The 56867-nt window shown below is 72.5% G+C and carries 51 protein-coding genes (1 of these 51 running past the window's edge); 20 read left to right on the forward strand and 31 right to left on the reverse strand.

Annotated features, from left to right (window positions below; translation table 11 throughout):
• The 7 genes from ABZT03_RS24845 to ABZT03_RS24875 all read right to left on the reverse strand — a co-directional run.
• A partial coding sequence (locus ABZT03_RS24845) for an adenosylhomocysteinase (RefSeq protein WP_356042829.1) occupies window positions 1-119 on the reverse strand: 119 nt, incomplete at its 3' end.
• 326 nt (window positions 120-445) lie between these two features.
• Entirely contained in the window at window positions 446-1426 is a 981-nt protein-coding gene (locus tag ABZT03_RS24850; RefSeq protein WP_356042734.1) for a cation diffusion facilitator family transporter, read from the reverse strand.
• Window positions 1427-1544: 118 nt separating this feature from the next.
• Window positions 1545-2696 carry a mannose-6-phosphate isomerase, class I gene (gene manA / locus ABZT03_RS24855; RefSeq protein WP_356042736.1) on the reverse strand — a complete coding sequence of 384 codons (1152 nt, stop codon included), beginning with the start codon at window positions 2694-2696 and terminating at the stop codon, window positions 1545-1547.
• Between the two features lie 64 nt (window positions 2697-2760).
• Entirely contained in the window at window positions 2761-3888 is a 1128-nt protein-coding gene (locus tag ABZT03_RS24860) for an SIS domain-containing protein (protein WP_356042738.1), read from the reverse strand.
• 53 nt (window positions 3889-3941) lie between these two features.
• Entirely contained in the window at window positions 3942-4112 is a 171-nt protein-coding gene (locus tag ABZT03_RS24865) for a Trm112 family protein (RefSeq protein ID WP_007382472.1), read from the reverse strand.
• Between the two features lie 176 nt (window positions 4113-4288).
• Complete coding sequence (locus ABZT03_RS24870; RefSeq protein ID WP_356042740.1) at window positions 4289-5653, reverse strand: phosphomannomutase/phosphoglucomutase; 1365 nt, start codon at window positions 5651-5653, stop codon at window positions 4289-4291.
• Window positions 5654-5824: 171 nt separating this feature from the next.
• On the reverse strand, window positions 5825-6247 hold the full coding sequence (locus ABZT03_RS24875) for a DUF3499 domain-containing protein (protein ID WP_356042831.1): 423 nt from the start codon (window positions 6245-6247) through the stop codon (window positions 5825-5827).
• 293 nt (window positions 6248-6540) lie between these two features.
• Between ABZT03_RS24875 and ABZT03_RS24880 the strand changes: the two genes are divergently transcribed.
• Window positions 6541-6990 carry a metallopeptidase family protein gene (locus tag ABZT03_RS24880; protein ID WP_356042833.1) on the forward strand — a complete coding sequence of 150 codons (450 nt, stop codon included), beginning with the start codon at window positions 6541-6543 and terminating at the stop codon, window positions 6988-6990.
• Between the two features lie 461 nt (window positions 6991-7451).
• Here the strand turns inward: ABZT03_RS24880 and ABZT03_RS24885 are convergent, their stop codons facing one another.
• The 3 genes from ABZT03_RS24885 to ABZT03_RS24895 all read right to left on the reverse strand — a co-directional run bounded on the left by ABZT03_RS24885 (window position 7452) and on the right by ABZT03_RS24895 (window position 13146).
• The gene (locus ABZT03_RS24885; RefSeq protein WP_356042742.1) at window positions 7452-8948 is read right to left on the reverse strand and encodes a DUF5719 family protein; all 1497 of its coding nucleotides are present in this window, start codon (window positions 8946-8948) and stop codon (window positions 7452-7454) included.
• On the reverse strand, window positions 8945-12697 hold the full coding sequence (locus ABZT03_RS24890; RefSeq protein ID WP_356042744.1) for a glycosyltransferase: 3753 nt from the start codon (window positions 12695-12697) through the stop codon (window positions 8945-8947). The genes ABZT03_RS24885 and ABZT03_RS24890 overlap by 4 nt, the downstream gene beginning before the upstream one ends.
• Window positions 12698-12882: 185 nt before the next feature.
• Window positions 12883-13146 carry a WhiB family transcriptional regulator gene (locus ABZT03_RS24895; RefSeq protein WP_356042746.1) on the reverse strand — a complete coding sequence of 88 codons (264 nt, stop codon included), beginning with the start codon at window positions 13144-13146 and terminating at the stop codon, window positions 12883-12885.
• Between the two features lie 681 nt (window positions 13147-13827).
• On the opposite strand from ABZT03_RS24895, the gene ABZT03_RS24900 reads away from it, so the two are divergent.
• From ABZT03_RS24900 to ABZT03_RS24915, 4 genes are all read left to right on the forward strand, one after another.
• Window positions 13828-14346, forward strand: a complete 519-nt coding sequence (locus ABZT03_RS24900) for a cysteine dioxygenase family protein (protein ID WP_356042748.1) — start codon at window positions 13828-13830, stop codon at window positions 14344-14346.
• A gap of 57 nt (window positions 14347-14403) precedes the next feature.
• A complete protein-coding gene (cofD, locus tag ABZT03_RS24905; RefSeq protein ID WP_356042750.1) occupies window positions 14404-15360 on the forward strand; it encodes a 2-phospho-L-lactate transferase in 957 nt (318 codons plus the stop codon).
• Window positions 15357-16688 carry a coenzyme F420-0:L-glutamate ligase gene (locus tag ABZT03_RS24910; protein ID WP_356042752.1) on the forward strand — a complete coding sequence of 444 codons (1332 nt, stop codon included), beginning with the start codon at window positions 15357-15359 and terminating at the stop codon, window positions 16686-16688. Before cofD ends, ABZT03_RS24910 begins: the two co-directional genes overlap by 4 nt.
• A 75-nt stretch (window positions 16689-16763) precedes the next feature.
• Window positions 16764-17765 (forward strand): DNA-3-methyladenine glycosylase 2 family protein, encoded by a 1002-nt coding sequence (locus ABZT03_RS24915; RefSeq protein WP_356042753.1) that lies wholly within the window; start codon window positions 16764-16766, stop codon window positions 17763-17765.
• A gap of 139 nt (window positions 17766-17904) precedes the next feature.
• On the opposite strand, the gene ABZT03_RS24920 is transcribed toward ABZT03_RS24915, so the two are convergent.
• Complete coding sequence (locus ABZT03_RS24920) at window positions 17905-18987, reverse strand: NDP-sugar synthase (RefSeq protein ID WP_356042755.1); 1083 nt, start codon at window positions 18985-18987, stop codon at window positions 17905-17907.
• A gap of 185 nt (window positions 18988-19172) precedes the next feature.
• Window positions 19173-20609, reverse strand: a complete 1437-nt coding sequence (locus ABZT03_RS24925; protein ID WP_356042756.1) for a peptidoglycan recognition protein — start codon at window positions 20607-20609, stop codon at window positions 19173-19175.
• Between the two features lie 129 nt (window positions 20610-20738).
• On the opposite strand from ABZT03_RS24925, the gene ABZT03_RS24930 reads away from it, so the two are divergent.
• The 4 genes from ABZT03_RS24930 (at window position 20739) to ABZT03_RS24945 (ending at window position 26708) form a co-directional block, all read left to right on the forward strand.
• Window positions 20739-21494 (forward strand): TIGR03089 family protein, encoded by a 756-nt coding sequence (locus tag ABZT03_RS24930; RefSeq protein ID WP_356042758.1) that lies wholly within the window; start codon window positions 20739-20741, stop codon window positions 21492-21494.
• 119 nt (window positions 21495-21613) lie between these two features.
• Window positions 21614-22960, forward strand: coding sequence for an LCP family protein (locus tag ABZT03_RS24935; protein ID WP_356042760.1), 1347 nt, complete (start codon window positions 21614-21616; stop codon window positions 22958-22960).
• Window positions 22961-23191: 231 nt separating this feature from the next.
• Window positions 23192-24934 (forward strand): LCP family protein, encoded by a 1743-nt coding sequence (locus tag ABZT03_RS24940; RefSeq protein WP_356042762.1) that lies wholly within the window; start codon window positions 23192-23194, stop codon window positions 24932-24934.
• A gap of 115 nt (window positions 24935-25049) precedes the next feature.
• A complete protein-coding gene (locus tag ABZT03_RS24945; protein WP_356042763.1) occupies window positions 25050-26708 on the forward strand; it encodes an LCP family protein in 1659 nt (552 codons plus the stop codon).
• 182 nt (window positions 26709-26890) lie between these two features.
• Here the strand turns inward: ABZT03_RS24945 and ABZT03_RS24950 are convergent, their stop codons facing one another.
• Complete coding sequence (locus ABZT03_RS24950) at window positions 26891-27919, reverse strand: glycosyltransferase family 2 protein (protein WP_356042765.1); 1029 nt, start codon at window positions 27917-27919, stop codon at window positions 26891-26893.
• Between the two features lie 127 nt (window positions 27920-28046).
• Here ABZT03_RS24950 and ABZT03_RS24955 point away from each other — a divergent pair, with 127 nt between their 5' ends.
• Window positions 28047-29510: an LCP family protein gene (locus tag ABZT03_RS24955; protein WP_356042767.1), complete on the forward strand. Its 1464-nt coding sequence runs from the start codon at window positions 28047-28049 to the stop codon at window positions 29508-29510.
• Between the two features lie 62 nt (window positions 29511-29572).
• Here ABZT03_RS24955 and ABZT03_RS24960 read toward each other — a convergent pair whose 3' ends face one another.
• Entirely contained in the window at window positions 29573-30130 is a 558-nt protein-coding gene (locus ABZT03_RS24960) for an acyl-CoA thioesterase (protein WP_356042769.1), read from the reverse strand.
• A gap of 119 nt (window positions 30131-30249) precedes the next feature.
• On the opposite strand from ABZT03_RS24960, the gene ABZT03_RS24965 reads away from it, so the two are divergent.
• Window positions 30250-31518 carry an LCP family protein gene (locus tag ABZT03_RS24965; RefSeq protein ID WP_356042770.1) on the forward strand — a complete coding sequence of 423 codons (1269 nt, stop codon included), beginning with the start codon at window positions 30250-30252 and terminating at the stop codon, window positions 31516-31518.
• A 168-nt stretch (window positions 31519-31686) separates the two neighbouring features.
• On the opposite strand, the gene ABZT03_RS24970 is transcribed toward ABZT03_RS24965, so the two are convergent.
• Together ABZT03_RS24970 and ABZT03_RS24975 are read right to left on the reverse strand one after the other, a co-directional pair.
• The gene (locus ABZT03_RS24970) at window positions 31687-32049 is read right to left on the reverse strand and encodes a four-helix bundle copper-binding protein (protein WP_356042772.1); all 363 of its coding nucleotides are present in this window, start codon (window positions 32047-32049) and stop codon (window positions 31687-31689) included.
• A 164-nt stretch (window positions 32050-32213) separates the two neighbouring features.
• Window positions 32214-33371 carry an acyl-CoA dehydrogenase family protein gene (locus ABZT03_RS24975; protein WP_356042774.1) on the reverse strand — a complete coding sequence of 386 codons (1158 nt, stop codon included), beginning with the start codon at window positions 33369-33371 and terminating at the stop codon, window positions 32214-32216.
• A gap of 192 nt (window positions 33372-33563) precedes the next feature.
• Here ABZT03_RS24975 and ABZT03_RS24980 point away from each other — a divergent pair, with 192 nt between their 5' ends.
• Entirely contained in the window at window positions 33564-34907 is a 1344-nt protein-coding gene (locus ABZT03_RS24980; RefSeq protein ID WP_356042776.1) for a UDP-glucose/GDP-mannose dehydrogenase family protein, read from the forward strand.
• Between the two features lie 286 nt (window positions 34908-35193).
• Here the strand turns inward: ABZT03_RS24980 and ABZT03_RS24985 are convergent, their stop codons facing one another.
• Entirely contained in the window at window positions 35194-35694 is a 501-nt protein-coding gene (locus ABZT03_RS24985) for a CGNR zinc finger domain-containing protein (RefSeq protein ID WP_356042778.1), read from the reverse strand.
• A gap of 130 nt (window positions 35695-35824) precedes the next feature.
• Here ABZT03_RS24985 and ABZT03_RS24990 point away from each other — a divergent pair, with 130 nt between their 5' ends.
• Together ABZT03_RS24990 and ABZT03_RS24995 are read left to right on the forward strand one after the other, a co-directional pair.
• Window positions 35825-36184, forward strand: a complete 360-nt coding sequence (locus tag ABZT03_RS24990) for a VOC family protein (protein WP_356042780.1) — start codon at window positions 35825-35827, stop codon at window positions 36182-36184.
• A 17-nt stretch (window positions 36185-36201) separates the two neighbouring features.
• Window positions 36202-36594 (forward strand): VOC family protein, encoded by a 393-nt coding sequence (locus ABZT03_RS24995; RefSeq protein ID WP_356042781.1) that lies wholly within the window; start codon window positions 36202-36204, stop codon window positions 36592-36594.
• Window positions 36595-36639: 45 nt separating this feature from the next.
• Here the strand turns inward: ABZT03_RS24995 and ABZT03_RS25000 are convergent, their stop codons facing one another.
• The 4 genes from ABZT03_RS25000 to ABZT03_RS25015 form a co-directional block, all read right to left on the reverse strand.
• On the reverse strand, window positions 36640-37761 hold the full coding sequence (locus ABZT03_RS25000; RefSeq protein ID WP_356042783.1) for a dipeptidase: 1122 nt from the start codon (window positions 37759-37761) through the stop codon (window positions 36640-36642).
• 172 nt (window positions 37762-37933) lie between these two features.
• On the reverse strand, window positions 37934-39112 hold the full coding sequence (locus tag ABZT03_RS25005; RefSeq protein WP_356042784.1) for a dipeptidase: 1179 nt from the start codon (window positions 39110-39112) through the stop codon (window positions 37934-37936).
• A gap of 5 nt (window positions 39113-39117) precedes the next feature.
• Entirely contained in the window at window positions 39118-39645 is a 528-nt protein-coding gene (gene purE, locus ABZT03_RS25010) for a 5-(carboxyamino)imidazole ribonucleotide mutase (protein WP_356042785.1), read from the reverse strand.
• The gene (locus ABZT03_RS25015) at window positions 39642-40781 is read right to left on the reverse strand and encodes a 5-(carboxyamino)imidazole ribonucleotide synthase (protein ID WP_356042786.1); all 1140 of its coding nucleotides are present in this window, start codon (window positions 40779-40781) and stop codon (window positions 39642-39644) included. The genes purE and ABZT03_RS25015 overlap by 4 nt, the downstream gene beginning before the upstream one ends.
• 264 nt (window positions 40782-41045) lie before the next feature.
• Here ABZT03_RS25015 and ABZT03_RS25020 point away from each other — a divergent pair, with 264 nt between their 5' ends.
• Complete coding sequence (locus ABZT03_RS25020; protein ID WP_356042787.1) at window positions 41046-41624, forward strand: GtrA family protein; 579 nt, start codon at window positions 41046-41048, stop codon at window positions 41622-41624.
• A 61-nt stretch (window positions 41625-41685) separates the two neighbouring features.
• On the opposite strand, the gene ABZT03_RS25025 is transcribed toward ABZT03_RS25020, so the two are convergent.
• Together ABZT03_RS25025 and ABZT03_RS25030 are read right to left on the reverse strand one after the other, a co-directional pair.
• Entirely contained in the window at window positions 41686-42966 is a 1281-nt protein-coding gene (locus ABZT03_RS25025; protein ID WP_356042788.1) for an ATP-binding protein, read from the reverse strand.
• A 109-nt stretch (window positions 42967-43075) separates the two neighbouring features.
• Complete coding sequence (locus tag ABZT03_RS25030; RefSeq protein ID WP_356042789.1) at window positions 43076-43753, reverse strand: response regulator transcription factor; 678 nt, start codon at window positions 43751-43753, stop codon at window positions 43076-43078.
• A gap of 556 nt (window positions 43754-44309) precedes the next feature.
• Here ABZT03_RS25030 and ABZT03_RS25035 point away from each other — a divergent pair.
• Window positions 44310-45815 carry an oligopeptide:H+ symporter gene (locus ABZT03_RS25035; RefSeq protein ID WP_356042790.1) on the forward strand — a complete coding sequence of 502 codons (1506 nt, stop codon included), beginning with the start codon at window positions 44310-44312 and terminating at the stop codon, window positions 45813-45815.
• 92 nt (window positions 45816-45907) lie between these two features.
• Here ABZT03_RS25035 and ABZT03_RS25040 read toward each other — a convergent pair whose 3' ends face one another.
• From ABZT03_RS25040 to ABZT03_RS25065, 6 genes are all read right to left on the reverse strand, one after another.
• Window positions 45908-47131, reverse strand: a complete 1224-nt coding sequence (locus ABZT03_RS25040; RefSeq protein WP_356042835.1) for a hypothetical protein — start codon at window positions 47129-47131, stop codon at window positions 45908-45910.
• 92 nt (window positions 47132-47223) lie between these two features.
• Complete coding sequence (locus ABZT03_RS25045) at window positions 47224-48375, reverse strand: hypothetical protein (RefSeq protein WP_356042791.1); 1152 nt, start codon at window positions 48373-48375, stop codon at window positions 47224-47226.
• A complete protein-coding gene (locus ABZT03_RS25050) occupies window positions 48372-49286 on the reverse strand; it encodes a hypothetical protein (protein WP_356042793.1) in 915 nt (304 codons plus the stop codon). The genes ABZT03_RS25045 and ABZT03_RS25050 overlap by 4 nt, the downstream gene beginning before the upstream one ends.
• Before the next feature lie 29 nt (window positions 49287-49315).
• Entirely contained in the window at window positions 49316-50032 is a 717-nt protein-coding gene (locus ABZT03_RS25055; protein ID WP_356042795.1) for an LPXTG cell wall anchor domain-containing protein, read from the reverse strand.
• A gap of 274 nt (window positions 50033-50306) precedes the next feature.
• Window positions 50307-50813, reverse strand: coding sequence for an ATP-binding protein (locus tag ABZT03_RS25060; RefSeq protein WP_356042797.1), 507 nt, complete (start codon window positions 50811-50813; stop codon window positions 50307-50309).
• Window positions 50814-51013: 200 nt separating this feature from the next.
• Window positions 51014-51418 carry an STAS domain-containing protein gene (locus tag ABZT03_RS25065; RefSeq protein ID WP_356042799.1) on the reverse strand — a complete coding sequence of 135 codons (405 nt, stop codon included), beginning with the start codon at window positions 51416-51418 and terminating at the stop codon, window positions 51014-51016.
• Between the two features lie 239 nt (window positions 51419-51657).
• On the opposite strand from ABZT03_RS25065, the gene ABZT03_RS25070 reads away from it, so the two are divergent.
• The gene (locus ABZT03_RS25070) at window positions 51658-52563 is read left to right on the forward strand and encodes an RNA polymerase sigma factor SigF (protein ID WP_356042801.1); all 906 of its coding nucleotides are present in this window, start codon (window positions 51658-51660) and stop codon (window positions 52561-52563) included.
• Window positions 52564-52833: 270 nt separating this feature from the next.
• Window positions 52834-54399, forward strand: a complete 1566-nt coding sequence (locus ABZT03_RS25075; protein ID WP_356042803.1) for an RICIN domain-containing protein — start codon at window positions 52834-52836, stop codon at window positions 54397-54399.
• Window positions 54400-54558: 159 nt separating this feature from the next.
• On the opposite strand, the gene ABZT03_RS25080 is transcribed toward ABZT03_RS25075, so the two are convergent.
• Window positions 54559-54966 carry an ATP-binding protein gene (locus ABZT03_RS25080; protein WP_356042804.1) on the reverse strand — a complete coding sequence of 136 codons (408 nt, stop codon included), beginning with the start codon at window positions 54964-54966 and terminating at the stop codon, window positions 54559-54561.
• Between the two features lie 286 nt (window positions 54967-55252).
• On the opposite strand from ABZT03_RS25080, the gene ABZT03_RS25085 reads away from it, so the two are divergent.
• Together ABZT03_RS25085 and ABZT03_RS25090 are read left to right on the forward strand one after the other, a co-directional pair.
• Window positions 55253-56026: a helix-turn-helix transcriptional regulator gene (locus ABZT03_RS25085; protein WP_356042806.1), complete on the forward strand. Its 774-nt coding sequence runs from the start codon at window positions 55253-55255 to the stop codon at window positions 56024-56026.
• 8 nt (window positions 56027-56034) lie between these two features.
• Complete coding sequence (locus tag ABZT03_RS25090; protein WP_356042808.1) at window positions 56035-56259, forward strand: DUF397 domain-containing protein; 225 nt, start codon at window positions 56035-56037, stop codon at window positions 56257-56259.
• Here ABZT03_RS25090 and hutI read toward each other — a convergent pair.
• Window positions 56222-56867: the 3' portion of an imidazolonepropionase gene (hutI, locus tag ABZT03_RS25095; protein WP_356042810.1), read on the reverse strand. 527 nt of this gene lie beyond the right edge of the window; the window shows 646 of its 1173 coding nt (coding positions 528-1173); its start codon lies off the right edge, out of view; it ends in the stop codon at window positions 56222-56224. The two genes, ABZT03_RS25090 and hutI, sit on opposite strands and share 38 nt — an antisense overlap.

Below are 56867 nucleotides of genomic sequence, written 5' to 3' on the forward strand. Positions count from 1 at the left end.
CGGCGGATCGACATCAGACCGGGCATCTCGTGCTCGGCGAGCGTGATCTCCTTACGGCCGAACTCGGCCAGGGAGAGATCGGCGACCTTGAAGTCCTGCCGGTTGTCGACAGTCGTCATTACGGGCTGCTCCTCGTGATCGGGGCGAGGTGGGTAGGGCTGGTCTGCGCGGCGGCGGACACAGGGGTGCCCTCGGGAGGACACAGGGATGCCCGCGTGCGCGCAGCGCAGTCCGTCGGAGGCCCTCTCTCCCTCGGCCGATCCGCGTGCGGACCGCCCGACCGCCATCAGCAGCGACGTCTGGCTTCGGTTCCAAGCTACACCGCTCGGCGCGATGGCCCCCAGTCCGCCTTGGAACAGTTCACGCCGTTCCGGGGCGGCCGGGGGTGCGGGGAGCGGGTCCGCCGCGGTTCGCCGCGGTTCGCCGACAGGGTGGCGAAGGGTTGTCAGTGGCCCGCCGGGTGCGGGGCCGGGCCGCCGGGGGTGGCCTCACGGTCGGGGCCCTTGGCGGCCTCGGCCTCGCTGTAGATGTCGGGTTCGAGGTAGATCACGCGGGCGATCGGGACGGCCTCGCGGATACGGGCCTCGGCGGCGTTGATGGCGGCGGCGACCTCGGCCGCGGTGTCGTCGTGCTCGACGGAGATCTTGGCGGCGACGAGGAGTTCCTCGGGGCCGAGGTGGAGGGTGCGCATGTGGATGATGCCGGTGACGGTACGGCCGTCGACGACGGCCGCCTCGATCTTCTGCACGTCCTCGACGCCCGCGGCCTCGCCGAGCAGCAGGGACTTGGTCTCGGCGGCCAGCACGAGGGCGATCAGGATGAGCAGGACACCGATGCAGACCGTGCCGATGCCGTCCCAGACGCCGTCGCCGGTGAGCAGGGCCAGGCCGACCCCGCCGAGGGCGAGGACCAGACCGATCAGGGCACCGAAGTCCTCCAGGAGGACCACGGGCAGCTCGGGGGCCTTCGCCCGCCGGATGAACTGCGCCCAGGACAGCGAGCCGCGCAGTTCGTTGGACTCCTTGATGGCGGTGCGGAAGGAGAAGCCCTCGGCGATGATCGCGAAGAGGAGGACGCCCACCGGCCAGTACCAGTGCTCGATGTCGTGCGGGTGGCGGATCTTCTCGTAGCCCTCGTAGACGGCGAACATGCCGCCGACCGAGAACAGGACGATGGAGACGAGGAAGGCGTAGATGTAGCGTTCGCGGCCGTAGCCGAAGGGGTGTTGGGGGGTTGCCTCGCGCTGTGCCTTCTTGCCGCCGACCAGGAGCAGGGCCTGGTTGCCGGAGTCGGCGAGCGAGTGCACGCCTTCGGCGAGCATCGACGAGGAACCGCTGAACGCGAACGCCACGAACTTCGATGCAGCGATCGCGAGGTTGGCGCCGAGTGCCGCCACGATCGCCCTGGTACCGCCTGACGCGCTCATGTGTCCGCGATGTCCCTTCCGTACGTACGCCGTGCAGACCTTTGCCTGTCCTTTGCCGGTGGGCCATTGTTGCAGCCCGTTCCGGCAACGGTCCCTCAGGTCACGCCTACCCCGTCGGTCACGCGACCACCGTGGCGCGGAAGAGCGTTCCGTCGCCGGACACCTCAACCTTCTCCCCCGCGGGGACGAACACCGAGTGGCCTGGCGTGAGTTCGTGGTCGCCGGCTCGGACCGAGCCCGCCGTGCAGAGCAGGATCTGGGGGGTCGCGCGGGTCAGGTCGTGTGCGGTGGCGCCCTCCGCCAGGACGTGGCGGGAGAGCCGGAACTCGTCGATCGGGGTCGCATACACCTCTTCGCCGTCGGGGGCGGCCTCCGGGCGCAGTACGCCGGGGTCGCGCGCCTCGAAGCGGACGACGCGCAGGAGTTCGGGGACGTCGACGTGCTTGGGGGTCAGGCCGCAGCGCAGGACGTTGTCGGAGTTGGCCATGATCTCGACGCCGAGGCCGCTGAGGTAGGCGTGCGGGATGCCGGCGCCGAGGAACAGGGCCTCGCCGGGCTGGAGCCGGACGTGGTTGAGCAGCATCGCGGCGAGGACACCCGGGTCGCCCGGGTAGTGGTGGGCGATGTCGGCGTAGGGGGCGTAGTCGCCGCCCAGGCGGTCGCAGGCGGCCGCGGCCTGGGTGACCGTGTGGGCCGTCTCCGCGCGGTCGGCGGTCAGCAGGGCGGTGAGGACCTCGCGCAGGGCGGCCTCCTCCGGCCGGGCGTGCAGGAGGTCGACGTACGGCTTGAGGGAGTCGACGCCGAGGCCGGCCAGCAGGTCGGCGGTCCGGGCGGGCTCGCGGAAGCCGCACAGTCCGTCGAACTCGGTGAGGGCGCAGATGAGTTCGGGCTTGTGGTTGGCGTCCTTGTAGTTGCGCTGCGGGGCGTCGACGGGGATGCCCCGGCGTTCCTCGTCCGCGTAACCCTCCCTGGCCTGGGCGAGGTCGGGGTGCACCTGGAGGGAGAGCGGGGCGCCGGCGGCGAGGATCTTGAGGAGGAAGGGCAGCCGGGGACCGAACCTGGCGACGGACTCCGGGCCGAGTTCCCGGCCGGGGTCGGCGTCGATCACCTCGGCGAGCGTGCCGCGGCCGGTGCGGGAGGGAGCGCCGGGGTGCGCTCCCATCCACATCTCCGCCTGCGGTTCGCCGGTCGGCTCGATGCCGAGCAGCTTAGGGATCGCGGTGGTCGAACCCCAGGCGTAGGGGCGGACGGTGTTGTCGAGGCGGTCCATGCTGTGTCTCTGTCTCCGTACGTACGCTGCTCAGCGGGCGCTGGTCAGAAGGCGTGGGCCCAGATCAGGCGCCTGAGGCGAGCGCCAGGTAAACGGCGGCGAAATCGGTGACGGCGATCAGTTCCGCGAGGCTCTCCAGTTCGCCGCCGGCCTCCGGCTCCAGCTCGCTGATCGGCGTGTCGTGGCTGAGGGCCAGTTCACGGGCGGTCGGAGCGGCGGTGAGGCCGCCGATCGGGCTGTCGCGGAGCAGCACCACGCGCGCGTGCAGAGCGGGTTGTTCCTCGACGCGGTCGCGGAAGAAGTCGTCCGGGTCGGCGCTGGCGGCCAGCGGGCCCGCGAGCAGGGCGCCGTGCGCGGCGAGCGCCTCGGGCAGTTCGGCGACGAGGGCGGGGCGGCCCGCGAGTTCGGCGAGGCCGGCCGCGAACCGGCGGCCCGCGGGGCCGGCGGAGACGCCCTCGGTCCAGATCACCGGCAGCGCGTCGGCGAGTTCGGAGGCCAGGGTCTTCGCGGCGTTGCTGTAGGTCGCGATGGCGGGACCGCAGCGTTCGGCGACCTGGTCGAGGCGGTCGGCGACCTTCTCCAGCGCCTCGGGCGGCGCGCTGAGCAGGCCGGTGCGGTCGAGGAGGGCGAGCAGCGGGGTGAGCAGGGCCCACAGCACGCCGGGCGCCGAGGCGGCGAGGGGTTCTTCCTGGTCGTACGGCGCTGTCGCCATGGAGATGAACATGCCGTGGGCGCCGGCCACCGCCTCGGCCAGCGGGGTGCCGACGGGGGCGACGGCGGCGACGGCGCAGCCGCGCCGGTAGGCGGCTTCGGCGAGCAGGGACAGGCCCGGCTCGGTGCCGTCGGGGGTGGTGATCAGCAGCAGGTCCACGGAGCCGGTCCAGCCGGGCAGTTCCCAGCGCAGCGCGCCCGCGGCGGGGGCGACACCGCTCGGCGCGAGGCGGATGACGGGGCTGCCGGCTCCGGCGAGGGTGCCGAGCAGGTCGGCGGCGTGGGTGGCGGCAGCGCCGGGGCCGGCGATGAGGACCGCGCGGGGCCGGCCGTCGGGCTTGAGGTCGGCGACGCCGGCCTCGGCCGCGTGCCGGGCTGCGGTGCGGACACGGGCGCCGGCCTCGGCGGCGCCGCGGAGCAGACCGCGACGGTCGGCCTCCGCGAGCGCCTCGGGGGTGTCCAGCAGCGATTCGTCGAGCATGGGCGGCAGTCTCCGATCGCCTGTCGTCGATTACGCGGGTCGCCGGGGGCGGGTCACGCGGGGCGGCGGGCCTCGTCGACGAGCAGGACCGGGATGCCGTCGCGGACGGGGTAGGCCAGGCCGCAGTCCTGACCGGTGCAGATCAGCTCGGTGTCCTGCTCCTTGAGGGGGGCGTGGCAGGCGGGGCAGGCGAGGATCTCCAGGAGGCCGGCTTCGAGCGGCATGGGGTTTCCCTTCGGGCGGGCGCGCGGGTTCGGGTGCGTCTGCGTGTGCGTGGGTGGATGTGCCTGGTCAGGGTACCGCCGTGGGGCGCCCGGCCGCGGGCATCGGGGCGGACCGGGACGGCCGGCGGGCGGGGCGGTGCCGGGCGCGGAATCACGGCACCCGGCGGGGGCGCCTTTCAGCTCCTGATGATCGCGAGGACCTCGTCCCGGATCTTCGCCATGGTCGGTTCGTCGCGGGCTTCGGCGTTGAGGCGGAGGAGGGGTTCGGTGTTGGAGGGGCGGACGTTGAACCACCAGTCGGCGGCGGCGACCGTCAGCCCGTCCAGTCCGTCCAGTTCCACGCCCTCGCGGCTCTCGTACGCCGCCTTGACCGCGGCGAGCCGGCCGGCCTGGTCGTCGACGGTGGAGTTGATCTCGCCCGAGCCGGCGTAGCGGTCGTACTGGGCGACGAGGCCGGACAGGGGGCCGTCCTGGCCGCCCAGGGCCGCGAGGACGTGCAGGGCGGCCAGCATGCCGGTGTCCGCGTTCCAGAAGTCCTTGAAGTAGTAGTGGGCGGAGTGCTCACCGCCGAAGATCGCGCCGGTGCGGGCCATCTCGGCCTTGATGAAGGAGTGGCCGACGCGGGTCCGGGCGGGGGTGCCGCCGTTCTCCCGGACGACCTCCGGCACCGACCACGAGGTGATCAGGTTGTGGATGACCGTGCCCTTGCCGCCGTACCGGGCGAGTTCGCGGGCGGCGACCAGCGCGGTGACGGCGGACGGGGAGACCGGGACGCCCCGCTCGTCGACCACGAAGCAGCGGTCCGCGTCGCCGTCGAAGGCGATGCCGAGGTCGGCGCCCTCCTCGCGGACCCGCTGCTGGAGGTCCACGATGTTCGCCGGGTCGAGGGGGTTGGCCTCGTGGTTCGGGAAGGTGCCGTCGAGTTCGAAGTACATCGGGACGAGCGTCAGCGGCAGGCCGGCGAAGACGGTGGGGACGGTTTGACCGCCCATGCCGTTGCCCGCGTCGACGACGACCTTGAGGGGGCGGATCGCGGTCAGGTCGACGAGGGAGCGGAGGTAGGCCGCGTACTCCTCCAACGTGTCGCGCCGCGTGGTCGTGCCCGTCCTCTCCGCCGCGGCCGGGGCGCCCGAGTCGGCCCAGGACTCGACGAGCCGGCGGATCTCCGCGAGGCCGGTGTCCTGGCCGACGGGGGCCGCGCCCGCCCGGCACATCTTGATGCCGTTGTAGCGGGCGGGGTTGTGCGAGGCCGTGAACATGGCGCCGGGCAGGTCGAGGACGCCGGAGGCGTAGTAGAGCTGGTCGGTGGAGCAGAGGCCGATCTCGGTCACGTCGACGCCCTGGGCCGCCGCCCCGCGTGCGAAGGCTCCCGACAGCCCCGGGGACGAGGGCCTCATGTCGTGGCCGGTGACGATCGCGTCCGCGCCGGTCACCCGGGCGAAGGCGGCTCCGAAGAGCTCGGCCAGGGACTCGTCCCAGTGGTCCGGGACCACCCCGCGCACGTCGTACGCCTTCACGATCTGCGACAGATCAGCAGCCACGGCCAACCTTCCCTAAGTCCTGTCGGTCGCCCCAAACTACCTGTCCCGACCGGCAGTCCGTCGTGCGTGTGCCGAGTGGACCCACAGCCGTGACCTCAGGTCGGAGGGCGTCGGCGCGGAGGGTGCGGGACGGTCTGCGCTCGCGGGAGCGCAACAGGGGTACGGACGGGCTCAGTTGTCCGGGGAGCGCAGCACCCGCAGGTGGCCGCGGCGCGCGACCTCCATCGGGTCCACCGTGCGGGCGCCACCGGCCTCGGCCGTCCGCTGCCGCGGGCGGGCCGCCTCACGCACGGCGTTGGCCAGCGCCTCCAGGTCGTCGCCGCTGGGGCGGGCCGGGGCCGAGCTGTCGAGCAGCCGGACGACCTCCCAGCCGCGCGGGGCGGTGAGGCGCTCGGAGTGCTCGGCGCACAGGTCGTAGCAGTGGGGTTCGGCGTAGGTGGCGAGCGGGCCGAGGACCGCGGTCGAGTCGGCGTAGACGTACGTCAGCGTCGCGACGGCGGGGCGGCCGCAAGCGGTGCGCGAACAGCGACGTACGGGGCTCACGACGTTGGACGGTACCGCACTCTTGAGCGGGCCGCGACGACTCCCCTCCAGGTCACCCCACCGTGTCGGGCTGTGAAACACCCCACACAGCTGTCCGAGCACACCTCGCTGACCTGCGCGGACACCGCTTCCCGAGGGGTCCGGCGGATTCGGACCCGGTCATCACTGCGCACAAAGCACGTCAATTACGGTGAGATCGACGATCGCGCGGAGATACGGAATCGAGCCCAACCTTGGCCGGAACGGTCAACTCGCGCCACGCAGGGCGAGGTGGCCGGAGGTCGCCCCCGCTGCCGCGTGGGGGCCGGGCGCCCGGCTCCGGCGAGGATTACGCTTCACCAGTGATGGACAACCCCGTACCTCCCCGGGCCGCCGGCCACGGGCCCCGCCGTCGTGACCGCCATGGGCGGGGCATGCGCGGCCCGATCGCACCACCCCAGGTACCGCTCGCCGCGAGCCGCGCCGAGGGCTTCGCCGATCTGGTGCAGGACTCCGTGGAGCGTCTGGAGCGGCGGTGGCCGCAGCTGGCCGACATCGACTTCCTCGTCCTGGAGGTCCCGCGGCTGGACGGACCGGGGCAGACCTGGAGCGACGAGGGGGTCCCGCTCGGCGGCACGGTGTCCGCGCGCGAGGGGCATCCGGCGCGGGTGGTGGTGTATCGGCGGCCCGTCGAGATCCGCACGAAGGGGCGGGACGAGCGGGCGGCTCTGGTCCACGAGGTCGTCGTGGAACAGGTGGCCGAACTGCTGGGACTGACCCCGGAGACGGTGGATCCCCGCTACGGCGAGGACTGAGCGGAGGGGACGGCGGGCGGCCGAGCGGCGGGCGGGGCGCGCCAAGCGGCGGGCGGCCGAGCGGCGGGCGGGGCACGCCAAGCGGTGGACGGCGCGCCAAGCGGCAGGCGGCAGGCGGCAGGCGGCAGGCGGGCTCAGTCACCCGGGCCGCCTCGACGGCACCGCCGCCTCGGTGCCGCCGCGGTGCCACCACCCCGGTGCCACCGCTACCCCGCCGCCCCCGCGGCACGGCCGACGCCTGACCCCTGGCCCTTGGCCCCTAGCTAGTGCCGTGACCGGAAAGGTTCACCGGCTCGCGACGCCCGGCACGGCCCCTCGCCGCGTTGTCGCATCACCCGAGTACATCCAGTACGCGGGCGATGCTCCGCCTTGCGATGCACCGCACCGGACGCCGCGAGCTTCCCGGCAAACCCTTCCGGTCACGGCACTAGCCCCAGCCGCTGGTCCTACCGCCGTCGCCGCTACCTCTGCAGCACCGACAGGTCCTGCTCGGCGTCCGGGACCGCCACCGTCCCCCGGTCGTCCGTCAGGGTCTGGACGGTGAAGGCCGGGACGCCCTCGCGGGTCGCCGCCAGGGTCCGGGCCGCGTAGACCGGGCCGCCCGACAGCGGCTCGACGGTCAGCGCGTACGTCCCCTTCAGGCCGCTGGGCACGGGGGCCTCAACGTCCTGGGTGGTGCCCGCCTTGACCGTGTACGTCTTGGAGAGGGCCGTACCGCCGCCGCTGCCCGCCGAGGCCGTGACCTTGACCTGGGCCGTGCCGCCGGGAGCGGTGAGGGACAGGGTGCTGCCCTTGGAGCTGTTGTCGGCGGAGGTCGCGCGCGAGCCGACCGCGTTCGTGGCGGGGATGAACGCCGTCTCCTGGGCGGCGCCCTTGCCGCGCAGGATCCGCAGGGCGGCGACCACCGGCACCCGCTGGTCCGTCGGCGTCAGGACCAGCGAGCCCGCCTCGCCGCGCGTGACGTCACCCAGGTCGACGGCGGAGGTCATGCCCGCCTTCACGTGCACCGTCTCGTGGCCGGCGGGCGTGATCAGGCCGGTCGGCGAGGCGAGTTGGATCTTCAGGTCGGCGTCGGCTCCGCCGGGGGTGAAGACGACCAGGCGTACGGCGGTGGCGTCCTTCGGGATGCCCGGCATGACGAGGTCGGTCGCCGGTTCCCCGGCCGCGGCCAGCCAGTCGCCGCCGAGCTTGTCGTCCAGGGCCTGGACGGCGGCGCCGAGGCGTCCGCTGCGGACGTTCACGTGCATGGTGAGGTCGGCCTGCTTCTCGCCGGTGAGCGTGGACAGCAGGATCGGCTCGCCCGAGTGCGGCCGGACCGTGATGCCCTCGCCCACCGTGGAGTCGAGGGCGCCGTCCTTGCCGTAGAGCTTGAGGTCGACGACGGCCGCGGAGTCGTCGGGGTTGGTCAGGTACACGTAGTCGGTGCGACCCGCCTCCGTGCTGACGCCCGGGAACCAGAAGTCGGTGTCGGGGGCGGTGCAGTTGACGCCCTGCAGTCCGCGGCCGGCGCCCGCGGCGACCTCGGTGGTCTGCTGGACGGTCCAGCCGGGCGCCAGCTTCCCCTCGGCGGTGCCGACGAGCGCGGGCGCGTCCCCACCGGAGACGTCCCCGGTGACCGGCTTGCCGGGCTCCTTGGGTCGCAGCACGGGCTTCGCGGTCTTCTTCGAGGGCTTCTTGGCGTTCGTGCCGTCGGCCGACTGGGCCGCGGCGGGCAGGAGTTGGGCTGTGCCGCTGCTCCCCGTGCCCTTCGTGACCGGCGTGAACGACGTGTACGCGGTCTCGGCGAGGTCGGACGTGCTGGGAGCCGGGCAGAGCAGGCCGGTGCGCTCCACGGGCAGTTCGGCGGCCGTCCTGGCGGTGTCCTTGCCCTCGGCGTCCGGGGCGCTCATCGCGGCGAAGCCGGTGACGGCGGCGAGGGCGGTGGTTCCGGCGATCAGGGACAGGGTGGTGCGGTTCACTGCTGACTCCCGTCGGGGCGCTCGCTGCCGGGGCCGTGGGGGTGCTGCTGCGGCGGCTGCTGCTGGTCGTAGGCCGGGTCGTAGCCCTCGTAGCCCTCCTGTCCTTGGTAGCCCTCGTAGCCTTCCTGTCCTTCGTAACCCTCGTGTCCCTGGTGTCCCTGGTGGCCTTCGTAGCCCTGCTGGTACGGCTGCTGGTCGTAGGCCGGCTGCGCGGGGCCGCCGTACGCGTACGGGTCGTACTGGCCGCCCTGGCCGCCCTGGTACGGGTCCGCCTGGTAGGGCTGCTGCTGGTCGTAGCCGCCGGCCGGGTACTGCCTGCCGTCCTGGTACTGGCCGGCGTCGTAGGCGTCGTAGTCGGTGCCGGCGTAGCTCGGGGCGTCCCACTCGCCGTAGGACTGCTGCTGCGGGACGGTCACCGCGGGCTGGTCCGGCTCGGGGGCGGGGAACTCCTCCTCCTGGAGGGCTTCCTCGGCCTCCGACTGGGCGCGCAGGCGGCGGGCCCGGCGGCCCTCGCCGGCCACGGGCTCGGCGGTCACGGCCGGCTCCTCGGGGAGGTCGTCGTCGACGTCCCGGCGCCTGCCGGGCAGGGCGAGCACGACGAGAACGACCGCGAGGGCGCCCTGCGCCCACAGCCAGGCGGTGTGGCCGACCGGGTCGTCGTAGGTGATGTCCAGTCGCCCGCCGGAGGTGGGGAGCTGGAAACCCTGGGCCCAGCCGTCGACCGTGGTGCGGGTGAGCGGCCTGCCGTCGAGGGTGGCGGTCCAGCCGGGGTCGGCGGTGTCGGCGAGACGCAGGACGCGGCCCGCGGCGCCGGACGGGATGGTGGCGTGCACGTCGACGGGACCGGCGGCGACGGGCTGCGGCGCGGCCGAGCCGGACGCGGCGACGACGGCCGCGCGGGAGACCTCCTGGTCGACCCGCCACAGCCCGCTGCCGTCCTGCTGGCTGAGCCGGCTCAGGCCGGGGGTGGCGTCCAGGACGCGGGTGATCTCGCGGGGCGCGCCCTTGTGGACGAGGACGTAGCGCACGGCGAAGCCGCCGAGCTGGTCGGCCTGGTCGGCACCGGAACCGGCGACGAGGTTGGCGACGACCTTGTCCAGCCGCTCGTTCTCGCCGTCGGCGGCGGCGAGTTCGGCGTCGCCGAGGCGGGCGCCGGAGCCGCGCACCAGCATGTAGCCGACATGGGCCGGGGAGTCGCTGTCCAGGACGAGGGTGCGGGCCTGGTCGCGGGTGCCGCTCTCCTCGGCCACGAACGCGGGCACCTGCACGGGGTCGCGCCGCTCCAGGGGTCCGTCGGCGCCGCCGATCATCCAGCCGGCGGCGACCAGCAGCGGGCCGGCCGCCGCGGCGAACGCGATCAGCGCGGCCACCGGCTGGCGCCAGCCGAAGCTCTGCTCGGCCACCCGCGCGCGGGCGCCGTCGGCGCCCAGTGCGGCGGCGGCCAGCAGGGCGAGGCCGTAGACCAGCGTCGCGGGGCCGGCCCAGGTGGAGTCGTTGGACAGCACCGCGAAGACGAGGCCGACGAGCGCGACGGCCCAGGCGCCGACGATGCCGGACTGGCGCTCGCCGCGCAGCAGGGCGGCCAGCGCGGCCAGGACGACGCCGATGAGCATCAGCCCGTCGACCGTGCCGGGGCCGCCGGGGCTGGCACCGAGCAGGTCGAGGGCGGAGGCGGTCGAGGAGCCGTACTCCAGGCCGGCCTCCCGGAAGAAGCCGAACGGCAGCAGCGACAGCGACCAGGGCGCCAGGATCAGCAGCGGGGTGCCGAACTGGGCCAGGAAGCGCAGGCCGTAGGCGGTGATCTCGCCGCGGCGCACGGCCAGCACGACGACGCCGAGGATCAGGGCGATCGGCCAGATGATCGGGGTGAACGCGGTGATCACCGTCAGCAGCAGCGCGGACGCCCAGGTGGCGCGCCAGCTGCCGCGCGCGCCCGAGGTGTGCGCCAGGCCGCTGGCCGCGATGCCCGCGCGCGCGAGAAGCGGCAGCAGGACGGCGAGTACGGCGGTGCCGATCCGGCCGCCGGCGAGGGCGCCGGTGGCGGCGGGCAGGAAGGCGTAGACGACGGCGGCCCACGCGCGCAGGAGCCGCGACTCGACGAGCGGGCGGGAGGCGAAGTAGGCGCTGACGCCGGCCAGCGGCACGGAGCCGACCAGCAGGACGGTGACGGCGAGCCCGGTGGAGCCGAACAGCGCGGAGGCGAGCATCGCCACAAGCGCGAGGTAGGGGGGCGCGGCCGGGGTGCCGCCGGCGCCGACGGAGTGCCAGGCGTCCAGGTAGCGCGACCACAGTTCGGAGGAGTCGGCGGGGGCGGGCAGCAGGGCGCCGCCGGCGAGCGCGCCGCCGCCGAGCAGGGCGCGGCAGGCGACCAGCGACACCAGCAGCAGGATCAGGAAGAGCACCGGTCCCGGCTTGCGGGCGATGCGCTTGAGCCGGGCGAACTGCTCGATCTCCAGGAAGTCCGCGTCGTCACCGCCGGGTCCGGACTCGATGCCGCCGCCGTGCCGTCCGGCCGCGGACGCCTCGGCGTCGGCGCTGCCGAAGAGGTCGCCGGCGATCTGTTCGACGGTGGCCCGGACGGTGGCGCCGGGCGGCGGGAACAGCGGGCGCAGTTCGTCCTTGTCGACGGCGGGGCTGCCGCGGCGGCGGCGACCGGCGATGATCCGCTCGGGCCGCAGCAGGGTGCCCACCAGGCCGCGGATCTCGTCTACGGCCTGGCCGGGGACCTTGCCCACGAGGTAGGCGACGGTCCTGACCAGGGTGCCGAGGACGAGCCTCAGCAGCACCCAGGGCAGTAGGGCGGTGCGCGAGTTGACGAGCAGGGTGTAGACGGCGCCGGCCTTGTCGACCTTGTGCGGGGAGGCGGCGGTGCGGCCCACGCAGTCGACGGTGCGGCGCTCCCGGGAGGACGCCTCGGCATGGCGTACGACGGCCTCGGGGGCGATGAGGACGCGGTGGCCGGCGGACTGGGCGCGCCAGCACAGGTCGACGTCGTCACGCATGAGGGGCAGGCGCCGGTCGAAGCCGCCGAGCTCCTCGAAGACGTCACGGCGGATCAGCATGCCGGCGGTGGACACCGACAGCACGGGCCGGACGTGGTCGTGCTGGCCCTGGTCCTGTTCGCGGCGGTCGAGGCCGGTCCAGCGGCGGCCGGAGTGGGCGATGGAGACGCCGACCTCCAGCAGCTGCCGCTTGTCGTACCAGCCGCGGAGCTTGGGGCCGACGACGGCCACGTCGTCCCGGCCGAGGTCGTGCTCGTTCTCCACGACCCGCAGCAGCTGGGCCAGGGCGTCGGACTCGGGGGCGCAGTCGTCGTGCAGCAGCCACAGCCACTGGACCGGTTCTCCGTGGGGGAGCTCCGGGAGGTCGTAGGCGTCGTCGCGCCAGGTGCGGGTGACCGGGTCCCAGCCGCTGGGCCGCTTCAGGTACGGCAGCTCCTCCGGGGTGAGGACGGGCGCGGTGCGGCCGACCTCCTCCACGGCCTGGCCGAAGCCCGTACGCCGGGCGAGGTGCAGCACCCGGTCGGCGCCGAGGGCGTCGGTGAGCAGCTGGGCGGAGGCGTCGGCGCTGCCGGTGTCGGCCGCCACCGCGCACTGCGCGGGGCGTTCCTGGCCGAGCAGCCCGGCGAGCGCGTCGGGCAGCCAGCGGGCGCCGTCGTGGGCGACGAGGACCGCTGTCACCACGTGACGCGGGAACTCGGGTGCGGCAGCGCTGTCGTTACGGGCTGCCGTGTGGCTGTGCACGGACATCGAGGTACGGGCCCCGGTTCGGTGGTCTGCGGTGGACGCCCGTGCCCCGTGGGGACGGCGGTGCGTCTCGGACGAGCGACCACACTATCGGCTGGGCATGACGACGGCCCGCCGCCTGTGGACAACCCACCTGCGACGGGCCGTTCGTGACGAACCCGCGGGGACGGACGGTGCCTGCTCCCTGGTCAGACGGCGGCCTTCTTGAGTCTGCGGCGCTCGCGCTCGGACAGACCGCCCCAGATGCCGAACCGTTCGTCGTTGGCGAGGGCGTATTCGAGGCACTCGGAGCGGACCTCGCAGGCGAGGCAGACCTTCTTGGCCTCGCGGGTGGAGCCGCCCTTCTCGGGGAAGAAGGACTCGGGGTCGGTCTGGGCGCACAGGGCGCGCTCCTGCCAGCCGATTTCCTCGTCCGCGTCGTCGACCAGCAGTTGCTGCACCAGCTCGGTCATGTGCGCCCCTCGTCTGTCTTTCGCGTCCCCGTGATGTAGCCGTTACCGATGTCGGCTGAACGACACGAGTGAAATTACAAGTGTGCTGCTCCGAGCGAGTCAAGCCGAGATCTGCTATTGGGCCCCTTATTCACTCTGCGGAACCAAGGCCTAGCGGAAAGTGTTCAAATCGGCATAAACCTTGACAGGCAGATGGGGCCGGAAGGGTCGCCACTCCACGCGGAGCCGTTCCGCGGCTGTGCGGAGGAAGACGCCCAGGACGTGGATCTCGTTCCGACACGCGCGCCGATGCGAATCGGATCACAGTCGGATCACGGGATCGCGCCGGGGCTCGTGCGCCCGGTTGTGCGCCATGTGTCCCGGGTGACGCCTGCACAAACCTTTCATCTGCGAGGTGAACCGGATGAGGTGAATCCCGTCCCACGGACCGGCGCCGAGTTGACAGTGAAGGTGTGAGCCGGTGTCCTTGTGGGCATGTTCGCGAACTCGGCCTTCACCCCGACCCGCACCGCCGGGTCCCACGGTGCTGCCCGCGCTCGCTGCAGCTGTTGCTGTCCCAGCTGTTGAGCCCCACCGCGCTCCGGCTGCTCCCCGCCCACCGAGGCGGCTCCTCCCGCCCGTGACCCGGGCGGAACGACCTGCGACACCCCAGCACTCTCCCGCCGAGGAACCACCGCACCCATGAACAGCGACAGCGACCTCCAGATCGCCGGCGACATCCTCGAAGTCCCGCACCTCCTCCAGGCGCCGCGCGAGCACCCGGCCACCGTGGCCGACTTCGTCGGGCTGGCCCGCGCCGTCGCCGCCGACCGCTCCCAGTGGGCCCACCTGGTCCGCTACGACGCGACGACCCGCTGGTACCACCGGCTGCGCACCGGCCCGGGCTACGAGGTGTGGCTGCTGACCTGGGTGCCGGGACAGGGCAGCGGGCTGCACGACCACGGCCGCTCCTCCGGTGTGCTGACCGTCCTGGAAGGCACCCTGACCGAGCGCACCGCACGCGGCACGCGCGCGCTGGGCGCCGGGGCGCAGCGCGTGTTCGCGCCGGGGTACGTGCACGAGGTCGTCAACGACGCCCTCGAACCCGCCGTCAGCCTGCACGTCTACTTCCCGGGGCTGACGGAGATGCCCATGCACTCGGGGCGTTCCGCCTGCACGGCACCCGCGGGCCACGAGGACGTGGACGTCGTCACCGCCTGACGCGCTGAGGCCGTGACCGGCCGACGCGTTGTCGCACCCGCCTGCAAGACTTGCCCCATGCGCATTGTGGTTCTGGCAGGCGGCATCGGCGGTGCCCGGTTCCTGCGCGGTCTCCAGCAGGCCGTGCCGGACGCGGACATCACCGTCATCGGCAACACCGGGGACGACATCCACCTCTTCGGGCTGAAGGTCTGCCCGGACCTCGACACGGTGATGTACACGCTCGGCGGCGGCATCAACGAGGAGCAGGGCTGGGGGCGGGCCGACGAGACCTTCCACCTCAAGGAGGAGCTCGCGGCGTACGGCGTCGGGCCGGAGTGGTTCGGGCTCGGCGACCGGGACTTCGCCACGCACATCGTGCGGACGCAGATGATCGGCGCGGGTTATCCGCTGAGCGCGGTGACCCAGGCGCTGTGCGACCGGTGGAAGCCGGGCGTGCGGCTGATCCCCATGACCGACGACCGGGTCGAGACGCATGTGGCGGTGGAGGTGGACGGCGAGCGCAAGGCGGTGCACTTCCAGGAGTACTGGGTGCGGCTGCGGGCGTCCGTGCCGGCCCTTGCGATCGTGCCGGTCGGTGCCGAGCAGGCCAAGCCGGCGCCGGGTGTCCTGGAGGCGATCGCGGCGGCCGACGTCGTCCTGTTCCCGCCGTCCAACCCGGTCGTCTCCGTCGGCACGATCCTCGCCGTGCCCGGCATCCGCGAGGCGATCGCCGACGCCGGGGTGCCGGTGGTGGGGCTGTCCCCCATCGTCGGGGGCGCGCCGGTGCGCGGGATGGCCGACAAGGTGCTCGCCGCGGTCGGTGTGGAGTCGACGGCCGCGGCGGTCGCCGAGCACTACGGCTCGGGGCTGCTCGACGGCTGGCTCGTGGACACCGTCGACGCGCAGGCGGTGGAGCGGGTCGAGGAGGCCGGCATCCGGTGCCGGGCCGTGCCGCTGATGATGACCGACGTCGACGCGGCCGCCGGGATGGCCCGCGCGGCGCTCGACCTGGCCGAGGAGGTGCGCGCGTGAGCGGCTTCCCGGACGCGCGCCCGCAGGGCGACCCCGCCGGTTTCCGGGTCTGGGCCGTGCCGGGCCTGCCCGAGGTCGCGCGGGGCGACGACCTGGCCAAGCTGATCGCCGCCGCCGAACCCGCCCTGGCCGACGGCGACGTGCTGCTGGTGACCTCGAAGATCGTGTCCAAGGCGGAGGGGCGCGTCGTCGAGGCGGCCGACCGGGAGGCCGCGATCGACGCCGAGACCGTCCGGGTGGTGGCGCGGCGCGGGCCGCTGCGCATCGTGGAGAACCGGCAGGGCCTCGTCATGGCCGCCGCCGGGGTCGACGCCTCCAACACCCCGTCCGGGACGGTCCTGTTGCTGCCCGAGGACCCCGACCGGTCCGCGCGGGCGATCCGCGACGGACTGCGGGAGGCACTCGGGGTCGAGGTCGGGGTCGTGGTCACCGACACCTTCGGGCGGCCCTGGCGCGCGGGGCTCACGGACGTCGCGATCGGCGCCGCGGGCGTGCGCGTGCTGGACGATCTGCGCGGGGGCACCGACGCGTACGGCAATCCGCTCGCCGCGACCGTCGTCGCCACGGCGGACGAGCTGGCCGCGGCGGGCGATCTCGTCAAGGGCAAGGCCGCCGGACTGCCCGTCGCCGTCGTCCGCGGGCTGCCGCACGTGGTCGACGGGCTCGACGGACAGGGGGCGCGGGCCATGGTGCGCGGCGCCCGGGACGACATGTTCCGGCTCGGCACCTCCGAGGCGATCCGGCAGGCGGTGACCCAGCGGCGTACGGTGCGGGCCTTCACCGACGAGCCGGTCGACTCCGGATCGGTACGGCGGGCGGTGGCCGCGGCCGTCACCGCGCCGGCGCCGCACCACACGACGCCCTGGCGGTTCGTGCTGCTGGAGTCGGCGCGGTCGCGGACGCGGCTGCTCGACGCGATGCGGGACGCCTGGATCGCCGACCTGCGGCGGGACGGCAAGAGCGAGGAGTCGATCGCCAAGCGGGTGCGGCGGGGCGAGGTGCTGCGCGGCGCGCCGTATCTCGTCGTGCCCTGTCTCGTCATGGACGGCTCGCACACCTACGGCGACGCCCGGCGGGACGCGGCCGAGCGGGAGATGTTCGTGGTCGCCACCGGCGCCGGGGTGCAGAACTTCCTGGTCGCGCTGGCCGCGGAACGGCTGGGGTCCGCGTGGGTGTCATCGACGATGTTCTGCCGGGACGTGGTCCGCGAGGTGCTCGAACTGCCGGCGGACTGGGACCCGATGGGTGCCGTGGCCGTCGGGCATCCGGCGGAGGAGCCGCGGCCCCGGCCGGAGCGGGAGGCGGGAGCTTTCGTCGAGGTGCGGTGACGCACGCGCGGCTGCGCCTACCCTCATAGGGCCCCTCTCTCACCGGGGCGCCTTCCGCTCCCTAGGACCTCACCCGTGGCAGGACGATTCGATCCCCGGCCCACCCGTACGACCGTGCGGGGCGGGCAGGTCGGCGTGCCACCGGGCATGCCGCGGCAGAGCACGGGTCCCGGCCGGGTGCGGACGTACGTGCCCGACGGGCCGCTCGATCTCGGGCTGGCGCTCGGGCCGCTGCGGCGCGGACCCGGCGATCCGACGTTCCGCGCGCTGCCGGACGGGGCGGTGTGGCGGACCTGCCGGACACCGGCGGGCCCGGGAACCCTGCGGGTGGCCGCGTACGGCGGCGAGGTGCGCGGCGAGGCGTGGGGGCCGGGCGCCGAGTGGCTGCTCGACGGGTTGCCGGCGCTGCTCGGCGCCGAGGACGACCCGGCGGCGTTCGTTCCGCGGCACCGGCTGGTGGCGGTGGCCCGGCACCGGCGGCCGGGGCTCAGGCTGACCAGGACCGGGCTGGTGCTGGAGTCGCTGATCCCGTCGATCCTGGAGCAGAAGGTCACGACCGACGAGGCGTACCGGGCGTGGCGGCTGCTCGTGCGCAAGTTCGGGGAGCCGGCGCCGGGGCCCGCGCCCGAGCGGATGTACGTGGTGCCGGAGCCGCGGACGTGGGCGCTGATCCCGTCGTGGGAGTGGCACCGGGCCGGCGTCGACAACAAGCGGGCGTCCACGATCCTGCGGGCGGTGCGGGTGGCCGCGCGGCTGGAGCAGGCGGTCGGGATGGAACCGGCGGCGGCGCGGGCGCGGCTGGAGGTGGTGCCGGGGGTCGGGCCGTGGACGTCGGCGGAGACCGTGCAGCGCAGTCACGGGGCACCGGACGAGGTGACCGTGGGGGATGTGCATCTGCCGGGGATCGTCGGGTGGGCGCTGGCGGGGAACCGGGACGCGGACGACGCGGTGATGCTGGAGCTGCTGGAGCCGTACGCGGGGCAGCGGCATCGGGCCGCGCGGCTGATTCTGCTGAGCGGGAGGACGCCTGCGCGGCGGGTTCCCAAGATGCCGAAGTGGGACATCGGGGTGTTGTGACCGGCTGGGCCGGGGCGGGCTGACGGCGAGGTTCTCTCGCCCCCGCCGCGCCTTCCGTCCCCGGGGGTTGCGCCCCCGGACCCCGCTTCGGCCCGAACGGCCTCGTCCCCAAGGGCCGGACGGGCTGGAAAGAAATCCCCTACTGGTCCGAGGAGAAGCGCACCGCGCCCGCCGGGATGCGAGCGTCGCACCAGATTCTGGCGCCCTCCCTCAGTTCGTTGTCGGCGCCGATGACCGCGCCGTCGCCGATGACCGTGCCGGTGAGGACGGAGCGTCGGCCGACGCGGGCGCGGGTGCCGATGAGGGAGTCGGTGATGACGGCACCGGGTTCGATGACGGCGCCGGGCAGGATGGTGCTGCCGAAGACCCGCGCGCCCTCCGCGACGAAGGCGCCCTCCCCCACCACCGTGCCGCCGGTCAGCTTGGCGTCGGGGGCGACCCTCGCCGTCGGCAGGACGAGCCGGTCGCCGCAGCGGCCGGGGACGGCGGGCGAGGGGGCGCGGCCCATGACCAGGTCGGCGGAGCCGCGGACGAAGGCCGCCGGGGTGCCCAGGTCCAGCCAGTACGTCGAGTCGACCATGCCCTGGAGGTGGGCCCCGGCCGCCAGGAGGTCCGGGAACGTCTCGCGTTCGACGGAGACCGGGCGGCCCACGGGGATGGTGTCGATGACGGAGCGGCGGAAGACATAAGCGCCCGCGTTGATCTGGTCGGTGACGATCTCCTCGGGGGTCTGCGGCTTCTCCAGGAACGCCGTGACCCGCCCCGTCTCGTCCGTCGGGACCAGGCCGTACGCGCGCGGGTCCGTCACCTGGGTCAGGTGCAGGGAGACGTCGGCGCCGGTCGTCTCGTGGGTGTCGACCAGCGCCCGGATGTCGAGGCCGGTGAGGATGTCGCCGTTGAACACGAGCACCGGGTCGTCGGGGCCCGAGTGCAGCCGGGAGGCGACGTTGCGGATGGCGCCGCCGGTGCCGAGGGGCTCGCGCTCGGTCACGTACTCGACGTGCAGTCCCAGGGCCGAGCCGTCGCCGAAGTACGGTTCGAAGACCTCGGCCAGGTACGAGGTGGCCAGGACGATGTGCTCGACACCGGCCGCTCTCGCTCTCGCCAGCTGGTGCGTGAGGAAGGGCACCCCGGCCGCCCGGACCATGGGCTTGGGCGTGTGCACCGTGAGGGGGCGCAGCCGGGTGCCCTTGCCGCCGACCAGGAGGATCGCTTCTGTCACCTGTCGTCTCTGCTTCCTGCCGGGACCGGCCGAACTGTCTTTCGGCCGGCCAGTGTATGCAGAACCTCGTGTGGTGCCTTCGACGGCAGAGCGGCGTTCCGCCTTTTGCCCCCCGACGGCGGTGAGAGCTCCCCCGGCCGTTCACTCGAACCGGAGGGACCGCGCCGTCCCGTCCGGTCACGGCACTAGCGCCCTTGATAGCGGGCGGCGGTCGAGCGGGCCGAGCCGAGCTTGCGATAGAGCTGCCGGCCTGGACACTCCGTGGAGAAACCGTCACGGTGGCCGGAGATCACATTCAGTCGTACGTTCTTACCTTTTCGGTAGAGATTGCCACCGCCGGACTTCAAATATGTCTTTCCCCGTGGATTGGCCCCCCACAGGCCGAGCTTCCACGCGGTGAGCCGGGCGATGGCCGTGACGGCGGCGGCAGGCGGCTTCGCGGTACCGAACGTGCCGATCACGGCGATGCCCATGCTGTTGGTGTTGAAGCCGAGGGTGTGCGCGCCGAGGACCGGCTTCGCCACGCCGCCCGCCCGCCCCTCGTAGACGGTGCCGCACTTGTCGACGAGGAAGTTGTAGCCCATGTCGCGCCAGCCCATGCTCCTGACGTGGTAGCGGTAGATACCACGGATGACGGAGGCGGCCTGTGAGCAGCGGTATCCGTTGCCGGACGCGGTGTGGTGCACGAAGGCCGCCTTGACCTTGCTCGTGTAGACGAAGCCCCTCTCCCGGAGGTTCTCGTCGGCGCCCCAGCCGCGCCGGGTGACGATGCGCGGACGCGGTCCGATGTACGGCTTCGCCCGCTGCTGCTCGGTGAGTTCGCCGGCCCGCAGGGTGTACAGCTCCTCCTGGGTGGCGCGTTCGTCCAGGGCCGGGATCTCGGTGGCCCCCAGCGGGGCGAGGTCGGTGTTGGCGGTGGAGGCGGCGAGCGACTCGGCGCTCTCCAGGTCCACCGTGCCGGTGCGGGGGTCGGACTCCGGGCCGGGCTGCGGCGGCACCTCGCCGCCCGGGTCGCCGGGATCACCGAGGTCACCGGGGTCACCGGGGTCACCGGGGTCGACGAGTTCGAGGCGCAGGCCCGAGGGCAGGGGCGCGGTCGCCGCCAGGGTGCGGGTGCCGCCGCCGGTCTCCTCCCTGCCCTGGGTACCGCGTTCGTCGGCCGCCCGCACGCGCACCTCGACGCCGTCGGAGTCGCCCACCCACAGGGGCGCCGTGGCGCCGCGCACCCGGCCGGAGGCGCGCTCGGCGGTGCCCGGGTCGGCGGCGTGTTCGGTGTTGTGCGTCTCGACGTCCTGCCAGCCGGACCAGGTGGCGGAGCCGGCCGCGCGGGTGCGGACCTGCACACGGCCGCGCAACTCCGTCCCGGGGTTGTCCCAGACGACGCCGACCATCGAGAAGTGCCGTACGTCCTGGCGAAACAGGCCCTGAGCGGTGGCCGGGCCGAGGGCGCGGTCACGGGTGAGGGGGGCGAGGGGCAGCGACTGGGTGCTGCCGGGGAGGCCGGCGGCATACGGCTCGGCCGCCCGCCCGGGGGCCGGGACCGCTCCCGCGGCCGGGACCGACGGAAGGGCGAGTACGGCCGCGCAGGTGACGCCGATCGAGGAAGCAAGGAATCCACGCATGCCCCTGATCTTGGACATAGTCATACATATCTGTCCATCGGGGAACTGACGGGCCGTCGGCTGCCGTTGCGCCGAACCGGTGGCCCTGGGGTGGGCCGCGCGCCCGCCCGCCCGCGTAGGCTTCTGCGGGTGAACGCCACCGACCGTACCCCCGCCGACCTGCTGCGTTCCGCGCTCGCCGCGGACCCCGGACGCCCCCTGGTGACCTTCTACGACGACGCCACGGGCGAGCGGGTCGAACTGTCCGTGGCCACCTTCGCCAATTGGGTGGCCAAGACCTCCAATCTCCTCCAGGGCGACCTCGGCGCGGAGCCCGGCGACCGGGTCGCGCTGCTGCTGCCCGCGCACTGGCAGACGGCGGTGTGGCTGCTGGCGTGCTCGTCGGTGGGCGTGATCGCGGACATGGCGGGCGATCCGGCGGCGGCCGACCTCGTGGTGAGCGGGCCGGACACGCTGGAGGCGGCACGGGCGTGCGGCGGGGAGCGGATCGCGCTCGCCCTGCGGCCGCTCGGCGGGCGGTTCCCGCAGCCGCCGGCCGGCTTCGCCGACTACGCGGTCGAGGTACCGGGTCAGGGCGACCGGTTCGCCCCGTTCGCTCCGGTCGACCCGGAGGAGCCCGCGCTGGTCGTGGCCGGGCGGGAGTTCAGCGGCGCGGAGGTCGTGGAGCGGGCGCGGGCCGAGGCGGTCCCGCTCGGACTGACGGGGCCCGGGTCCAGACTGCTGTCCGGGCTGCCGTACGACAGCTGGGGCGGGCTCTGCGCCGGGCTGTACGCGCCGCTCGCCACCGGCGGCTCGGTGGTGCTGTGCCGCCATCTGGAGCGGTCGGACGAGGAGACCCTGGCCCGGCGCGTGGAGAACGAGCGGGTGACGGCGACGGCCAGGTAGCCGCCCCGGGGTGTCGCCCGTTCGGCCCAGCTCCGGCCACCCCCGGCACCCGGTTCGCGCCATGGTCGTAGGAGCAGCACTCCCGAGACGCTCACACGCCATGAGGGGTGGTTCCACACGTGACCGACACCGAGGGCACCGCCTCCGGACGCCAGGGCACCGCAGGGACCTTCGGGCCGGGGGCCGGGGCGTCCGCGACCGGGCGGGGGCTGGCGCGCCGGCGCCGCGGGCGGTGGGTGCGGTGGACCGGGATCGGGATCGCCGTGCTGGTGGTGGTGGCCGTCGGCGGCGGCTGGGCGGTGTACGCGAAGCTCGACGGGAACATCACGGCGGACGACGCGGCCGCGGACGAGCTCGCGCGGTACGAGAAGGAGCGGCCGACCTCGCTCGTGCGGGACGCGCAGAACATCCTGCTCATCGGGTCGGACTCGCGTGCCGGGGACGGCAACGACCGTTACGGGCGGGACTCGGGGACCGAGCGGTCCGACACGACCATCCTGCTGCACCTCTCGGCGGGCCGGCACAGCGCCACCGCCGTCTCCCTCCCCCGCGACCTCATGGTGGACGTGCCCGGCTGCCGGCGCCCGGACGGCACCCGAACCGCCCCCATGTTCGCGATGTTCAACTCCGCGTTCCAGGTGGGCGGTTCGGCCTGCACGATCCGCACCGTGGAGATGCTCACGGACATCCGCGTCGACCATCACATGGTCATCGACTTCCACGGCTTCAAGGACATGGTCGACGCGGTCGACGGCGTCCAGGTGTGCCTGACCGCGCCGATCCGCGACAAGGCCGCCAAGCTGCGGCTGCCGGCGGGACGGGTGCTGCTCGACGGCGAGCAGGCCCTCGGCTACGTCCGGGCCCGCAAGTCCCTGGGCGACGGCAGCGACACCGACCGCATGGACCGCCAGCAGCGGTTCCTCGGCGCGCTCGTCCACAAGGTGCAGAGCAACGACGTCCTGCTGAATCCGGCGCGGCTCTATCCCGTCCTGGACGCGGCGACCTCGTCGCTGACGACCGACCCGGACCTGGCGAGTCTGCGCGGGCTGTACCAACTCGTGCGCGGGGTACGTGACATCCCCGCAGAACGGGTGCAGTTCCTGACCGTCCCGAGGGAGTCGTACGTCTACAACGCCAATCGCGACCAGCTCGTGGAACCCGAGGCGCAGAAACTGTTCGCACAACTGCGCGCGGACGCGCCGGTGGTGGTCACGAAGGGGGCCGCGGCCCATTCCACGGCGAAAAGCCGCGATTCGACCGCGGGCGCCGAAAAGAACTCGTACGAGAGCGGGAACGGGATGTCGTACGAGCAATCGTACGACTACGGCGCGTACGGAAAGGGTTACCCGAACGGGGTCCGCCGGGGCACCGGCTCGGCCGGAAAGCAGTCCGATGAGCCCACGGCCGCGACCTCTCCCGCACCCACGTTCCGCGGCAACAACGCCGCCGACGACACCTGCGGGTAAAGCAATAGCCAAGGCGACGAACAAATGTCCAATAAAATGGGTGAATTGCCCGGGTGTAGGGACGTGGAATTTGTCACTGGCGTCCCTGAACGCTGAACTGGGCGGATAGTGTGAGCGATCCGGTGCACCCGGCCGCAAGGACCGACCTGGGGTCGTGCACTCTGTGACCGAGATCCGAGCGCCTGAGGGGGAACTGGCGCCGCGTGGCCCCGACGGAGGATTCAGACAACCGTGGACGCGCAAGGCCGTGGGCGGGCGGACGACATCGACCCCGCAGACCAGTGGGTTATCAACCCGGACACCGGCGAATACGAACTGCGACTGGCTCCCTCCGCACCGCGATCGGCGGTGCCCGGACCACGTCGGGCGGCCAGACCTGCCCCCGCGGGCGCCGGCGCCCGCGGCCGTACGGCCGCGCCGGGACGGGACACCGAGACGCTCCCCGGACGTGAGGTGCCGCCGCCGCGCCGACGGCGTGGCGCGCCCGAGGAACCGCCGCCCGGCCGGCGCGGACGCCGGCCGGTGCAGAAGAAGTCGAAGGCCAAGAAGACGCTGCTGTGGACCGGCGGCATCATGGCGTTCGTGCTGGTGGGCACCGCCGGAGCGGCCTACCTCTACCTGGAGCACCTCAACGGCAACATCCAGTCCGTGTCCGACGACGGCGCGAGCACCGGTGGCTTCAGCAAGGACAAGGCCATCAACCTCCTGCTGATCGGCACCGACAAGCGCACCGGCTCGGGCAACGCGGGCTACGGCGACGCCAACAGCGTGGGACACGCCGACACCACGATCCTGCTGCACGTCTCCAAGGACCGTACGAACGCGACCGCGCTCAGCATCCCGCGCGACCTGATCGTGAACGTCCCCGACTGCCAGACCCAGCAGAAAGACGGCACCACGAAGGTCATCGGGGGCAGCGAGAACGTCCGCTTCAACACCAGCCTCGGCCAGGCCGACCGCACGCCCAGCTGCACCATGCGCACGGTGACGGAGCTGACCGGGATCACCCCGGACAACTTCATCGTCGCCGACTTCAACGCCGTCAAGACGCTGACGTCGGCGGTGGGCGGCGTCGAGGTGTGCCTCGCCAAGGACATCGACGACGCGGACTCGCACCTGAAGCTGTCCAAGGGCACGCACAACATCGAGGGCGAGCAGGCGCTGGCGTTCGTGCGCACCCGGCACTCGGTGGGCTTCGGAGGCGACCTGAGCCGCATCCAGATCCAGCAGCAGTTCCTCAGCTCGCTCATGCGCAAGCTGAAGTCGAACGACACGCTCACCAGTCCCACGAAGATGATCAAGCTGGCGGAGGCCGGCACGAAGGCGCTGACCGTCGACTCCCAGCTGGACAGCATCGGCAAGCTGAAGGACCTGGGTCTGGAGCTCGGCAAGCTGAACACCAAGAACCTGTCGTTCACCACGGTGCCGGTGCTCGACAACCCGGCCGAGACGGTGAAGGCCACGGTCGTCCTGAACGAGGACAAGGCGCCCGCACTGTTCCGGACCATCAAGGACGACGTGTCCCTCACCGCGGTGAAGGCGCAGAAGAAGAAGGAGAAGGCCGCCGTCGCCGCCCGGCTCAAGGGCACCAGGTCCGACGCGTCCGAGGTGCGCGTGCGCGTCTTCAACGGCGGCGCCGCGGCCGGCAGCGCCCAGGAGACCCTCGCCTGGCTGCAGAACGACGAGGGCGTCACCAAGTCGGAGAACGCGGGCAACGCGGAGGCGGCCCTGGCGAAGACGCGCCTGGAGTACGCTCCCGCCCAGGCGGCCCAGGCGCGCCGGCTCGCCGCCATCATGGGGCTGTCCGGCTCCGCGATGAAGGTCGGCGAGAGCGTGACCAACTCCCAGGGCCTGCCGACGATGACACTGACCCTGGGCAAGGACTTCAAGGGCGCCGGGGTGAAGCTCGACGCCTCCTCGGCGGCGCCGGACGTGGACAAGTCCACGGCCAACGAGGTCAAGTGCGCCAGTTGAGTTCCTGAGGTGACCTGACGGGCCTGCCGTACGTCTAAGGGGACGTACGGCAGGCCCGTTGCATGGGCGCGAGGTCATGTCTTCGGACGCGGCCAGGGGTGGGAGGACGGGGAGAGTGACGCAGAACAGTGTGCAGGGGGAAGGGACGCGCCACGGCGTTCCGCACGGCCGTCGACCAGTGCGGGCGGGCGGCGGCAGCGGCGGCGGGACCACGGGGGGTGGCAGCGGAGGCGACGGCGGCGGACACGGCAGACGCCGGGTGGCGCCGCGCCGCAAGCACCGGGTGCTGCGCTGGTCCGCGACGACGCTGGCGGTGCTGATACTCGGGACGGCCGGCGCCGGATACCTCTACTACGAGCACCTCAACGGAAACATCGAGAAGGGCCAGCGCAGCAGCGGCGACTCCAAGGCACGCAGGTCGGACGCGAACGCCGCCGGGCAGACGCCCGTCAACATCCTGCTGATCGGCTCCGACAGCCGCGCCTCGGACGCCAACGTGGCGCTGGGCGGCGGCAAGGACGACCGCGACGGACCGCCGCTGGGCGACGTCCAGATGCTCATCCACCTGTCCGCGGACCGCAAGAGCGCCGCCGTGGTGAGCATCCCGCGGGACACCCGCGTCGACATCCCCAAGTGCAAGGACCCGAAGACGGGCCAGACCTACCCGGCGACCAACCGCATCATCAACGAGTCGCTCGGCCGCGGCGGCGCCGGCTGCACGCTCGCCACCTGGGAGAACCTCACCGGGGTCTACATCGACCACTGGATGACGATCGACTTCGCGGGCGTGGTGAGCATGGCGGACGCGATCGGCGGGGTCGAGGTCTGCGTCAACCAGAACGTGTGGGACCGCCCGCTGCCCGGCGTGGCCGGCGGCTCGGGCCTGAAGCTGACGGCGGGCTCGAAGAAGGTCAAGGGCAAGCAGGCCCTGCAGTGGCTGCGCACCCGGCATGCCTGGGGCAGCGACCTGCTGCGCGCGCGGGCCCAGCACATGTACATGAACTCGATGATCCGCACGCTCAAGAGCCAGAACGTCTTCACCGACACCGGGCGGCTGATGAACCTGGCCGAGTCGGCCACCAGGTCGCTGACGGTGTCCGAGGAGATCGGCACGGTCAAGAAGCTCTACGACCTCGGCATGCAGCTGAAGACGGTGCCGACGAACCGCATCACGATGACGACCATGCCGGTCGTCGAGGACAGCCTGGACCGCAACCACGTGGTGCCGGACGGAGCCAACGCCGAGAAGGTGTGGGCGATGCTCCGCGACGACGTGGCCTTCGACGACAAGGGCAAGGGCTCGGACGCGAAGGGCTCCGGAGCGTCGGACGAGGGGAAGGCGTCGAAGGACCCGGCCGCGGCGGACGGCGAGATCGGTGTCGCGGTGCGCAACGCCACCGCCACCTCCACGCTCGGCCCGGTCTCCGGCCGTGCCCGGGAGATCGCCCAACGGCTGGCGGAGAAGGGCTTCACCAGGGCGGCGACGGACACGACCGCGGGACTGTCCGAGGACCACACCGTGGTCCGCTACCCGAGCGCCGAGTTGGAGGGCGACGCCCAGGCGGTCGCCAAGTCGCTGGGGATACCGCTGAGTTCGGTGAAGAAGTCGACCGACGTCTCGGGTGTCACGCTCGTCGTGGGAGCCGACTGGCGCACCGGGACGGCCTACCCGAAGCAGAAGAAGCCCGCTGCGGGCGACCTGCCCGGCAACGCCGACGCCATCAACGGCTCGGAGAAGAAGTGCATGGACGTCTACAAGCCCTACCGCTGGTAGCGACCACCGCGAACAGCCGTCCCGCGGCGCCCGGTCGGCGCCGGGCACCGCGGGACGGCGCTCAGGCGGCTGACTGTCGCGCGACGGCGCCCAGGTGACTGACTACCGTGCGACGGCGCCCAGTTGGAGCTGAGCAGCCGCGAGGGCGCGCCCAGTTGGAGCCAAGCGCCGCGAGGGCGCGCTCAGTTGGAGGCGAGCACCGCGGGGCGGCGGGAGGCGATGACCCGCTTCGCCAGTGACCTGGGGCTGGTGAGGAAGCCCCAGCCCCACGACATGTGCATGGTGACGAGCGCGACCGGTATCCGCAGGCGCGCCCTGAGCGGCAGCCCCTTGCCGGTGAGGGCGGAGCCGGCCGCGATCACCGCGAGGTAGCCGCCCGGGACCACCAGACCCCAGGGCGTGAGCGCGACGCCCACGACCAGGCCGGCCGCGATCGCGCACACGGCGGCCGGCGGGGCGAGGTAGCGCAGGTTGATGGAACCCTCGTGGTAGCGGGCGACGACGTGCCGCCAGCGGCCGTAGTCCTTGTACTGCTTGGCGAGGGCCTGCACGCTCGGCCGCGGCCGGTAGGACACCCTCAACTCCGGCGAGAACCAGATCAGGCCGCCCGCCTCACGGATGCGGAAGTTCAGCTCCCAGTCCTGGGCGCGGATGAACTCCTCGTTGTAGCCGCCCTGTTGCTCCAGCGCCTCGCGCCGGAACACACCCAGGTAGACCGTCTCGGCCTGCTGGGCCCGGCCGCCGGTGTGGAAGGCGGCGTTGCCGACCCCGATCTTCGAGGTCATGGCGGCGGCGACGGCGTGCTCCCAGTCGGTCTCGCCCTCGGCGTGCATGATGCCGCCGACGTTCTGCGCGCCGGTCTCCTCCAGGAGCCGTACGGCGGTGGTGATGTAGTCCGGCGAGAGCATGCCGTGCCCGTCGACGCGGACGACGACCGGATGCCGGGATGCCTTGATCGCGGCGTTGAGGGCGGCGGGGGTGCGGCCGGTGGGGTTCGGCACGGTGTGGACGCGCGGGTCCTCCCGTACGAGCTCGGCGGCGATCTCGTCCGTGCGGTCCGTGGAGGGACCGAGGGCGATCACGACCTCCATCTCGCCGTCGTACTCCTGCGCGAGGATCGCTTGGACGGCTCCGCGCAGATGCCGCTCCTCGTTGAGGACGGGCATGATCACAGATACGGCGGGGGGACGCACGTCGGGCTTGGCGTTCATAGGGGGATCACGTTACCGCGAACGGGGGACAGCGGTGCGCGCCGCCCGGAGCGGCGCCCGGTCCGCAGATCGTATGGGCCTACGGTGCTCAGGATCCCACGTACGGCCCTCGCGGAGGTGTTCCCCCATGCCCACGCCGCCCGGCTCACCAGCCCGACCCCCGCAGCGCCGACCCCGGCCCGCCGGTGCGCCGCATCCGCCCGTACGGCGCAGGAAGCCCCGCTGGGCCATGCGGGCGGTGACCACGCTGTCCGTCGTGGTGCTCGCCTCGGCCGGCATCGGGCACGCGGTCGTCACCAGCCTCGACGCCGGCATCGAACGGGTCGACCCGTTCAAGGACATGAAGAACCGGCCGCAGGCCGGCAACGGCATGAACGTGCTGCTGGTCGGCACCGACGGCCGCGACCGCATCACCGAGCAGGACCGGCGCAGATACCGGCTCGGCGGCGCCCCCTGCCACTGCACCGACACGATCATGATCGTGCACATCTCGGAGGACCGGGAGCGCGCGAGCGTGGTGAGCCTGCCCCGCGACTCCTACGCCATGACGCCCGCGCATGTCGACCAGGTCTCCGGCAGGCAGCACGCCGGGCACCCCATCAAACTCAACGCGGCGTACGCGGAGGGCGGTCCGCAGCTGACCGTGCGCACGGTCGAGGACATGACCCACGTGAAGATCGACCACTACCTGGAGGTCGACTTCACCACCTTCATGCGGACCGTGGACGTGCTCGGCGGGGTCCAGATCTGCACCGCGGAGCCGCTGAGGGACACCTACACCGGGCTGGACCTGCCGGCCGGCCGGCACACCCTGCGCGGCGGACAGGCCCTCCAGTACGTCCGCTCGCGGCACGTCGACGGCGCCTCCGACCTCGGCCGCATGCAGCGCCAGCAGCGGTTCCTGGCCGGTCTCATCGAGCGGGCGACCTCCTCGGGGGTGCTGCTGAACCCGATGCGGTTCCGGGACGTCACCCGGGCGGTGCTCGGCTCGGTACGAGCCGACAAGGGCTTCGGCACGGGTGAACTCCTCGACCTCGGGCGGGCGATGCGCAACTTCTCGCCCTCCTCGTCGGAGTTCACGACCGTGCCGATCGGGCAGATGGGTTACCTCGTGAAGGGCGTCGGCTCGACCCTGAAGTGGGACGCCGACAGGGCCGGGCGGCTCTTCCGGGCGCTGCGCGAGGACCAGCCGCTGGCCGCGCACCGGCCCAGGAGCCGGGTCCAGCGGGTGGATGTGGCCCCGCAGCAGATCCTGGTCCAGGTGGAGAACGGGACCGCCACGGAAGGGCTCGGCAAGCGGGTCGACGCGGCGCTCGCGGCCACCGGCTTCCGCACGACCCGGGTGCCGACCAGGGCGCCCGACCGCTCCACCCGGCGGACCGTCGTGGCCTACGACCCCCGCTGGGACCGTTCCGCAAAGTCGCTGGCGGCGGCGCTGCCGGGCAGCGAGCTGCGGGCGGTGAAGGGACAGGGAGCGGTCCTGAAGGTGGTCGCGGGGACCGACTTCAGGCAGGTCCGCAAGGTGCGGGCCGACAACGCCTACCAGGGCGAGTTCGGGGCCGCCACCGGCGACCAGGTGGGCTGCACGTGAGGGAGGGCGGTGCGGGAGGGCGGTGCGGCCGGGCAGGCGGTGCCGCCGGGAGGCCGTGACCGTCAGTCCGCGAGGCCCTCGGCGGCGCGCTTCTCCCGCAGTTCCATGATCGCGCGGCGCCGGGCCAGGCGGTGGGTCCGGCGGATCTGGGCTTCCTGGCAGCGCCGCTCGTCCCGCTCGGTCTCCGGGACCACCGGCGGTACCCGGCGCGGCTTGCCGTCGGCGTCCACCGCCGCGAAGACCAGGTAGGCGGAGCCGACCTGGGTGGGCGGGGTGGACTCGTTCCAGCGCTCCGCCAGGACCCGGACACCGACCTCCATGGAGGTCCGGCCGGTCCAGTTGACCTGGGCCTTCACATGGACCAGGTCACCGACGCGGACCGGCTCCAAAAACGCCATCTCGTCCATGGAAGCGGTGACCGCGGGCCCGCCGCTGTGCCGGCCCGCCACCGCGCCGGCCGCGTCGTCGACCAGCTTCATGATCACGCCGCCGTGCACGGTGCCCAGGAGGTTGGTGTCGGCGTGGGTCATGATGTGGCTGAGCGTGGTGCGGGACGCCGAGGTGGGCTTGCCGGGGAGGTCCGCGGCTGCCGGCTCCGCGGCGGGGGCCTGGTCTGTCATGGCCCCCACCTTATGCCGAGGTGACAATCGGGGAATTTGTGTCAGCTTGGCAACAGCACTGCCCTGATTTTCCGACGAACCTTGTAAGGCACATACCACTGCCCTGCACACTGGGGCCCATGAACGATTGGCCCGAGGGACGGTCCCGCGACGACCGTGACAACCGCTACGGACGCGGCAGCGCGAACGCGCAGCCCGAGAGTGCCCGTGTCATGCGGCAGGTCCGCCGCGAGCCCGCGGCACCGCCGTACGGCGGCGGGGTACCGCAGCAGCCGACGTACGTCGACGGCCAGGGCCACGACGGCGGCTACGGCGACCCCTATGACAACGGCTACAACACCGGCCACGTCTACGGGTCGCCCGGCGGCGGTGGTCCCGGCGGACCGGCCGGCCGCGGCCCCCGTCCCGCACCGGACTGGCGGCGCCGCATCAAGTGGACGGCGATCACCGTGGTGACGGTGCTGGTCGTGACGACGGTCGCCACGTACTTCTGGGCCGACTCCAAGCTGAAGCGGGAGGTCGACCTCTCCAAGGTCGTCGACCGGCCCGACGGGGGCGACGGCACCAACTACCTGATCGTTGGCTCCGACAGCCGCGAGGGCCTGTCCACCGCGGAGAAGAAGAACCTGCACACCGGTTCCGCCGACGGCAAGCGCACCGACTCGATGATGATCCTGCACGTCGGCGGCAACGGCGACACCCTCATCTCGCTGCCGCGCGACTCCGACGTGGAGATCCCGACGTACGTCGGCTCGGAGTCCGGCAAGACCTTCAAGGGCACCGGCCGGCACGTCAAGCTGAACGCGGCCTACGCGGAGGACGGGCCGACGCTGCTGGTGCGCGCCGTGGAGTTCAACACCGGGCTGCGCATCGACCACTACGTCGAGATCGGCTTCGCCGGGTTCGCGAGCATCGTGGACGCGGTCGGCGGCGTCGACATCACCATCGACAAGGCGTTCAAGGACAAGTACTCGGGCGCCGACTTCAAGGCGGGCAAGCAGACCCTGAACGGCGAGGAGGCGCTCGCCTTCGTCCGCACCCGGCACGCCTTCGCGGCCTCCGACCTGGAGCGCACCAAGAACCAGCAGAAGTTCCTGGCCGCCCTCGCCCACCAGGTGGCGACCCCGTCGACCGTCCTGAACCCCTTCAAGCTCTACCCGACGATGAGCGCGGGCCTGGACACCCTGATCGTCGACAAGGACATGGGGCTGTACGACCTGGGGTCGATGTTCTTCGCGATGAAGGGCGTCAACGGCGGCGACGGCACCTCCATGAACATGCCGATCTCGGGCTCCAGCGGCGGCAACCTCCTCTGGGACAAGGCGAAGGTCAAGACGCTGGTGAACGAGCTGAACAACGACGAGAAGGTGACGGTCTCCGGCAACTGAGCCGGACTGCGCCGGACCGGTCCGGACCACGGGCCGCGGATCGCCGCCGAGCTCGCCGCCGCGCGGGACACCACCGCGCGGCGTGTGCCTGACCTGGACGGCCATCCAGGTCAGGCACGACGTCAGGGGCGCCCGTGGAGGCGCCCCTGACGTCGTTCAGGCGTCGGGTCACATCGTGGTGGCGCCCGCCATCGTGCGGCACATGTCCGCGCACGCGCGGCACGCCCGCGCGCAGCGCATCATCTGCGGATCGTCCGGCATGGACATACACGCCTCGGCGCACATGTCGCAGGCCCGGGCGCACAACGCGCACATCTCGGCCGACATCGGCGAGCGGCGCATCATCATGTCCGAGCAGATGCGGGTCATCTCGGAGCAGTCGATGAGGGCGCGCATGATCTGCATCTGGGCCTGGCCGCCCATCTGCATGCAGGAGCTCATGGTCTCCTCGCAGACGCTGTGGCAGGACATGCACGCCTCGACGCAGTCCTGCATCTCCTTGGTCATGGTGGCCGTGGTGGGCTGCTGCATGGCTCCTCCTGGGGGTGAGGGGGCTCGGGGGAAGCCCCTTGCCCTACCCGTCCTACGCCCGCACGGCCCCCTCCGCCACAGGACGGACGGGACCGGCCGGGCACACGGAAGCCCCCGGCGTGACGCCGGGGGCCGCTGTGCCGGATGTGGAGGCGTGCGCCGGGTTACGGCAGGTTCCGCGCCATCACGATCCGCTGGACCTGGTTGGTGCCCTCGTAGATCTGCGTGATCTTCGCGTCGCGCATCATCCGCTCGACCGGGTAGTCCCGGGTGTAGCCGTACCCGCCGAGCAGCTGCACCGCGTCGGTGGTGACCTCCATCGCCACGTCCGAGGCGAAGCACTTGGCGGCCGCGCCCTGGAAGGTGAGGTCGCTGTCGCCACGCTGGGACTTGGCCGCCGCCGCGTACGTCAGCTGCCGCGCGGCCTCCACCTTCATGGCCATGTCGGCGAGCATGAACTGGATGCCCTGGAAGTCGGCGATCGGCTTGCCGAACTGCTTGCGCTCGCGCACATAACCCTTGGCGTAGTCCAGGGCGCCCTGGGCCACCCCGAGGGCCTGGGCGGCGATGGTGATGCGGGTGTGGTCCAGGGTCTGCATCGCGGTGGCGAACCCGGTGCCCTCCGCGCCGATCATGCGGTCCGCCGGGATGCGGACGTTGTCGAGGTAAACCTCGCGGGTCGGGGAGCCCTTGATGCCGAGCTTCTTCTCCGGGGCGCCGAAGGAGACGCCCTCGTCCGACTTCTCGACGACGAAGGCGGAGATGCCCTTGCTCCGCTTCGAGGGGTCGGTGACCGCCATCACCGTGTAGTACTCGGAGACGCCCGCGTTGGTGATCCAGCGCTTCACGCCGTTGAGGACGTAGGAGTCGCCGTCGCGGACGGCCTTCGTCTTCATGCCCGCCGCGTCCGAACCGGCGTCCGGCTCGGAGAGGCAGTACGAGAACATCGCGTCGCCCTTGGCCAGCGGCGACAGGTACTTCTTCTTCAGGTCCTCGGAGCCGGAGAGGATCACCGGGAGCGAGCCCAGCTTGTTCACCGCGGGGATCAGCGAGGAGGACACGCAGGCGCGGGCGACCTCCTCGATCACGATCACGGTGGCCAGCGCGTCGGCGCCGGCGCCGCCGTACTCCTCGGGCACGTGAACGGCGTGCAGGTCGGCGGCCACCAGCGCGTCGAGCGCCTCCTGCGGGAAGCGGGCTTCCTCGTCCACCGCGGCGGCGTACGGCGAGATCTTCGCCTCGGCCAGCGAGCGGATGGCGTCGCGGAGCATGTCGTGCTCCTCGGACGGGCGGTACAGGTCGAAGTCAGCCGATCCGGCCAAGGTGTCTCACGCTCCAAAGACGCTGCGGTGCTCGCGCTAATTACCGTTAAGTAACCCAAATTTTAGGGGCCTGCCCACGCGAGTGATACGTGAGCTTGGCGACAAGGGGGAAGTTGCCCGTCGCGGGGCCCGCTCACGCCCCCTACTAGGATCAGGCACCGCAGCGGCAGACGTCCCCCCTCTGGAGCATCCATGAGCCTCAAGATCACCGTGATCGGCACCGGCTACCTCGGCGCCACGCACGCCGCCGCCATGGCCGAGCTGGGGTTCGAGGTGCTGGGGCTCGACGTCGTGCCCGAGAAGATCGAGCTGCTCCAGCAGGGCCGGGTGCCGATGTACGAGCCCGGACTCGAGGACCTGCTGCGCAAGCACGTCGCCGGCGTCGAGGGCTCCAGCGGGCGGCTGCGCTTCACCATGGACTGGGCCGAGGTCGGCGAGTTCGGCGACGTCCACTTCGTCTGCGTGAACACTCCGCAGCGGCACGGCGAGTACGCCAGTGACATGTCCTACGTCGACGCCGCCTTCGCCTCGCTCGCGCCGCACCTCAGGGGTCCCGCCCTGGTCGTCGGCAAGTCCACCGTGCCGGTCGGCACCGCGGACCGGCTGGCCGCCTACCTCGCCGAGCACGCGCCCGCGGGCGGGGACGCCGAGCTGGCCTGGAACCCGGAGTTCCTGCGCGAGGGCTTCGCGGTGGACGACACGCTGCACCCGGACCGGATCGTCGTCGGGGTGCGCAGCGAGCGGGCCGAGAAGCTGCTGCGCGAGGTGTACGTGACGCCGGTGGGCGAGGGCACGCCGTTCATCGTCACCGACTTCCCGACCGCCGAGCTGGTGAAGACCTCGGCGAACTCCTTCCTCGCCACCAAGATCTCCTTCATCAACGCCATGGCCGAGGTGTGCGAGGCCGCGGACGGCGACGTGGCCAAGCTCGCGGAGGCGATCGGCTACGACGACCGGATCGGCAGGAAGTTCCTGCGCGCCGGCATCGGGTTCGGCGGCGGCTGTCTGCCGAAGGACATCCGTGCCTTCATGGCGCGCGCCGGTGAGCTGGGCGCCGACCAGGCGCTGACCTTCCTGCGCGAGATCGACTCGATCAACATGCGCCAGCGCGGCCAGATGGTGGAGCTGGCCCGGCAGGTGCTGGGGGGCGGGCCATTCCTGGGCAAGCGGGTCGCCGTGCTCGGCGCCACCTTCAAGCCCGACTCGGACGACGTCCGGGACTCGCCCGCGCTCAACGTCGCCGGGCAGATCCACCTCCAGGGCGGGCAGGTGACGGTCTACGACCCCAAGGGCATGGCCAACGCCCGCCGGCTGTTCCCGACCCTCGGCTACGCCGACTCGGCGGTCGAGGCCGTGCGCGGCGCGGACGTGGTCCTGCACCTGACGGAGTGGCGGGAGTTCCGCGAGCTGGACCCGGCGGCGCTGGGCGAGGTGGCGGCGGCACGAGTCGTCCTCGACGGCCGCAACGCCCTCGACCCCGAGGTGTGGCGCCGCGCGGGCTGGCGCTACCGGGCGATGGGCCGCCCCACGGCATAGGCGGACGGTACGACGGGCCGGGCGCAGGGACCGGGGGTGCGCGGTCGGGCCGTACGGCACGAGCGCCTGCGCGGTCCGGCCGCGCGCACAGACGCGTGAGCGACACGGCGTCGGCGCACGGCACCGCCGCGCACGCGACGGCGGCACAGGAGTCGGGCGGCTCGCCCCCGCACGCGGGCGACGCCGGTTCGGCCGAGGCTCAGTCGGCCGAACCGGCGTCTGGCTGCATTCTGCACCACCCGGCTGAGCTCTGCGGGGCGGCCGCTCAACTCCCCCGCCAGGGGGCCTACTTGGCCCGGTACCGGCGCATCTTCTCGCGGGCCCCGCACACCGACATGGAGCACCAGCGGCCGCGTCCGGCCGGGCTGCGGTCGTAGTACGCCCAGTGGCAGGTCACCGCCTCGCAGGCCTTCAGCCGGGTCCAGGTGCCGGCGACGAGCGCCTCGGCGACGGCCGCCGCGACGCGGGAGTGCAGAGCCCGTCCGTCGGCGGCGGCGAGGTGGGCGGAGCCGTCCCGGGCGTCGACGGCGAGCAGCAGCGGGGCCCGGGCGAGCAGCTCGCCCAGCGGGGTCACCGCGCGGTGCGGCGGGTGGCCGGCGTGGGCGAGCAGCACGGCGCGCAGCGACTCGCGCAGCTCGCGTGCCCCGGCCACCTCGTCCTCGCCGAGCCCGAGCCGCGCCCGGCCCTCGGCCGAGTCCAGCGAGTCGGCGCCCGACTCCAGGTCCACCGTGTTGACCAGGGACTCCACCAGCTCCAGGCCCCCCGGCGCCGGGGCTCTCTCACTCATGGCTGCACGCTACCTTCCGAATCCCCTTGCGACGTTACCCCCCATGCGCAAGCATCAGGTAACGGTTACTGGCTACCCGCTCCTACAGGTAACACGGCAACCCACCGCATCCACTACGGAGGAGAAGGTCATGGCACTCGCCAAACTCGGAGACGTCGTCCTGGACTGTCCCGACCCGCGCGCGCTCGCCGGTTTCTACGCCGAGGTGCTGGGCGGCACCGTCGAGGACCAGGAGGACTGGGTGGACCTGAGGCTGCCCGGCGGACGGTCGCTGGCCTTCCAGGCCGCCCCCGGACACGTACCGCCGAAGTGGCCCGCGCCCGACGCCTCGCAGCAGTTCCACCTGGACCTGACGGTCGAGGACCTGGACGAGGCCGAGAGGGGCGTCCTGGCGCTCGGCGCGAAGCCGCTGGACGTCGAGGACCGCTCGCGCAGCTTCCGGGTTTACGCGGATCCGGCGGGGCACCCGTTCTGCCTCTGTGCCTCCTGAACAGGAAGGACATCTTCATGGCAACCGTGGCCCGGCTGCGTTCCGTCGTCGTCGACTGCCCCGACCCGCGCGCGCTCGCCGCGTTCTACGCCGAGGTCGGCGGCGGCACGCCGACGGCCGAGGACGACGACTGGGTCGTCCTCGCCGTCCCGGACGGGCCACGGCTCGCCTTCCAGCGGGCACCCGGGCTGACCCCGCCCGAGTGGCCCCGGGCCGACCGCAACGCGCAGCAGTTCCACCTCGACTTCGACGCCGGGTCCACCTGGGAGGAGATGGACGCGGCGCACGAGCGGGTGCTGGCGCTGGGCGCGCGGCCACTGGACCTGGAGGACCGAGAGAAGAAGGACTTCATGGTGTACGCCGATCCGGCGGGGCATCCGTTCTGCCTGTGCCGGATCGAGCGGGACTGAGCGAACGGGCCGGGTGGACGGGGGCGCGCGACGAGATGGCTCCCGTCACCCGTCGAGGTCGGCGATCTTCGCGGTCGACGGCTCACGTCGCATCTGTGCGGCGCGGGCCGTGAACTCGCCGTCCCGCAGCACCCGCTGCACGTTCTCCCAGGTCAGCAGGGCGAGGTCGGTCTCCGACCAGCCCCGGCGGAGCAGCTCGGCGACCAGGTGCGGATAGCGGGAGGCGTCCCGGAGCTCCCGCGGGTGGGCGGTGCCGGCGTCGTAGGTGCCGGAGAGGCCCACGCACTGCGCCCCGGCCAGCGCGCGGACGTGGTCGAGGTGGTCGGCGACGTCGCGGACGGTCGTGCCGGTCTGCTCGGCGGTCAGCGGCACCATGCACAGACCCTTGGCGGCGCCCAGTTCGACGAGCAGTTCGTCGGGGAGGTTCGCCGGGTGCGGACGCAGGGCGCGGGCGGCGGAGCGGGTGCACAGCACCGGCGCCTTGGAGACGGCCAGGACCCGCCGGATCGTGTCGGCGGAGGCGCCGGAGAGGTCGGCGAGGACACCGAGCCGGTTCATCTCGCGCAGCACCTCCTCGCCGAACCGGGTGAGGCCGGCCTCGCTCGCCCAGGACGCCCCGGTCAGGGTCAGGGCGCGCAGGCCGAGGGCGTGCAGGGAGCGCAGGATGCCCAGCGAGTCGCCGAGCGAGGCGGCCGAGGCGGGGCCCAGCAGGACGGCGACGCGCCCGCAGTTGCGGGCGTCGGTGATCTGGCCGACGGTGCCGGCCAGCCGTAGCCCCTCGGGGTGGTTGCGTACCACCGTCCTCACCAGGTCGAGCTGGTCCAGGGTGGCGCCGACGGCCCGTTCGCCGCGCAGGCCCTCGGGCAGGTGCAGCGACCACAGAAGAGCGCCGACATGGCCCTCGCGCAGCCGCGGCAGGTCCGTGTCGACGGCGCACTCGCCGAGCTCCAGGTCGAACCAGTGCAGGTGGCGCAGCGCCCAGGGCAGCCCGCTGTACCCGTCGGCGACGGGGTGCAGGGCGAGGAGGGCGTGGGCCCGCTCCAGGGGCGCCTCGTCCGGTCCCGCGGCGTGCGGCCGTGCCTCATGGGAGTCCGGGCGGGGCTCGGCCGGTTCGTCGAACGGGTCGACCTCTGGGGGTGTGTGCAGTTCGTCCTGGAGGTCTGCCATGGCGGCTCCGTACGTCGTGAGCTACGGCGTGATCGTCCTGATCTCCGTTCCGTCACCGTCGCACGGGGCCGGGGTGGCTTCCTGGTGGGTGGGGCGTTCGGGGGTACGCCGACGCCGTCCCCCCGGCACGGGCGCGGGCCCGGGGGACGGCGGTGGGTCCGGCGTGGTCCGGTCAGCCGTCGAGGGACTCGATCGTCGCGTTGGACGGCCCCCGGGTGGCCCGGAGGTCACGGGCCACGTCCTCGGCCGCGCCCAGCACCCGCACCGCGTTCTGCCAGGTCAGCTTGGCCAGATCGGTCCTGGACCAGCCGCGGTCCAGCAGTTCGGCGATCAGGTTCGGGTAGCCGGAGACGTCGGACAGGCCGTCGGGGGTGAAGGCCGTGCCGTCGTAGTCGCCGCCGATGCCGAGGTGGTCGACGCCCGCGACCTCGCGCATGTGGTCGAGGTGGTCGGCGACCGTCGCGACCGTCGCGACGGGACGGGGGTTGGTCTCCTCGAAGGCGCGGTGGACCTTCATCGCCTCCGCGCTGGTCTCCAGCGGGTGCAGACCGTGGTCGCGCATGTTCTCGTCGGCCGCCGCCGTCCAGTCGACGGCCGCCTGGAGCACGAACTTCGGCACGAACGTCACCATCGCCATGCCGCCGTTGGCGGACAGCCGCGCCAGCACGTCGTCGGGAATGTTGCGCGGGTGGTCGCAGACGGCCCGCGCGGAGGAGTGCGAGAAGATCACCGGCGCGGTGCTGGTGTCCAGCGCGTCCCGCATGGTCGTCGCGGCCACGTGCGAGAGGTCGACGAGCACGCCCTCACGGTTCATCTCCCGCACGACCTCGCGGCCGAAGGCCGACAGACCGCCGACCGCGGGTTCGTCGGTCGCCGAGTCGGCCCAGTCCACGTTGTCGTTGTGGGTGAGGGTCATGTACCGCACGCCGAGCGCGGCCAGGGCGCGCAGGGTGGCCAGCGAGTTGTCGATGGAGTGGCCGCCCTCGGCGCCCATGAGGGAGGCGATGCGCCCCTCGGCGCGCGCGGCCTCCATGTCGGCGGCCGTCAGCGCGGCGCGCAGGTCCGCGGGATGGCGGGCGATCAACTGCCGTACGCAGTCGATCTGTTCCAGCGTCGCGGTGACCGCGCCGGGCAGGTCCGAGCGCACGTACACCGACCAGTACTGCGCGCCGACGCCGCCCTCGCGCAGACGCGGGATGTCGGTGTGCAGGTGGGCGTTCTGGTGGACGGCGATGTCGCGGGCGTCGAGGTCGTAGCGGACCTGTTCGCGCAGGGCCCAGGGCAGGTCGTTGTGCCCGTCGGCGACGGGGAACTCGGCCAGCAGTGCGCGGGCTTCGTCGAGCGAGGTCATCCGCGTCACTTCCCGAAGCCGAAGCCGCCGGTGGACCCGGTGTCGACCTTGGCGCGCAGCCGCTTGCCCTTCTCGGTGGCCTGGTCGTTGAGCTCCTGCTGGAACTCCCGCATCCGGCCGAGGAGTTCCTCGTCGTGGGCGGCGAGGATCCGGGCGGCCAGGAGACCGGCGTTGCGGGCGCCGGCCACCGAGACGGTCGCCACCGGGACGCCGGCCGGCATCTGCACGATCGACAGCAGCGAGTCCATGCCGTCGAGGTACTTCAGCGGGACCGGGACGCCGATGACCGGCAGCGGGGTGACCGAGGCCAGCATGCCGGGCAGGTGGGCCGCGCCGCCCGCGCCCGCGATGATCACCTTGAGCCCGCGGTCCGCGGCCTGCTCGCCGTAGGTGATCATCTCGCGGGGCATGCGGTGCGCCGAGACGACGTCGACCTCGTAGGCGATCTCGAACTCGTCGAGGGCCTTGGCGGCGGCCTCCATGACGGGCCAGTCGGAGTCCGACCCCATGACGATGCCAACAGTCGGGCTCATTCGGTGATCGTGCCTCTCAGGTAGCCGGCAGCGTGACGGGCGCGCTCCAGCACGTCGTCGAGGTCGTCGCCGTAGGTGTTGACGTGGCCCACCTTGCGTCCGGGCTTCACGTCCTTGCCGTACATGTGGATCTTCAGCTGGGGGTCGCGGGCCATGCAGTGCAGGTACGCGGAGTACATGTCGGGGTAGTCGCCGCCGAGGACGTTGACCATGACCGTCCACCGGGCGCGCGGGCGCGGGTCGCCGAGCGGCAGGTCGAGGACGGCCCGGACGTGGTTGGCGAACTGCGAGGTGATCGCGCCGTCCATCGACCAGTGGCCGGAGTTGTGCGGGCGCATCGCGAGTTCGTTGACGAGGATGCGGCCGTCGCGGGTCTGGAACAGCTCGACGGCGAGGTGGCCGACGACGCCGAGTTCCTTGGCGATCCGCAGCGCCATCTCCTCGGCCCGCAGCGCCAGGGCCTCGTCCAGAGCGGGAGCGGGCGCGATCACGGTGTCGCACACGCCGTTGACCTGCTGGGACTCGACGACCGGGTAGGCCACGGCCTGGCCGTGCGGCGACCGTACGACGTTGGCGGCCAGCTCGCGGACGAAGTCGACCTTCTCCTCGGCGAGCACCGGGACGCCCGCGCGGAACGGCTCGGCGGCCTCCGCGACGGAGTCCACGACCCACACGCCCTTGCCGTCGTAGCCACCCCGGACGGTCTTGAGGACGACGGGGAACCCATCCCCCTCGGCGGCGAAGGCCGCCACGTCGTCCGGGTCGCTGACGAGGCGGTGCCGGGGGCAGGGCACGCCGATCGCGGTGAGCTTCGCGCGCATCACGCCCTTGTCCTGGGCGTGCACGAGCGCGTCGGGGCCCGGCCGGACGGGGATGCCGTCCGCCTCCAGGGCCCTGAGGTGCTCGGTGGGGACGTGCTCGTGATCGAAGGTGATCACGTCGCAGCCCCGCGCGAAGTCACGCAGCGTGTCGAGGTCGCGGTAGTCGCCGATGACGACATCGCCGACGACCTGCGCCGCGGAATCCTGCGGGGTGTCACTGAGGAGCTTGAACCTGATGCCGAGCGGGATGCCCGCCTCGTGTGTCATACGGGCGAGCTGGCCACCGCCGACCATGCCGACTAGGGGGAACGTCACGCCCCCAGGGTATCGGCCGCGCCACCGCGTCCGGTTTCCGCTCCTCCCGACGGGCCCGCGACGGCGTTCTGACGGCTTCGCGCGGGCCCCGTGCCCGGTCGCCCACCCGCCCCGGACTTCCGCTCTTACCGGTCCTTTCCCGGCCTCTTGCCGATCTGTATCCGCTCTCTTCCCGGCGCTGTGACCTCATCGACGGGTGCCGGCGCGAGGGGGTGGTTAGCATGGCTGGGTTGACGAAACCGGAAGACAGGGGCCTGGACAGCCATGGAACGCAGTTCCTCGGGGCCTCGTACGAGGCCCCCCACCTCCCGCAGCGCGGCGCGCGAGCGCCTGGACCGGCTGACGCGTGAGATCGCGAAGTTCGGCGCGGTGGGCGGGGTCGGTGTCCTGGTCAACCTGCTCGTCTTCAACCTGGTCCGGCACACGACCGACCTCCCCGTCGTCCGGGCCAGCGTGATCGCCACGGTCGTCTCGATCGTCTCCAACTACGTCGGCTTCCGGTACTTCACCTACCGGGACCGCGACAAGAGCGGGCGCACCAGGGAACTGGCCCTGTTCCTGCTGTTCAGCCTGATCGGCCTGGTCATCGAGAACGGCGTGCTCTACACGGCGACGTACGGCTTCGGCTGGGACAGCCCGCTGCAGAGCAACGTGTTCAAGTTCGTCGGCATCGGTGTCGCCACGCTGTTCCGGTTCTGGTCGTACCGCAGCTGGGTGTTCCGGGCGCTGCCGGCCAGGGAGGCGGTGGCGAGCGCGGAGTCGTTCCTGGAGCGGGCGGCCGAGAAGGCGACGGCCAGGACGGACAAGGCGTCCGGCAAGAAGCCGCACCAGCGCGTGGGCTGACCCACCGCCCCCGCTCCGGACGGCCACCGGCACCCCGGCCCGGGCGCCCTCGGCGCCACCCCTACCGCACTGTCGGTTCCTCGTCCTCCGGCGCCACCGCCGGCTTCTTCAGCGGGGTGCGGGACAGGAAGAGCCCGAACACCGGCGGCTTGGTCTGGAGCATCTCCAGCCGCCCGCCGTCCGCCTCCGCGAGGTCACGGGCCACCGCCAGTCCGATGCCCGTCGAGTTGCGGCCGCTGATCGTCCGCTCGAAGATGCGGGCCCCCAGGTCGGCGGGGACACCGGGCCCCTCGTCGGTGACCTCGACGACGGCCTGGTTGCCGATGACGCGGGTGCGCAGCGCCACGGTGCCGCCGCCGTGCATCAGGGAGTTCTCGATCAGCGCGGCCAGCACCTGGGCTACCGCGCCCGGTGTGCCGACCGCCTGGAGGTGCCGCTTGCCGGAGCTGACGATGGCCCGGCCGACGTTGCGGTAGGCGGGGCGCCACTCGGCGAGCTGCTGCTGGATGACCTCGTCGAGGTCGAAGGAGACGGCGTTGCCGGTGCGGGGGTCACGGGAGTTGGTCAGCAGCCGTTCCACGACGTCCGTCAGCCGCTCGACCTGCGTCAGCGCCACGTTGGCCTCCTCCTTCACCGTGTCCGGATCGTCGGTGAGGGTGATCTCCTCCAGGCGCATGGACAGCGCGGTGAGGGGCGTACGGAGCTGGTGGGAGGCGTCGGCGGCGAGCCGGCGTTCGGCCGTCAGCATGCGTCCGATGCGCTCGGCGGAGGAGTCGAGGACGTCGGCGACCCGGTCCAGCTCGGGGACGCCGTAGCGCTTGTGACGGGGGCGGGGGTCGCCGGAGCCCAGGCGTTCGGCGGTCTCCGCGAGGTCGGTGAGCGGGGAGGCGAGGCGGTTGGCCTGGCGGATCGCGAGGAGCACGGCGGCCACCACCGCGAGCAGCGCCACCAGCCCGATGATCAGCAGGGTGCGGCCGACCTCGCGGGTCACGGAGGAGCGGGGCTCCTCGACGCTGACCGTCTCGCCCTCCTCGCCGTCGGCCCGGCCGCGGATGACGTCACCGGTGGGCCGGGTGCCGATCTCGATGGTCGTCTCCCCGGGGACGCGGATCTCGGCGTAGCGTTCCTGGGCGACCTGGTCGCGGAGGATCTGCGCGTCCACGATCTCGGAGCTGAGCAGTCGGCTGTCCACGATGCTGGCCAGCCGCTGCGCCTCGGAGTCCACGCGTTCCTGGGCGCTGTTGCTGATGGTCCGGGTCTCGACGATGACGAGGGAGACGCCGAAGACGGCGATCACGACGAGCACCACGGCCAGGGTGGACTGGATGAGACGACGGCGCACGGGGTCCTCCGGGCGGTGGGGTTACGGCGACCAGTGTGCCCCCGGGCCGGGCTGCGCCCCGGGGCGCGGGCGCGCACCCGGGCCCGCCGTGGCGCGCGGACCCGGGGAGCTAGCTCTTCTCGAACCGGAAGCCCACTCCGCGCACGGTGGCGATGTAGCGGGGGTTGGCCGCGTCGTCGCCGAGCTTCTTGCGCAGCCAGGAGATGTGCATGTCGAGGGTCTTGGTGGAGGACCACCAGGTGGTGTCCCACACCTCGCGCATCAGCTGGTCGCGGGTGACGACCCGGCCGGCGTCGCGCACCAGGACCCGCAGCAGGTCGAACTCCTTGGCGGTGAGCTGGAGCTCCTCGTCGCCCATCCAGGCGCGGTGCGACTCGACGTCGATGCGCACGCCGTGGGTGGCGGGCGGCTGCTGCGGTTCGGCGGCGCCGCGCCGCAGCAGGGCCCGGACGCGGGCGAGCAGTTCGGCGAGCCGGAACGGCTTGGTGACGTAGTCGTCGGCGCCCGCGTCGAGTCCGACGACGGTGTCCACCTCGTCGGCGCGCGCGGTCAGGATGAGGATCGGGACGGCGAGGCCCTCGGCGCGCAGCCGGCGGGCCACCTCCAGCCCGTCCATGCCGGGCAGGCCGAGGTCGAGCACGACCAGGTCGATACCGCCCTGGATACCGGCGTCGAGCGCGGTGGGGCCGTCCTCGCGCACCTCGACCTCGTACCCCTCCCGGCGCAGCGCGCGGGCCAGGGGTTCCGAGATGGACGCGTCGTCCTCGGCGAGCAGTACACGGGTCATGAGCTGATGGTAGTCCGCGGACGACCGGAGCTGGAGTGTGATCGACGGCAGTGGTTCTTACCTACGGACAAGCCGGACTCGTCCGTCCGGCCCGCCGTCGCCGCACCGCCCCGTTTCCTTCACCCCGCCTCCGCGAAGCGTGGCGCGAACCTGCGCCTCATGGGTGCGATGCTGAGAGACACCTTTGAATCGTGCGTGCGGTTGCATCGAAACCTGTGATCCGCGTCTCAAGTCCTTTCATTTACCGCTCTGTCCTGCCGTATGGTGAATCCACGCCTGTAGCACCGTGAGGCCCTTTGGCGGCATTTGACACCGGGGGGCACTTTTGTGTGCGGGCCGGTTGTCTCCGGCCTCGAAAGGAATGACCTGTGGCCGGGCCTCACAGCGCATCGACGCGCGCAGAGGCATGGATCCCGGTGACCGTCGTCCGCCGCCCCGCGATCCGGGGCGGCATCCCCGTGGGCGTGGGGCGGACGTCAGGTCGGGCCGGTGCCGGCCGCCCCCCACCGGGCGCGCATTCCTCGTGAGAGCGCGTCCCGACCAGCAAGGAACGACCATGGCGTCCAGCCTGACGAAGGATTCGGTGACTCCGGGCACCCCCGGTTCCGACAAGACCTTCTTCGGCCACCCCCGCGGACTGGCCACCCTTTTCATGACCGAGATGTGGGAGCGCTTCTCCTACTACGGCATGAAGGCCCTGCTTCCGCTGTACCTGGTGGCCCCGAACGGCCTGCACCTCGACCCGGCGACCGCGATCACCATCGCCTCGGTGTACGTGTCCCTGGTGTACCTGCTCGCCCTGCCCGGCGGCTGGTTCGCCGACCGTGTCCTCGGCCCCCGCAAGACGGTCGCCCTGGCCGGCGTGATCATCATGCTCGGCCACCTGACGCTGGCGATCCCCCAGGCCGGTGTCTTCTACGTCGGCCTGGCCCTGGTGGCCCTCGGCTCGGGCCTGCTGAAGGCCAACATCTCGACGATGGTCGGTCACCTCTACGACGGCCCGAACGACCCGCGCCGCGACGGCGGCTTCACCGTCTTCTACGTCGGGATCAACACCGGCGCGTTCGCCGCGCCGCTGGTCATCGGCACGGTGGGCGAGAAGGTCAACTGGCACTTCGGCTTCGCGCTGGCCGCGCTCGGCATGGCGCTGGGTCTGGCCCAGTTCCTGCTCGGCAGCCGCCACCTGAGCGACCGCAGCGACCTCGTGCCCACGCCGATGTCCCCCGTGGAGAAGTCGGCGGTCCTGCGCAAGGGCCTGACCTGGCTCGCCGCCGCCGGCGTCTTCTACGCCGCCGTCGGCCTCTCCGGCCACTTCACGCTCAACTGGGCGATGATCCCGCTCACGCTCATCGGTCTGATCGTGCCGATCTGGGTCATCGCCCGGATCAAGCGGGACCGCGGCCTGGACACCACCGAGCAGTCGCGGGTGTCGGCGTACATCTGGTTCTTCGTGGCCGCGGCCGTCTTCTGGATGATCTACGACCAGGGCGCCACCACGCTGTCGATCTTCGCCGACTCCTCGGCCGACAACAGCGTCCTCGGCTGGGAGTTCCCGGTCTCCTGGTACCAGTCGGTCAACCCGGTCATGATCATGGCCGCGGCCCCGGTCTTCGCCTGGCTGTGGCTGTGGCTGAACCGGCGCGGCAAGGAGCCGAGCACGGCGGTGAAGTTCGCCGTGGGCCTGACCCTGGTCGGCGCCTCGTTCTTCCTCTTCCTCGCCCCGCTGGCGATCGCCGGGGACGGCCACAAGGCCGCGGCGATGTGGATCGTCGCGATCTACTTCCTCCAGACGCTCGGCGAGCTGACGCTGTCCCCGGTGGGCCTGTCGGTCACCACGAAGATGGCGCCGGCGAAGTACGCCTCGCAGATGATGGGTGTGTGGTTCCTCGCGGTCACCGCGGGCGACTCGGTCACCGCGCTGCTGTCCAACCCGGCCGTCGGCGGGGTCAACCTCGACCGCAGCGGCTTCGTGGCGCTGGAGGCCGTCCTCGCGGTGCTCGCCGGGGTCGCGGTGTACGTGTTCCGCAACAAGGTCAAGAGCCTGATGGGCGACGTCCGCTGACGTCCCGGCCGGTCGCCGGACCGGCCGGCCCGGTCACCCGGAAAGGGCCGCCGCACCCCGGTGCGGCGGCCCTTTCCGTCCCCTCCGCCCGGTCAGCGCGGTTGCCGCCGGGGCAGGAACGTGAAGACCGCCGCGCCCAGCAGCACGGCCGTGCCGGCCACCAGGCCGAGGGCCTTGAGCGCGCCGTGGTCCCCGGCGCCCGTCTCGGCCAGGCCGCCGCCGGTCGACGTACCGCCGGAGGCCGAGCCGCCGGAGGAGGACGAACCGCCGGACGCGCCGCTCGCCTGCTGGGTCGTGTCCAGGGTCAGCGAGACCAGGGCCTTCGTGGGGGTGCACGTCGTGGTCGTGCCGAGGGCCTTGATCGTCAGGACACCCGGGGAGAGGGTCGACTCACCGCTGGCGCCCGGCTTGTAGGTGCCGGTCAGGTCGGGGATCGTCATCGGGTCGCCGGCCTTGATGGGTGCCGAGTTCGTCGGCCCCTCCACATGCACGGTGCCGGTGTCCGCGCCGCCCAGGACCACCTCCATCGACGGTTTGACCGAGTCCGCGGGGATCTCGGCCGGGCTGTCCATCACCGACTTCTTGAACTGCACGGTGAGGTCGTAACTGCCGCCGTTCTTCTTGGCGTTGATCTGCACGGGCGAGGTCGCGTCCTTGTCGCCGATGGGCGTCTTGCACGCGTAGGGCACCTGGACCTCCTTACCGGTGAAGTCCGTCTGCCCGGTGCCCGTCCCGTCGCTCGGCGTGGTCGTCGGTGTCGCCGTCGGGGAGGTGGAGCCGGTCGGGGTGGGGGTGGGGGTCGGAGTGGGGGTGGGGGTCGGCGTCGGCGTCCCCTCCCCGGCCGTCACGTCGATGGTCGCCGCGGGCTGCACGGCCTCCGTGGGCGCGCACTTGGTGTCCGTCGACATGACGTTGACGTCGTACGCGTCCGGGGTGAGGGTGACCGTGCCGGGCGTCGTGAGCTTCAGGGTGCCCTTCATGTCGGACAGCACCATGTCCCCGCCCTTGGGGATGGCGGGGTTCTCGCGCGGGCCCTGCATCGCGACGGCGGCGGTCTGCGCGCCCGCCGCCTTGAGCGTGCCGGACGGCTGGACGGAGTCGGCCGGCAGGTCGATGAGGTCGGGGTTCTTCGAGGCGGCCTGGACGAACTTCCACACCACCTGCACCTCGTCGCCGACCTTCGCGGTGGCCGGGGCGGTGATCTGCACCTTGGCGGTGCCCTCGACGGGATCGAGGCCGACGCCCGCGGGCGGGACGCATCTGGTCGCGTACGCCACCTCGGCGGCCTGGGCGGGCGCGGCGGCCACGCCGAGCAGGGCGCCCGCGCCGCCGAGCGCGAGTGCGGCGCAGACGGCGCCCGCTCTGCGGCCGCGACGCGGACCGGCCTGCGCGGCTCTCCTTGGCTTGCTCACGTGGAACCCTTCCTGGTCTGAGTCGTGGGACTCGTGGGAGTCGCAGGACTTGCTGGGGTGTCAGGGCTCGCCGAGGTCGCAGGACTCGCCGAGTTGTCGTCGTGCGGTGCGGAGAGCCGGCCCGGTGTGCCCGGGTCGGAGTCGGGGGTGAACCACGGCAGGACCGCGGGGGAGGCCGGTTCGGGCGCGGGGCTGCGCGATCCCGGCATCCGGACGGTGAGCCGGGACAGACGCGGGCCGCGGTGGCGGACCCCGCCCGGGCGGCGCGGCCGTACCCGGTCCACCACGGCCATCCCGACGCGGAACAGCGCGGCCGGCACGACCAGGCAGAGCAGGGCCCAGAACAGGGTGACGCCCCAGGGCCGGCCCACGCCCCAGGGCTGTTCGGCGAGGACCTTGCCGGCGTACCTCAGCGAGACGGTGTAGTCGCCGTGCGCCCCGGCGGACAGTTCGATCGGCAGCTTGACGCGGGCCTTCCCGCCGGGCGGGATCGTGCCGTGCCACTGGCGTTCCTCCCACTGCGGGGCGAACACGCCGTGCGAGGTGCCGATCTGGAACACGGGGTTCTTGACGGCGGCGGTGCCGACGTTGCCGACGGTGAGGTCGAGGGTGCGGGCGGGCGGCCCGCCGAACCAGGTGAGCAGGCCGCTGGACCCGTCGAGGCGGGTGTCGGTGAGGACGGACAGGCGGCCGCCGCCGGAGGCCGCGGGCAGCGGCTCGACGGCGTGCCCGGCCACCTGGAGGACGGCGTCCGCGTCGGCCGCGGCGCCGGTCACCGTCGCCACGTGGACCACGCACGGGCAGGGCACCGGCGGCTCGGTGACCGGCAGTTTCCGGCCGAACCGGCCGCGGGCGTCGGTGGTGACGGCCCGACCGTCCGCGTTGGCGCAGGAGTTGGTGCCGCCGATCACCCCGCGCGAGGGCACGGCCTGTCCGCACACCAGCAGCATCAGCAGGGCGTGCGGCCGCCACCCGGCGCCGGTGACGGTGACCGAGCCGCCGGTGCCCGCCTGTGCCGCGGAGAGCCGCACACTCGGTCCGTCCGCTGCCGCGACACCCGCCAGGGGCGCGAGCAAGAGGCCGATCACCGCCACGAGGACCGCCGCCCGTGCCCTGCCGCGGACCCTGCCGCGCACTGTGCGCTTCACGTCACCACCTCCGCCGGCTCGGTTTCGGAACGGGGGTCCTCGGACACCGCGCCGCCGTCGGGCGTACGCCGTGCGCGCTGTCGTACGACGATGAGGGCGGCGAGCGCCGCCACCGCTCCCCCGGCCGCCGCCACCGCGCCCCGGGGCACGAACCTCGCCGAGGTGCCGGCCGCGTCCCGGGCCCCGCCCGCGGCCGTCACCGTCAGCCGTATCCGGACGGCGTCCAGGGCGGGCCGGTCGGGCCAGGGCTCGCTGAGCCTGAGCCGGCGGCCCGGGGGCAGGTCGAGGGGCAGGGTGCGCGGGGCGCGGTCGAGGAGCGTGCCGAACACCCCCTGGGCGTGCACGGCGAGCCGCGGCACGAGGACGGTCGTACCGCGGTTGACCAGGTCGTAGGTGATCCGGTCGCCGTGCACGGCGAGGTGTTCGACGGTCAGCGCGGACAGCGCGGGGCCGCCGACGCGCAGCCGGACCGGCACGGACCGGGAGCGGCCGCCGGCGTCGCGGACGACGACGGCGCCGGAGCGGTCACCGGGGGCGGCGCCCGCCGGGACCCGCACGGTGAACGGGACGTCGGCGCGGGTGCGGGCGGGGACGCGCAGGCCGCGGTCGGCGAAGGTGACCCGGAGTCCGGTGGCGGCGAGCCGCACGGTGACGGGTCTCCCGCCCCGGTTGACCACGGACAGCGTGTCCTCCACGACCGTCCCCGCGGCGCCCTCGGCGTAGAAGGCGGGCCGCCCGGCGCCGGCGGGCGCGGCGGTCCAGCCCTGCGCGGCCGCGGCGGCCGGGCCGGCGGCCGGCAGCACCAGGACGGCCGTCAGGCCCGCCAGGCACAGCAGCGGCAGCACGGACCGCGCGGACCGGACCGGCGGGGTGGTCGCGGGCGGGGGCAGGGCACGGATGGGGGAGGGCATGGGCGGCTCCGGCGTCGTAGGACGTCCTGTCAGCGGCGGACCCGGGCCGCCTGGTTCCTCCGCGTCAGCCACAGCGTGCCCGCCGCGCCCGCCAGCAGCACGGTGCCGCCGAGGGTGCCGAGGGCGAGCGCCGAGTCGTCGGGGCCGGTCTGCGGGAGTTCGGCGCCGGAGTCGCCGCCGCTCTGCGGGGTCTGCGTGGACCCTCCGCCACCGCCACCGCCACCGCCCGCCGCCGTCACGTCGAGCGTGAGCGAGGCCTTGGGGCTGTTCGTCGGTGTGCACGTGGTCGTCGTGCCCAGCGCCTTGATGGTGAGCACGCCCGCCGTGAAGGTGACCTTGCCGGACTTCTTCGGGGTGTACGTACCCGTCAAGTCATTGATCTTGATGGGGGTGTTGGCCGGGATCGCGGCCTGGTTGGCGGGACCGGTCACCGCGACCGTGCCGCTGTCGGCACCGCCCACCGTGATGGTGGCGCTCGGGTTCATCGCCCCCTTGCCGAGTTCGACCGGGCTGGAGGAGACGCCCTTCTGCCAGGACATGGTGAGCTTGTAGCCGCTGCCGCTCCTGACGCCCTTGATGTCGATCGGCGAGAGGGCGCTCTTGTCACCGATCGGCGTCTTGCACTGGTAGTTGACGTCGACGACCTCGGCGTGGGCTGCGGGGGCGGTCATCAGCACCGCCGAGCCGGCCAGGGCCGCGGCGGACGCGAGCGTGGCGGTTCGCCTGTGGAACGTCCGGTTCGACACGGTCCCCTCCTTCCTGAAGGCATTTCCTGACGGCACATCAGATCGGCCGTCAAGGTACGCCGGGGGCCTTGAGGAAGGAAGACACAGCACGCGCCGGATCTGTGGCGATCCGGCGCGCAGGATGTGACGCAGGGGAATGCACGGGTGGGACTCGGGACCCGGGCGGGCAGGGCAAGCGTGCGAGCGTCAGAACGCCGGCAGGCGGGAGGACGGGTACGGGTGCGAGGACGCGTGCGGGCGTGAGCGTGCGGGCCGGCGCAAGCGTGCGGAACCGCTAGGCGGGTGCGCCCAGTTCCGCCCAGACCGTCTTGCCCGCGGCACCGGCGGGCCGCACGACACCCCAGTCCAGGCACAGCCGCTGGACGATGAACATGCCGTGGCCGCCGGGGCGGCCGGCGCGGTGCGGGGTGCGGGGGGCCGGCTGACCGGCGCCCCGGTCGGAGACCTCCAGCCGGATCACCTTGTTGTCGCAGGAGATCAGCAGCTCGTCCGGGCCGTCGGCGTGCAGGCAGGCGTTGGTGACCAGCTCGGACACGACGAGCAGGACGTCCTCGGCGGCGGCCCGCTGGTCGGCGCTGGCCGCGGGCATCCAGCCCCAGGCGTACAACGCCTGGCGGGTGAAGTCGCGGGCCAGTGGCACGACACCGCTCTGCCCGTCGAAACTGAGTCTGCGGACCTGACGACCCCCCGAAGGCACGGCTGCGCCTCCCTCGGACACCTCGGAAGCACTGCTGGGCTCCGGGCCGCGGTCGCCCGGCGGGTAAGGCCGGGTGGTGCTCATCAGCGCTTCACCTCACCGATTCACCAGTTCACGATTCACAGGTCACCACACGGTCGGTACGGCATCGGGTACGGAAGTCTCCTGCCCGACCCAACGGGCAGAACACCCCGGATTCGGCACGAAACCGCGTGACGCCTGAAAAACGCCGGTCACAGGGGGCCACCGGGACTCGGTCGGCCGACTCGTCCACCACGATCGGCTCAGCCCTCCCCGCCGCCTCCGCCGGCATGGCCCGGCTCGTCGGCAAGGGCCGCCTCGACACCGTCGTGGACGGTGAAGACGGCATCCGCCCCCGTGATTTCGAACACACGTGCGACCACGGGCAGCATGCCCGCGAGATGCACCCCACCTCCGGCCGCCTCCGCCTTGAGCCGCGCGCCGAGCAGCACGTTCAGCCCCGTGGAGTCGCAGAACTCCAGGCGTGAGCAGTCGACCACCAGTCGACTGAATCCCTTGGCGAGGCAGCTCTCAAGCGGCTCCCGCAACAGATCGGCGGTGTGGTGATCCAACTCACCTGCCGGAGTCACGACGGCGCTGGAGCCCTCTTCCCGCACTTCAACCAGAAGCCGGCCAGACTGTGCGCTGCCGACCGTCCCGCGGTCCATGCCGTCTCTCTCTCCCGACGTCGTGGCTGCTGACTGACGACCTCGAACACTACGCCTTCCCAGCGCCCTTCAACACCCGAACATCTACCCGCAAACGGACATTTACGCACAAAAGACACTTGCGATGTGCTTGGGAAAGCAGGTAGGGCTAGTAGGGACACGTACTCGACACGGCCGGCTTTGGAGGCGCCGCACACCGCTGTGCACACACTGGCTTCGGCAGCCATATGCCGAGAACGATGGAGGACATCATGTCACCCCGGCTCGACGCATCGCGTACCCACGAGGCGACGTCGACATCCCCCCCGGAACATCTGAATCCCATCGAGCGCGACGACGCACTCGCCGGACTCCCGGAGATCCCGCCCTTCGACGAGGTCGGGGCGGTCGACGCGCGGGCTTTGTCGAAGACCCTCTTCGAGCGGCTCTCCTCCCTGGAGGAAGGCACGCGCGAGTACTCGTACGTCCGCAACACGCTCGTCGAGCTGAACCTCGCCCTGGTCAAGTTCGCCGCCTCCCGTTTCCGCTCCCGCAGTGAGCCGATGGAGGACATCGTCCAGGTCGGCACGATCGGCCTGATCAAGGCGATCGACCGCTTCGAGCTCAGCCGGGGCGTGGAGTTCCCCACCTTCGCGATGCCAACCATCGTCGGGGAGATCAAGCGTTTCTTCCGGGACACGTCCTGGTCCGTGCGCGTACCGCGCCGGTTGCAGGAACTGCGGATCGAGCTGGCCAAGGCCGGTGACGACCTGGCCCAGCGGCTGGACCGCGCGCCCACCGTGGCGGAGCTGGCGGAGCGCCTCGGCATCTCGAACGACCAGGTCGTCGAGGGCATGGCCGCCTCGAACGCGTACACCGCCTCCTCGCTGGACGCCCAGCAGGAGGAGAACGACGCGGAGGGCACCCTCGCGGACCGCATCGGTTACGAGGACCACGGCATCGAGGGCATCGAGTACGTCGAGTCGCTCAAGCCGCTGATCGCCGGGCTCCCGTTCCGGGAACGGCAGATCCTGTCGCTGCGCTTCGTCGCCAACCTGACCCAGTCGGAGATCGGCGACGAACTCGGCATCTCGCAGATGCACGTGTCCCGGCTGCTGTCGCGGACCCTGGTGCGGCTGCGCAAGGGTCTGACGCTGGACGAGTAGACCCGGCGCGCGGGACGCGGGGCGCGGCCTGGTGACGAGCGCGATGAACGCGACGAACGCCACGGACGCGATGAACACGGTGAGCGCGGTGTGTCCGGTACCCCTCGGGGCGACGGGCACACCGCGCTCACCGCCGTGATCAGGCCGTTCACCGGTTACCCCCGGGAACCTCTTTTCCCGGGAGCCGCCTTCCCTCACTATGGCACCCTCCAAACTGGCCGGTCCGTCAGGACCGGGCCTAACCGCGTCACCGGGCGAGGAGGCAGGTGCATGGGTCGGGCCGACGGGGGCGACAACGACGTCGAGGCCGGAGGCGGTGGGTACGCGGGCGGTCACGCCGGCGCGTCCGACGCGCGGCTCACGGAGTTGCTGCGCGCCGACACCGCGTCCGCGTACGCGGCTCTGCAGGAGCTGCGGGCGCGACACCGGGCCGCCGTCCTCGCCCACGCCCGCCTGTGCACCACGAGCGAGTCCACGGCGCGTCAGCTGGCGGCCCAGGCGTTCACGCTGGCGGCCCGGGAGACCGCGCGCGGCATCGATCCGGGCGTCCCCTGGCGGCACCAGCTCCTGCTGCTGGCCGGGCGGGTGGCCGCCTCCTGGGCCACCGACGGGCGGTCCGCGGGACTCGACGCCGGTCTGCTCCTGGTGCTGAACACGGCGGGGCCCGGGGGCCCGGTGCCGCCCATGCTGGCCGCGTTCCAGTCGCTGCCGGCCCGCGGCCAGGGTCTCGTCTGGTACGGGATCGTGGAGCGTGAGCCGGAGGACCGCACCGCCGGCTATCTCGGCCTCACCCGCGAGGACGTGGTGTACGGCACGCAGCAGGCGTCGCAGGCGATGGCCCAGGCGTGTCTGCGGCACCGGCTCGCCGCCTCCGACGACCCGCGCTGCGGTGACTTCCGCCGGCTGATCGAGGAGTCGGTGCGCCCGGACAACCCGCGGGACAGCGCCGACCTGCACGCCCACATGACGCACTGCCCGCACTGCGCGGCGGCCTACGAGGAGCTGTCGGCGCTGCGGGACAACCCGCGCCCGGCCCTGGCCGAGGGCCTGCTGCCGTGGGCCGGCACGGCGTACGTCGCCTCAAAGACGCAAGCGCCGCGGCGGCTCGACAGCCCCACCGGACCGGGGACCCGGCCGCCGTCCCGCCGCTTCATGCTCGCCTCGGCCGTGCTCGGCGTGGCCCTCGCCCCACTGATCGTCCTGCTCGTCGTCAAGGGCGGCGGAACGCCCGGCGGGCGGGCGGTGGCCGGTACGACCGTGCCGGCGGGTCCGCCGCCGGTCACGGTGACGGCGACCGTGCCGGTGACCCCGTCGCCGTCGGCGACCAGCCAGTCCCCCTCACCGTCGCCGTCGCCCAGCGTGTCCCCTTCGAAGCGGGCCCCGTCGACGTCGCCGTCCCCGAAGCCCACGACGCCCTCCCCTACTCCCCCGCCGGGCGGCACGTTCGCGCAGGTGGTGAACGTCGACTCGGGCCGCTGCCTGGACATCCGCGACGGCGACCTGGAGAAGGGCACGGACGTCGTCACGGCTCCCTGCTCCGCCTCCCGCTCCCAGCGGTGGCGTGTCGACGCGGCGCGCGGTGTCCTCCAGTCGTCCGCCGACACCGACTTCTGCCTGGACAGCCGCGGTTCCGTGGACGACGGCGTCGGCATCTGGGAGTGCGACTCGGTCGACGGCGACAACGGCGACAACCTGCGCTTCACGGTGGACGACGACGGCGTCGTCCGCCCGGCCGTGGCCATCGCCACGGCCCTCACCCCGACCGCCGGCGACACCCTCTCACTGAACCGGCTGACCGGAGGCCCGGAACAGAGATGGCGGGCGGGGGCGGTCTGAGGGGACTCACGGGCCGACGCCACGAGGTCAGGACCCGTCGCCGAAGAGTTCCAGCGCGTCGGTGACCTGGTAGGAGCGGTCCAGCCAGGTGCCCAGCTCGTCCATGTCGGTCGCGCCGAGCTGCGCGTGCGGTGCCGTCCGCTGCGAGTCGTCAACGAGCTACGCGGCGGTCAGGTCGCACCACACGTATTTGCCCCGGTTGCCGAACCTGGACAGCGGCTGCCAGCCCCAGACGTCCGCGCAGGCCCGGGTCAGGGCGATGCCACGGCCGCCCTCCGCGTCCGCCAGGTCCTCCCACCGCTCACCTGGTTCGGGTGGTTCGGGGTCGGTGTCCCACGCACCGATCCGCAGCACCCCGGATGACCGGCGCACGCGCAGCGCGGCGGGACCCTTCGTATGGCGTACGGCGTTGGAGACCAGTTCCGAGGCGATGAGTTCGGCGGTGTCCGCGAGGCGGATCAGACCGTGCAGGGTCAGGATCAGACGCAGGGTGCGGCGGCACACGGTGACGGCGCGGGGATCGTTGGGGATGTAGAGGGAGTACTCCCAGGGATCACGTTCGGACATGCGTCAGCTCCTGGCGGGGTGTGGGGTGAGGTGGGCACGGGCGGTGGCATGCCTCAGCCGTCATGGCAGGACGGAGCGGTGCGCTTCCGCAGCGTGTGCGGTGCGTCACTGACGGTATTTCCTAACATTAGGAAGCCGCAAGCCGTTGCTCTATCCTGACCCTCGAACGAGGTACGCCGACAGGGCAGTTGAGACGAGGAGGTACGCCTTGCCTCCGAAGAGGCATCTCACGGCCCGCCGAGTGCGACTAGGCGCCGAGCTGCGGAAACTCCGCGAGGAGACGGGCATGAAGGCCCGAGAAGCTGCGGCGTTGCTCGGTGCCGACGCCGTCCAGATCAGTCAGATCGAGTCCGGCGTCGCCGGCGTCAGCGCGGAACGCGTACGCCGCCTGGCAGCCCACTACGCCTGCACGGACGAGGCACTGGTTGAAGCACTGGCAGTCATGGCCACCGACCGGACGCGAGGATGGTGGGAGGACTACCGGGGTGTCCTGCCGTCGGTGTTCCTGGACACCGCCGAGGTCGAGCACCACGCGACGTTCCTCCGCGAAGTCGTGATCACTCACGTTCCCGGGCTTCTGCAGACCGCCGACTATGCCCGCGCCGTGTACGCCTACATGATGCCCGGGCTTCCCGAGGTGGAGCTCATCCCTCGCGTGGAACACCGTTTGAGGCGACGGGCTGTCATCGAGCGGGCTCGTCCCACCCCGTACGAGACCGTCATACACGAGTTCGCCCTACGCATCCGCGTTGCCGACCGCGGCGCTTCTCGCGCCCAACTCCTGCGCATTCTCGACGAAATCGAGCGAGGGCACGCCACCGTGCGCGTCATCCCCACCGACCAGGACGGTTTTGCGGGTGCTGGGGCATCGATGATGTACACCGGCGGTCCGGTCCCACGGCTGGACACCGGCCTGCGCGACGCACCCACCGGTACAGCCTTTATCGACGCAGGACCTCAGCTGGCTCAGCTTCGAACGCTCTTCCGTAAGGTGGAGCAAGCAGCGCTGGCCCCCCTGGCATCGCGCGACTTCATCCACCGCCTGGCGAAGGAGCTGTGAGGCACCTGATGGACCACACCTTCCGTTGGCAGAAGTCCAGCTTCTCCGACGGCGGGAACGGCAACACCTGCGTCGAGGTCGCCGCCACCCCCGCCGCCGTGCACCTCCGTGAGAGCGACGCTCCCGGCGATGAACTCGTCACCGGTGTCGCCCCGTTGGCGTATCTCATACGGGGGCTGAAGGCGGGGGCGGGCGTCAGTGCTCGCGGGTGCCGCGGCGCCACACCTCGCTGACCAGCGGCACGCCCGGACGGTAGGCCAGGTGTACGTGGCTCGGCGCGTCGAGGAGCAGGAGGTCGGCGCGGGCGCCGGGAGCGATCCGGCCGACGTCGTCGCGCCGTAGGGCCGCCGCACCGCCCGCCGTCGCCGACCACACCGCCTCGTCGGGTGTCATCCCCATGTCCCGCACCGCGAGCGCGATGCAGAACGGGACGGAGGAGGTGAACGACGAGCCCGGGTTGCAGTCCGTGGAGAGCGCGACGGTGACGCCCGCTTCGAGCAGACGGCGGGCGTCCGGCCAGGCCGCGCGGGTGGAGAACTCGGCGCCGGGCAGCAGCGTGGCGACCGTACGCCCGCTCGCGAGGGCGTCGACATCGGCGTCCGTGAGGTGGGTGCAGTGGTCGGCGCTGGCCGCGTCGAGTTCGACCGCCAGCCGCACGCCGGGGCCGTAGGACAGCTGGTTGGCGTGGACGCGCGGGTGCAGCCCCTTCGCCCGGCCCGCGGTGAGGATCGCGCGGGCCTGGTCGCCGTCGAAGGCGCCCTTCTCGCAGAACACGTCGATCCAGCGGGCGTGCGGGGCGCAGGCGTCGAGCATCTCGCCGGTGACGAGGGCGACGTAGGCG

The organism is Streptomyces sp. NPDC005574 (assembly GCF_040605435.1).
In the GTDB taxonomy this organism is placed as follows: Bacteria; Actinomycetota; Actinomycetes; order Streptomycetales; family Streptomycetaceae; genus Streptomyces.

Excerpts from the sequence above, each read along its gene's own strand:
- ABZT03_RS24850 (WP_356042734.1), bottom strand. The coding sequence starts at position 1,426 with ATGAGCGCGTCAGGCGGTACCAGGGCGATCGTGGCGGCACTCGGCGCC.
- manA (WP_356042736.1), bottom strand. The coding sequence starts at position 2,696 with ATGGACCGCCTCGACAACACCGTCCGCCCCTACGCCTGGGGTTCGACC.
- ABZT03_RS24860 (WP_356042738.1), bottom strand. The coding sequence starts at position 3,888 with ATGCTCGACGAATCGCTGCTGGACACCCCCGAGGCGCTCGCGGAGGCC.
- ABZT03_RS24865 (WP_007382472.1), bottom strand. The coding sequence starts at position 4,112 with ATGCCGCTCGAAGCCGGCCTCCTGGAGATCCTCGCCTGCCCCGCCTGC.
- ABZT03_RS24880 (WP_356042833.1), top strand. The coding sequence starts at position 6,541 with ATGGACAACCCCGTACCTCCCCGGGCCGCCGGCCACGGGCCCCGCCGT.
- ABZT03_RS24890 (WP_356042744.1), bottom strand. The coding sequence starts at position 12,697 with ATGTCCGTGCACAGCCACACGGCAGCCCGTAACGACAGCGCTGCCGCA.
- ABZT03_RS24895 (WP_356042746.1), bottom strand. The coding sequence starts at position 13,146 with ATGACCGAGCTGGTGCAGCAACTGCTGGTCGACGACGCGGACGAGGAA.
- ABZT03_RS24900 (WP_356042748.1), top strand. The coding sequence starts at position 13,828 with ATGAACAGCGACAGCGACCTCCAGATCGCCGGCGACATCCTCGAAGTC.
- cofD (WP_356042750.1), top strand. The coding sequence starts at position 14,404 with ATGCGCATTGTGGTTCTGGCAGGCGGCATCGGCGGTGCCCGGTTCCTG.
- ABZT03_RS24925 (WP_356042756.1), bottom strand. The coding sequence starts at position 20,609 with ATGCGTGGATTCCTTGCTTCCTCGATCGGCGTCACCTGCGCGGCCGTA.
- ABZT03_RS24950 (WP_356042765.1), bottom strand. The coding sequence starts at position 27,919 with ATGAACGCCAAGCCCGACGTGCGTCCCCCCGCCGTATCTGTGATCATG.
- ABZT03_RS24955 (WP_356042767.1), top strand. The coding sequence starts at position 28,047 with ATGCCCACGCCGCCCGGCTCACCAGCCCGACCCCCGCAGCGCCGACCC.
- ABZT03_RS24960 (WP_356042769.1), bottom strand. The coding sequence starts at position 30,130 with ATGACAGACCAGGCCCCCGCCGCGGAGCCGGCAGCCGCGGACCTCCCC.
- ABZT03_RS24965 (WP_356042770.1), top strand. The coding sequence starts at position 30,250 with ATGAACGATTGGCCCGAGGGACGGTCCCGCGACGACCGTGACAACCGC.
- ABZT03_RS24970 (WP_356042772.1), bottom strand. The coding sequence starts at position 32,049 with ATGCAGCAGCCCACCACGGCCACCATGACCAAGGAGATGCAGGACTGC.
- ABZT03_RS24980 (WP_356042776.1), top strand. The coding sequence starts at position 33,564 with ATGAGCCTCAAGATCACCGTGATCGGCACCGGCTACCTCGGCGCCACG.
- ABZT03_RS24985 (WP_356042778.1), bottom strand. The coding sequence starts at position 35,694 with ATGAGTGAGAGAGCCCCGGCGCCGGGGGGCCTGGAGCTGGTGGAGTCC.
- ABZT03_RS24990 (WP_356042780.1), top strand. The coding sequence starts at position 35,825 with ATGGCACTCGCCAAACTCGGAGACGTCGTCCTGGACTGTCCCGACCCG.
- ABZT03_RS24995 (WP_356042781.1), top strand. The coding sequence starts at position 36,202 with ATGGCAACCGTGGCCCGGCTGCGTTCCGTCGTCGTCGACTGCCCCGAC.
- ABZT03_RS25000 (WP_356042783.1), bottom strand. The coding sequence starts at position 37,761 with ATGGCAGACCTCCAGGACGAACTGCACACACCCCCAGAGGTCGACCCG.
- ABZT03_RS25005 (WP_356042784.1), bottom strand. The coding sequence starts at position 39,112 with ATGACCTCGCTCGACGAAGCCCGCGCACTGCTGGCCGAGTTCCCCGTC.
- purE (WP_356042785.1), bottom strand. The coding sequence starts at position 39,645 with ATGAGCCCGACTGTTGGCATCGTCATGGGGTCGGACTCCGACTGGCCC.
- ABZT03_RS25020 (WP_356042787.1), top strand. The coding sequence starts at position 41,046 with ATGGAACGCAGTTCCTCGGGGCCTCGTACGAGGCCCCCCACCTCCCGC.
- ABZT03_RS25030 (WP_356042789.1), bottom strand. The coding sequence starts at position 43,753 with ATGACCCGTGTACTGCTCGCCGAGGACGACGCGTCCATCTCGGAACCC.
- ABZT03_RS25035 (WP_356042790.1), top strand. The coding sequence starts at position 44,310 with ATGGCGTCCAGCCTGACGAAGGATTCGGTGACTCCGGGCACCCCCGGT.
- ABZT03_RS25050 (WP_356042793.1), bottom strand. The coding sequence starts at position 49,286 with ATGCCCTCCCCCATCCGTGCCCTGCCCCCGCCCGCGACCACCCCGCCG.
- ABZT03_RS25060 (WP_356042797.1), bottom strand. The coding sequence starts at position 50,813 with ATGAGCACCACCCGGCCTTACCCGCCGGGCGACCGCGGCCCGGAGCCC.
- ABZT03_RS25065 (WP_356042799.1), bottom strand. The coding sequence starts at position 51,418 with ATGGACCGCGGGACGGTCGGCAGCGCACAGTCTGGCCGGCTTCTGGTT.
- ABZT03_RS25070 (WP_356042801.1), top strand. The coding sequence starts at position 51,658 with ATGGAGGACATCATGTCACCCCGGCTCGACGCATCGCGTACCCACGAG.
- ABZT03_RS25075 (WP_356042803.1), top strand. The coding sequence starts at position 52,834 with ATGGGTCGGGCCGACGGGGGCGACAACGACGTCGAGGCCGGAGGCGGT.
- ABZT03_RS25080 (WP_356042804.1), bottom strand. The coding sequence starts at position 54,966 with ATGTCCGAACGTGATCCCTGGGAGTACTCCCTCTACATCCCCAACGAT.
- ABZT03_RS25085 (WP_356042806.1), top strand. The coding sequence starts at position 55,253 with ATGAAGGCCCGAGAAGCTGCGGCGTTGCTCGGTGCCGACGCCGTCCAG.
- ABZT03_RS25090 (WP_356042808.1), top strand. The coding sequence starts at position 56,035 with ATGGACCACACCTTCCGTTGGCAGAAGTCCAGCTTCTCCGACGGCGGG.